The 57671-nt window shown below is 61.7% G+C and carries 42 protein-coding genes (1 of these 42 running past the window's edge); 20 read left to right on the plus strand and 22 right to left on the minus strand.

The features are described from left to right. Positions 1–337: DUF2182 domain-containing protein (locus CFE428DRAFT_RS27685; RefSeq protein ID WP_042725963.1), on the minus strand; the 337-nt coding region annotated here is incomplete at its 3' end. 176 nt (positions 338–513) lie between these two features. On the opposite strand from CFE428DRAFT_RS27685, the gene CFE428DRAFT_RS27690 reads away from it, so the two are divergent. Together CFE428DRAFT_RS27690 and CFE428DRAFT_RS27695 are read left to right on the plus strand one after the other, a co-directional pair. Then, positions 514–774 carry a hypothetical protein gene (locus CFE428DRAFT_RS27690; protein ID WP_006983011.1) on the plus strand — a complete coding sequence of 87 codons (261 nt, stop codon included), beginning with the start codon at positions 514–516 and terminating at the stop codon, positions 772–774. Positions 775–1246: 472 nt separating this feature from the next. Further along, a complete protein-coding gene (locus tag CFE428DRAFT_RS27695) occupies positions 1247–1531 on the plus strand; it encodes a hypothetical protein (RefSeq protein ID WP_006983012.1) in 285 nt (94 codons plus the stop codon). 542 nt (positions 1532–2073) lie between these two features. On the opposite strand, the gene CFE428DRAFT_RS27700 is transcribed toward CFE428DRAFT_RS27695, so the two are convergent. From CFE428DRAFT_RS27700 to CFE428DRAFT_RS27710, 3 genes are read right to left on the minus strand one after another with little or no spacing between them, the layout of a single operon-like run. Then, the gene (locus CFE428DRAFT_RS27700) at positions 2074–2559 is read right to left on the minus strand and encodes a hypothetical protein (protein WP_006983013.1); all 486 of its coding nucleotides are present in this window, start codon (positions 2557–2559) and stop codon (positions 2074–2076) included. Between the two features lie 7 nt (positions 2560–2566). Continuing rightward, complete coding sequence (locus CFE428DRAFT_RS27705) at positions 2567–3004, minus strand: hypothetical protein (RefSeq protein WP_006983014.1); 438 nt, start codon at positions 3002–3004, stop codon at positions 2567–2569. A gap of 5 nt (positions 3005–3009) precedes the next feature. Then, positions 3010–3459: a hypothetical protein gene (locus CFE428DRAFT_RS27710; RefSeq protein WP_006983015.1), complete on the minus strand. Its 450-nt coding sequence runs from the start codon at positions 3457–3459 to the stop codon at positions 3010–3012. 853 nt (positions 3460–4312) lie between these two features. Between CFE428DRAFT_RS27710 and CFE428DRAFT_RS27725 the strand changes: the two genes are divergently transcribed. Next, complete coding sequence (locus CFE428DRAFT_RS27725; protein WP_006983017.1) at positions 4313–4903, plus strand: hypothetical protein; 591 nt, start codon at positions 4313–4315, stop codon at positions 4901–4903. 236 nt (positions 4904–5139) lie between these two features. Here CFE428DRAFT_RS27725 and CFE428DRAFT_RS27730 read toward each other — a convergent pair whose 3' ends face one another. Further along, entirely contained in the window at positions 5140–5871 is a 732-nt protein-coding gene (locus tag CFE428DRAFT_RS27730; protein ID WP_006983018.1) for a hypothetical protein, read from the minus strand. A 482-nt stretch (positions 5872–6353) separates the two neighbouring features. On the opposite strand from CFE428DRAFT_RS27730, the gene CFE428DRAFT_RS27735 reads away from it, so the two are divergent. The 3 genes from CFE428DRAFT_RS27735 to CFE428DRAFT_RS27750 all read left to right on the plus strand — a co-directional run bounded on the left by CFE428DRAFT_RS27735 (position 6354) and on the right by CFE428DRAFT_RS27750 (position 8226). Then, the gene (locus tag CFE428DRAFT_RS27735) at positions 6354–6794 is read left to right on the plus strand and encodes a hypothetical protein (RefSeq protein ID WP_006983019.1); all 441 of its coding nucleotides are present in this window, start codon (positions 6354–6356) and stop codon (positions 6792–6794) included. Between the two features lie 278 nt (positions 6795–7072). After that, on the plus strand, positions 7073–7438 hold the full coding sequence (locus CFE428DRAFT_RS27740; protein WP_042725952.1) for a hypothetical protein: 366 nt from the start codon (positions 7073–7075) through the stop codon (positions 7436–7438). A gap of 494 nt (positions 7439–7932) precedes the next feature. Next, the gene (locus CFE428DRAFT_RS27750) at positions 7933–8226 is read left to right on the plus strand and encodes a hypothetical protein (protein WP_006983021.1); all 294 of its coding nucleotides are present in this window, start codon (positions 7933–7935) and stop codon (positions 8224–8226) included. Between the two features lie 545 nt (positions 8227–8771). Here the strand turns inward: CFE428DRAFT_RS27750 and CFE428DRAFT_RS27755 are convergent. The 13 genes from CFE428DRAFT_RS27755 to CFE428DRAFT_RS27815 all read right to left on the minus strand — a co-directional run bounded on the left by CFE428DRAFT_RS27755 (position 8772) and on the right by CFE428DRAFT_RS27815 (position 28113). Further along, entirely contained in the window at positions 8772–9080 is a 309-nt protein-coding gene (locus CFE428DRAFT_RS27755; RefSeq protein WP_006983022.1) for a hypothetical protein, read from the minus strand. A gap of 61 nt (positions 9081–9141) precedes the next feature. After that, positions 9142–9957, minus strand: a complete 816-nt coding sequence (locus CFE428DRAFT_RS27760; RefSeq protein WP_006983023.1) for a hypothetical protein — start codon at positions 9955–9957, stop codon at positions 9142–9144. A 53-nt stretch (positions 9958–10010) separates the two neighbouring features. After that, positions 10011–10502, minus strand: a complete 492-nt coding sequence (locus CFE428DRAFT_RS27765) for a hypothetical protein (RefSeq protein ID WP_006983024.1) — start codon at positions 10500–10502, stop codon at positions 10011–10013. 126 nt (positions 10503–10628) lie between these two features. Further along, positions 10629–10967, minus strand: a complete 339-nt coding sequence (locus tag CFE428DRAFT_RS27770) for a hypothetical protein (RefSeq protein WP_042725954.1) — start codon at positions 10965–10967, stop codon at positions 10629–10631. Between the two features lie 20 nt (positions 10968–10987). After that, positions 10988–11359: a hypothetical protein gene (locus tag CFE428DRAFT_RS27775; RefSeq protein WP_006983025.1), complete on the minus strand. Its 372-nt coding sequence runs from the start codon at positions 11357–11359 to the stop codon at positions 10988–10990. After that, positions 11356–14736 carry a hypothetical protein gene (locus tag CFE428DRAFT_RS27780; RefSeq protein ID WP_006983026.1) on the minus strand — a complete coding sequence of 1127 codons (3381 nt, stop codon included), beginning with the start codon at positions 14734–14736 and terminating at the stop codon, positions 11356–11358. Before CFE428DRAFT_RS27780 ends, CFE428DRAFT_RS27775 begins: the two co-directional genes overlap by 4 nt. Before the next feature lie 548 nt (positions 14737–15284). Further along, the gene (ltrA, locus tag CFE428DRAFT_RS27785) at positions 15285–16772 is read right to left on the minus strand and encodes a group II intron reverse transcriptase/maturase (protein ID WP_006983027.1); all 1488 of its coding nucleotides are present in this window, start codon (positions 16770–16772) and stop codon (positions 15285–15287) included. A gap of 433 nt (positions 16773–17205) precedes the next feature. Beyond that, on the minus strand, positions 17206–17637 hold the full coding sequence (locus CFE428DRAFT_RS27790) for a hypothetical protein (protein ID WP_006983028.1): 432 nt from the start codon (positions 17635–17637) through the stop codon (positions 17206–17208). A gap of 193 nt (positions 17638–17830) precedes the next feature. Beyond that, positions 17831–18097: a hypothetical protein gene (locus tag CFE428DRAFT_RS27795; RefSeq protein WP_006983029.1), complete on the minus strand. Its 267-nt coding sequence runs from the start codon at positions 18095–18097 to the stop codon at positions 17831–17833. After that, the gene (locus tag CFE428DRAFT_RS27800) at positions 18094–19737 is read right to left on the minus strand and encodes a hypothetical protein (protein ID WP_006983030.1); all 1644 of its coding nucleotides are present in this window, start codon (positions 19735–19737) and stop codon (positions 18094–18096) included. The genes CFE428DRAFT_RS27795 and CFE428DRAFT_RS27800 overlap by 4 nt, the downstream gene beginning before the upstream one ends. A gap of 571 nt (positions 19738–20308) precedes the next feature. Next, positions 20309–21031: a hypothetical protein gene (locus CFE428DRAFT_RS27805; RefSeq protein WP_006983031.1), complete on the minus strand. Its 723-nt coding sequence runs from the start codon at positions 21029–21031 to the stop codon at positions 20309–20311. A 39-nt stretch (positions 21032–21070) separates the two neighbouring features. Further along, entirely contained in the window at positions 21071–25882 is a 4812-nt protein-coding gene (locus CFE428DRAFT_RS27810) for a hypothetical protein (protein WP_006983032.1), read from the minus strand. A gap of 959 nt (positions 25883–26841) precedes the next feature. After that, positions 26842–28113 carry a PQQ-binding-like beta-propeller repeat protein gene (locus CFE428DRAFT_RS27815; protein ID WP_006983033.1) on the minus strand — a complete coding sequence of 424 codons (1272 nt, stop codon included), beginning with the start codon at positions 28111–28113 and terminating at the stop codon, positions 26842–26844. 110 nt (positions 28114–28223) lie between these two features. On the opposite strand from CFE428DRAFT_RS27815, the gene CFE428DRAFT_RS27820 reads away from it, so the two are divergent. Together CFE428DRAFT_RS27820 and CFE428DRAFT_RS34595 are read left to right on the plus strand one after the other, a co-directional pair. Next, on the plus strand, positions 28224–29324 hold the full coding sequence (locus CFE428DRAFT_RS27820; protein WP_049975774.1) for an outer membrane protein assembly factor BamB family protein: 1101 nt from the start codon (positions 28224–28226) through the stop codon (positions 29322–29324). Positions 29325–29358: 34 nt separating this feature from the next. Next, positions 29359–29883, plus strand: coding sequence for an outer membrane protein assembly factor BamB family protein (locus CFE428DRAFT_RS34595; protein ID WP_006983035.1), 525 nt, complete (start codon positions 29359–29361; stop codon positions 29881–29883). 336 nt (positions 29884–30219) lie between these two features. On the opposite strand, the gene ilvA is transcribed toward CFE428DRAFT_RS34595, so the two are convergent. Continuing rightward, positions 30220–31494: a threonine ammonia-lyase gene (gene ilvA / locus CFE428DRAFT_RS27825; RefSeq protein WP_006983036.1), complete on the minus strand. Its 1275-nt coding sequence runs from the start codon at positions 31492–31494 to the stop codon at positions 30220–30222. A gap of 542 nt (positions 31495–32036) precedes the next feature. Between ilvA and CFE428DRAFT_RS39260 the strand changes: the two genes are divergently transcribed. From CFE428DRAFT_RS39260 to CFE428DRAFT_RS36265, 12 genes are all read left to right on the plus strand, one after another. Next, on the plus strand, positions 32037–32381 hold the full coding sequence (locus CFE428DRAFT_RS39260) for a hypothetical protein (RefSeq protein ID WP_006983037.1): 345 nt from the start codon (positions 32037–32039) through the stop codon (positions 32379–32381). 94 nt (positions 32382–32475) lie between these two features. Continuing rightward, the gene (locus tag CFE428DRAFT_RS39265) at positions 32476–33108 is read left to right on the plus strand and encodes a BPSS1187 family protein (RefSeq protein ID WP_420196901.1); all 633 of its coding nucleotides are present in this window, start codon (positions 32476–32478) and stop codon (positions 33106–33108) included. A 158-nt stretch (positions 33109–33266) separates the two neighbouring features. Beyond that, on the plus strand, positions 33267–37262 hold the full coding sequence (locus CFE428DRAFT_RS27835) for a beta strand repeat-containing protein (protein ID WP_006983039.1): 3996 nt from the start codon (positions 33267–33269) through the stop codon (positions 37260–37262). Positions 37263–37366: 104 nt separating this feature from the next. Beyond that, positions 37367–37639, plus strand: a complete 273-nt coding sequence (locus tag CFE428DRAFT_RS41415; protein WP_202797518.1) for a DUF1810 family protein — start codon at positions 37367–37369, stop codon at positions 37637–37639. Beyond that, on the plus strand, positions 37536–37841 hold the full coding sequence (locus CFE428DRAFT_RS40655) for a DUF1810 family protein (RefSeq protein ID WP_006983040.1): 306 nt from the start codon (positions 37536–37538) through the stop codon (positions 37839–37841). Before CFE428DRAFT_RS41415 ends, CFE428DRAFT_RS40655 begins: the two co-directional genes overlap by 104 nt. A gap of 192 nt (positions 37842–38033) precedes the next feature. Continuing rightward, positions 38034–39374 (plus strand): alpha/beta hydrolase family protein, encoded by a 1341-nt coding sequence (locus CFE428DRAFT_RS27845; RefSeq protein ID WP_006983041.1) that lies wholly within the window; start codon positions 38034–38036, stop codon positions 39372–39374. 167 nt (positions 39375–39541) lie between these two features. Further along, entirely contained in the window at positions 39542–41941 is a 2400-nt protein-coding gene (locus CFE428DRAFT_RS27850) for a DUF6797 domain-containing protein (RefSeq protein ID WP_006983042.1), read from the plus strand. A 335-nt stretch (positions 41942–42276) separates the two neighbouring features. Beyond that, complete coding sequence (locus tag CFE428DRAFT_RS27855; RefSeq protein ID WP_006983043.1) at positions 42277–44343, plus strand: c-type cytochrome; 2067 nt, start codon at positions 42277–42279, stop codon at positions 44341–44343. 105 nt (positions 44344–44448) lie between these two features. Then, positions 44449–45345, plus strand: a complete 897-nt coding sequence (locus CFE428DRAFT_RS27860) for an AraC family transcriptional regulator (protein WP_042725957.1) — start codon at positions 44449–44451, stop codon at positions 45343–45345. Between the two features lie 113 nt (positions 45346–45458). Beyond that, positions 45459–48692, plus strand: a complete 3234-nt coding sequence (locus tag CFE428DRAFT_RS27865) for an efflux RND transporter permease subunit (RefSeq protein WP_006983045.1) — start codon at positions 45459–45461, stop codon at positions 48690–48692. A 13-nt stretch (positions 48693–48705) separates the two neighbouring features. After that, positions 48706–49710 (plus strand): efflux RND transporter periplasmic adaptor subunit, encoded by a 1005-nt coding sequence (locus tag CFE428DRAFT_RS27870; protein ID WP_006983046.1) that lies wholly within the window; start codon positions 48706–48708, stop codon positions 49708–49710. After that, on the plus strand, positions 49707–49985 hold the full coding sequence (locus CFE428DRAFT_RS36265) for a permuted SH3 domain-containing protein (RefSeq protein ID WP_049975775.1): 279 nt from the start codon (positions 49707–49709) through the stop codon (positions 49983–49985). Before CFE428DRAFT_RS27870 ends, CFE428DRAFT_RS36265 begins: the two co-directional genes overlap by 4 nt. Positions 49986–50085: 100 nt before the next feature. Here CFE428DRAFT_RS36265 and CFE428DRAFT_RS27875 read toward each other — a convergent pair whose 3' ends face one another. The 3 genes from CFE428DRAFT_RS27875 to CFE428DRAFT_RS38330 all read right to left on the minus strand — a co-directional run. Next, positions 50086–50844, minus strand: coding sequence for a TIGR01777 family oxidoreductase (locus CFE428DRAFT_RS27875; protein ID WP_272941146.1), 759 nt, complete (start codon positions 50842–50844; stop codon positions 50086–50088). 242 nt (positions 50845–51086) lie between these two features. Then, a complete protein-coding gene (locus CFE428DRAFT_RS27880; RefSeq protein ID WP_006983049.1) occupies positions 51087–56864 on the minus strand; it encodes a beta strand repeat-containing protein in 5778 nt (1925 codons plus the stop codon). Positions 56865–56909: 45 nt separating this feature from the next. Next, positions 56910–57671, minus strand: partial view of a hypothetical protein gene (locus tag CFE428DRAFT_RS38330; RefSeq protein ID WP_006983050.1) — the 3' portion only. It continues 174 nt past the right edge of the window; 762 of the gene's 936 nt are visible here — the last part of the coding sequence; its start codon lies off the right edge, out of view; its stop codon occupies positions 56910–56912.

A 57671-nucleotide genomic window follows, 5' to 3' on the forward strand; every position in this document is an offset into this window, starting at 1 on the left:
TCCATTGGAAGATGCCGGTGACCATGAGCAGCAATCCGCTCAGGATCGTGCTGTTGCTCTTCATCACCGGCGAGAGCAATGCGGCCCCATGCAACCCCCACTGCGCGAGCGCGGCGATCAAGCTGAACCCGCACCAGACGATGAGATAACCAAGAACGAAAAGCCCGGTCGGCACGAAGGGCCGCTCCTGCTCGCGGCGCTGACGATTGACCCGCGCAAACGTCAGGATCATCGGGGTGGCGGAAGGGATCATCATCGCCACCATCATCTCCGCCCACATGAGAAACAGCGGCACGATGGCGAATGGCGACCACGGCTGGGTATCGGGTCCCGACATCGCTATCCCGGCGCACTGGCAAATCCCGGTCTGCGCGACCGTGCCGAAAAGATTTTCAAGGAAGCCGGTGCCGAAGATATTAGCACGGTAGCGGAAGCGAGTGTTCCAAACACTTAGGGAAAACAGCTTATTCCCACAGATAAGATCATCAAACCCCTAACCCGCGATTCGAGGATATGAGCCGTCCGCGTATTGACATCCAAGTTCCTGACCAACCGTTCACCACGCACACGTTGGAAGAACGCTATCCCCATTTGAGTCACACCTTGATTCACAAGCGAGTAAAGGAGTGGCTCAGCGGAGGCAAAGTGAAATGCATTGGCAAGCAGCAACAGGAAATCGCCCAGCAAAAAGCTTGGTTCCTTTATGAGCCGGTCTGCGGTTCCCGCAGCCCGGAGTCGCGTGCGGACCAGCTCATCGCTGCTGGTCACAATTAGCGCCGGAAGCCGGCTCTTCCTGCACTATCGAGCGATGGGAGTGATGCCTGGCCGGTCCGGATGCGTCATCCGGTCCCCCGATGCGATCGCGGCCGGGCCGTGAGCTGATTCCGCCGGGCGCAAAAGGGAGTGGCCACTGGGAGCGTGCGCTGAAAAACGGGACCGCCGCCCCACCGCTGAAACAGAGTTTCGCCGAAGGAGTGCATGACCAAAGCCTCACTTTGGTAACGAGGAGAAAACGAGGAAGGAGAATCACTCGGCCTATGACATCCAATCGCAGCGACGCTGCCCTCCTCCGACTGTCGCCCGCGGCCGACCAGCCTCCACTGGCCCGTTTTTGTCTTGCGGTCAGAGAAATGCTGGTGTCGGCTGTCGGGCTGCGGCCAGTAGACCCGAGACGATATGCCGATCATTTTCCCTTCTCCCGGTCGGTTCAATAAGATGTTAGACTACTCGACCACGCACCCTTGACATGAGCATTCTCAAATGGTTCGAGCGGAAGTTATTCACGGGTGAGGTCGTGCAAGATTACGGCAACCTTCGTGACGAGCGCACTGGCGTTGCGCGGCTTCGCACGTCCATACTACTCTGCCGCCGGAAGGGGAAGCTGCAGTTGGTCGTTCGGAGCGTTGGCACTGCGCCACTCGGAGCCAGCGCACAGTATGCGATGATTGATGTGACGCCACAAACGCTCCAGAGGCTCGGAGAGATTGTTTCAGATGCAAAAACACAATTGGAGAAGGAGCATGTGGCCTAAGCAAGCGCTGCAACGAATTGTCGCCACGTATCCTCCTCGACCTACATTGCACGCCTCCGGCATTTTGGGGAGGCGCTATCGCATGGGCAGTCCTCCGGGCCGTCATGCCTGCTGCCCCCCGAAAAACCCACCGCGCAGCAGTCAGGGCTCGCCCACGGACCGGGCTCCGCTTATCCCGTACACCGCCGCCTCGGCCGTCCCTCCGCAGTCGCCGAGCTTAAGGTCGTTAGGCGACTATGACACCTGATCGCGAATCCCTCATTCGCTTGCTTGCTGTGCACTGCATCGCTGGGGTGCTGTTTAGCCCGATCGAGTAACTCGACCGAACGTTTTTTCCGGCGCACTGGCGATATAATTAGTTGACGTCGTTATTGGGGTTATCGGTTATCGGGACCAAAACTGTCAAGAGTTGACCCCGTCTTACCGTCTCGTTGCCGCTCCCCTCCGCAAAGAAATCAAGGCGAACAATCCCACGAAAAGCCCCGCTCCCAGACAAGCCAGCCCGGCAATGACTTTAATCGTTCGCATGGTTTTTTCCACTTTCACTTCCAAGCCGATTCGTCGGGTCCATACGGCTCGTATTCCTGGAGAAAGGCGGTAAATGCCTGCCTGACCTCGGCCAGCGTGCGATGCATCCCGTCGCGAGCGAGCGCATATTCATCCTCCAGGGTCACGAGTCGGAAATAGATCTCCTCCGGAAAACGCCCACCGCCGGCCATATGATAGAGACGAACCACTAACGGCTCCCAGTTGGCCGCGGACGAGGAAATGAAATGCGCCGCAGCCCCAAGGAGCATTCGCACCGGCAATCCCGAGGTCACCTGTCCGGGCACATCGTGGAGGAGATCCGCCACCCGGCTGGCGGGCTGGGCAGCAGCGAGGCAAAGTTCAATGAACGCGATATGCGGCGAGGTCTCGGCGCCCACGATCGAATCCGCCCAGCGCACCACCTCTGCAGGTTCGCGAAGACCCGCCAGCAGGCTGAGTCGATAGAACTCCCCCAGGTCTTTGCGGGTGGGTTCCATCATGCTCGCTTCACTTTCCACTTTGCCCCGGCCCTCCGGCCTCGCCCTGCGGACTGCCCGGCCACGGCGGGGTCGTTTGTCTCGTTCCACCCGGCTCACCCTCCACTTTCATCCCGACGCTCGCGTTCTGATTGGTCGCAACGGTCAAGAGGCCATTCATGGAACCGATATCGCAGGTGCCGCGATTGTTCTTGAAGAGGATGAATGACGTTTTGGTCCCCGGAATGGAAACCTCGTATTGCCCGTACGGCAGCAGCTTCGACTCACCTTTGCGCAACTCATATTGCTGGCCGCCATGACTCCCCTCCAGACTCACGATCCAGATCCGCGGGTAGTCATGATTGGAGATTGCGCCGTAGGGATGAGCCATCCCCCAGACCGCATCGCTGGCCGCCGCGACCAGGAAACACAGCAAAGCACCCAAGGCGATGTGCAGGAACGTGCGCATGAATCCTACTGGCCCCCTGCTTTTTTAAGCTGCCGGATCCGCTCGTCGATGGTCACAAAAAGTTTTCCGAGGCGCGCCGGGTATTCGACTTCCAACTCATTCCACCAATCTGCAGACCGGAGTAATAACGACATCGTGTCGCCGAGAGTGGGCAAAAAGATTTTCATTTCAAACTCTGGCGATAGCACGCGGTTGATCGATTGGAGAATCAACTCAGGATCCATTCCCTCGAGAATGTCCACGTAATACGTTCCCTCTCCTTTCTCGACCGCAAAACGACTCTCGTCGAATGCCCGAAATCGCCAATACCCATTGGGCAGGTGCCGCTGCACTGACCGGAGGATAGCTTCGCCATCGTCTCGACTATCGACAACCACGCAATATTCGTGACGCCCGAATGCTCTCAGCGCGCCACCACCATCCACTAACACCCGCTCAAATTCCTGAAGTTTCATCGAGAGCTGATTGTTTGGAAGCCCATCCTTTCCCAAAAGCGGACTGTGATTCGAACTTTTCCTTGGTCAGCAAACCAATGAAGGTCTGAGCGATATCGAATCATGTGCAGCTATTCCGGCTTCGTAGTCATCGGATGGGCGCTGGGTTGGACCGCCGCTCAAGGATGGCGCGGCAACGCGCGAGACCCAACGTCGGCAAGGCCAGCACCGCGAAGACCCCTGCTCCCAAGGCAAACTGCACTCCTTCCGAAATCCGCCGCTGCCGCTCCAACTCCACGAAAGTCTCCGGCGAGGGCCGCTCCTTCGCGGCGTACATGGCCCGAGTCAGATCCAAGCGTAGAATGCACGTCTCCGAGGCAGACCAAATCGCCACGAAGAACTCAGCGCCAAGAGAAATGACCACGATCGGCTTCACCCACCGAACGTCTCACTGAACGGACCGGAAAGGGAGAAAAAAAGGGCTACCACGGAGTCCGTTTTCGCCGGTTCACCCTTCATCCTTCTCGTGCCCAAGCTCCAGCTTGGACACGCCCGTTTCTCGGAAGCTCCCGCTTCCCTTCCCGTCCGCGGCCCCCGACTGAGGTGGATGACGATCTCCGAGCGCGATGGCAAATACCCACACGCCGGAGGCGTCCATCTTGTTGCGCTCGTGCCCAAACTCAGGAGTTTCCCTCTCGTTCCCAAAGCGCTTCGCTAACTTTGGGAACGAGGTCAATGGCCCCGTTCGACTAACCGGAAACGCGAGGTATTGGAGCAACGGCGACTGGAATTGCGACGAACATCCGCCTTTTAACCGCCGCCAAAGGGTGTTTCCCTATCCGGCAGGACAATAAAAACCGATTGAATACCATTTATGACATCATACTTAAGAGTAGTCTTCCTCGCGATGTTGGGGATGGCTTTAGCTCCTGAGCTATTTGCAGAACCAACGGGTATTTCCGTCACTCCGATGGACAGATTGCTGGAGAAGCCCGAGAGCTTTAATGGACAGCGAGTCAGAACAGTAGGATACGCATTATTTCCGGCGCGTAATCAGTCATATCTCTTCGTAAGCAATGAGACCGGCGACAGGATGATTCTTACCTCCGCTATTTGCATTGAATATCCAGCGGCGGCATGGGAGAAAATTAAAGATTACAGGCCGGGTTGGGTTGAAATCTCCGGTCTCTTCCATGCGACGCCTCCAGGCGTTGTCAGCACTGCGGGTACGTCTTGTACGATTTCTATTGACGATCAATTCGCCATCGCCCCAGTCCTCTCCTACCACGAAACGGAGCGGGAGAAGCTTGTCATCAACATCGCTCGTCTGAGTGCAATCCTCGATGCCGCCAAAACGCCAAAAGCGCATCCTTCTGAGGAAGAACTCGAATTGCAGCTAAAACGGAGCGTTTTGAGATTGCGGCGATATGACCTAACTGGGAAGGTTCCTATGGACGGGGAGTAACGGTTCTCCTCGTCCCCACGCTCCAGCTTGGGAATGTCCCTATCCTGGATGCTCCCGCATCCTTGGAACGGACCGACGAAGCTGAAGCTTCGCAGAAAGGTGCGTCCCCAAGCATGGAGCTTGGGAACGAGAGTACCAAGTGCTACCCATTACCTCCTCCGTCGTGATAAACGATATTTTTGGGATATCCCTCCGGCTCCAAGGGGGACAGCAATCCGCATCACTGTAAGGATGACCTACTTCGCTTTCGCCTCGCCCACACCCGTCACTTCGGCCTTGAGGATGAAGAACTGGATTTGGTTGCTCCCCTCCGGTCCGCGAAACTCGGCCAGCAGTACCCGTTTGCCGGTGGTGACGGTCAGGCTCGTCGTCGTCTTTGCCGTGTAGAATCGTGGTTGTTTGATTTCCCAATCATGACCATTCGCATCGCGCCCGCTGGCGACAGCCACCGTATCGAGCAGGCGCACGTATTGCGGCACGATGTTCAGGTCGATGGTCTTGCCATCCGGTCCTATGACGGGCTCAACCTCCAGCGTGGCCCCGGTATTGCGCGTCTCGAACCCCGTGGGCACCGGCGCACCGCCGGCCGAGAGTTGAGGAGGTTCCGGCGGGGCTGGCTTTTCTGGTCCGCCATGGGATGCGGATGCCGCAGGCGGGCGCGGACCATACTCGCTTGCGTAACGGACTTCCTGGATGTCCTCGGTCACCGCGCGCTGGCCCGATTTCGTCACGACCTCCGGCCAGCCGAGGAGCGTGGCTTTGTCCTCCGCGATCATCTTTTGAATTTGGCTGAATGCACCGTCGATGCTGCCGGCGTCCCGCAGGTTCGGGAGTAGCGGCAACCCTTTGCCCAAGGGCATCGAAACCATTTGGACTTCGACGCGCACGCCCGGCGCTTCCGGGACTTGCGCGAAGGTGGAAAGAGCGGCGAGGCTCAGGACGGTGAGGATTGGGAGGGGGGATTTCATGGTGGTCAAGTTGGAGGATGGCAGCAAAGCAACGCGCTGGAAGTCCTTTCCGCGCGCGCGTGGTTCGAGCGAGCTCTCCCCTCGTGCCCAAGCTCCAGCTTGGACACGCCCGTGTCCCGGAAGCTCCCGCTTCCCTTCCCGTCCGTGGCCCCCGACCGAGGTGGATCGCGATCTCCGAGCGCGATGGCAAATACCCACACGCCGGAGGCGTCCATCTTGTTGCGCTCTCTCTCCCCATGCCCAAACTCAGGAGTTTGGGCACGAGAGAACGAGGAATCAGTCGGCAGATGACACCCAATCGAAGCGACGCTGCCCTACTCCGACTGCCGTCCGCGGCCGACCAGCCTCCACTGGCCTGCTTTCGACTTGCGGTCGGAGAGATGTTGGTGTCGGCTGTCGGGCTGCGGCCAGTAGACCCGAGACGATATGCCGATCATTTTCCCCCCTCCCGGTCGGTCCGATAACATGTTAGGCGCTTTCCCATGTCACGCATTTTGATTCCAGCTTTATGCGGCCTAGTCGGCGGCCTCATTGCCGTCGCCGCCGGGCTTTTCTATTTCTATCGCACCTTGCCCGCGAGTGGCTACTTGCAGATTTCACGAGGCGACGGAGGCCCCGAGCTATCCAAGGATGTTGAGGTGCTTGAGCACGCCTCAAGACCGCAAGGTCTATACGTCCGCTTCAAGAACACAGGATCGAAACCCATCGAGATGGCTCACTTCCGAGTCCGCAGCTACAAGGACGGCAAGCTCTGGGCAGAGTTTGAGGAGACCATCTACTCCGAGACAAGTCCCGGAATGGAGCAGGAAGGCATTCTCAAGCTCCGCGACTACCGCGACGGCAGCAAGACCTTCGACCTTTCCGATTGCCGCATCGAGGTTACGGTTCTTTATGGTTATGTTGTATCCACCAAACGCGCCTAACCCTGCGCTGCCGTTTCGACAAGCTCCCGTTTCGACAAGCTCCCGTTTCGACAAGCTCAAGGTCCCGAGCCTGCCGAGGGAAAGGTCCCGAGCCCGCCGAAGGAAAGGTCCCGAGCCCGCCGAAGGAAAGGTCCCGAGCCTACCGAGGGAAAGGTCCTGAGTTTATCGAAGGACAGCAAACGGGCCGGGAACTCGCTTCTGCGTTCGACGCGCTCACCGGCCCGTCTCCCGCGACTGCGGGATTGGGGTCGTTAAGCCAGGAACCATAGCCCCAAGCCATGAAAACAAGTGACACTCCCCTTCATGAGCGCCATCCCACGAATGCGGACATTCTTAGGCGGGCGGCGGCGGTGGCTTCTTCATTTCGCAAGATCTTCTGGATGGCGGCCGCACTCTTGTGTGCCGGCACGCTGCTCTATGCCTGGAAAGACCACAGTTGGGGCGCGCTTTTCATGGCATTAGTGGGTGCCCCGTTGGCAAATTTGATCCTGATCATTTTGGGGGTCATCGGGGCGGTAATCCTCCGGTGGAAGCACCCATCCATCCCAGCCGTCGATTTGTTCCCGACCATCATCGTCGCTCCGTTGTTGTCGGCCATCATCAACCTGGTCGCCACATTTTTGATGCCTCTCCACGGATGCTGACTCATTTTGGGCACGAGGGAACCAGAAAGGAGAATCAGTCGGCCTATGACATCCAATCGAAGCGCCGCTGCCCTACTCCGACTGCCACTCGCGGCCGGCCAGCCTCCACTGGCCCGCTTTTGCCTTGCGGTCAGAGAGCTGTTGGTGTCGGCTGTCGGGCTGCACCGCGTTTGGCGCTGTGATTACATCAACCGCAAACCCCAAGGACTTGGCTTTGACAGCTAACTCCCAAATTAACGAAGCGCCTATCCAAGCGCTGCAACGAATTGTCGCCATGTTTCCGCCTCGACCTGCAATGAGTGCCTCCGGCGTTTTGGCGAGGCGCGTGCGCGCGGGCAGTGCTCCGGCTGTCACGCCTGCTGCTTCCCGAACAATCCACCCTGCAGTAGTCAGGGCTCGCCCATGGACCGACCTCCGCTTGTCCCGTACACCGCCGCCTCGGCCATCCTTTCGGAGCCGCTGAGTTTGGCGGCGTTAGGCAACTTCGCACGCGTATGACCCAAGACGGCATCGAAATCCACTTCGACGAGAAAAATGGCTACCTGGAGCTCGCCTGTGAGCCCGATGCGTTTGCCGCCTACCGCAACGTCGCTCGCGAACACCTCAAGGACTTCCCGGGCATTCCAATCCACAAAATCGTCGAAATCAACATCGTCGACACAGCTACCTTCGTTGGCCGCCGTGGGACCGCAAAGCGGCGTATTGGTAACTTGTTCTTCGGCTTCGTTGCCACCGTCATTCTCGCTCTTGCTCTCATCGGAGCGTATGCACTCATCAGGCGACTATGACACCTGATCGAGAATCCCTCATTCGCTTGCTTGTTGTGCTCTGCATCGCAGGACTCTATGTCGGCGGGTATCTTGCGTCAGTTTCACGAGTGCAGATCCGCTTCGGAAATTCCAGCGGTCCGCTGGTCGCCTTCTATGCTCATCCCTGGCAGGGGGTGCTGTTTAGCCCCATCGAGCAACTCGACCGAACGTTTTTTCCGGCGCACTGGCGACATGATCAATGGCAGCGGGCAAACACGGCAATCCCATGAGAACGTCGCCTGGCCATGCGTTGCAGGCAGGTGGTTAAGCCAATAGGTTAGTTATCAACGCATTGTTTTTGGGAGATTCTTCGGGGGGATGATGGGTGCGGAGCCCATGGTCCCGTCCGCCTCCGCGGCAGTCGCCTAACTTCCTCACGCCCTTTTCCTCGTCCCCAAGCTCCAGCTTGGGAATGTCCCTGTCTTGGATGCTATCGCATCCTGGAACGGCGGCCCGACGAAGCTGGAGCTTTGCAGAAAGGTGCGTTCCCAAGCATGGAGCTTGGGAACGAGAGTAAACGCGCCTTACCAGTAAATTGCCCCGTAATTCAACGTCCCGCAGTTCTGGCAGATTGTTCCGTCCATCCAGTCTGAGGGAGTTAGTTCGAAACACTCGACGCAGGTTTTGAAATATCGCGGGTCATCGAGCAGTCCATCGATCGCTACCTGGATTTCCTCCGGACCGCTATCTGCGGGCAAACTCGTGACCCCGACCCACACGCCGTGACAGATGTTCCCCCACCGACCCCAGGGAATCTCCATAACCGAGAATTGGATTCGGTCGGCATGGCGTTCCACCTTGATAAATTCCTTGGTGAGTTCCTGGCGAGTCATTGGTTTTCAGATTCTTCGCTCATAGCCGCGCAAGGAAAAGGGGGAACAAAACGAAACACTTCTACGGCTTGTTTCTCATTTCAATCCGCAAATCTTTTAATTGAGGGCGGATCCTCGTGCCCGTGCCCACATTCATCCCCAAGTCATTCATTCTTTGCCAAATATGGGGTGCGTCTCGCAGGATAGCTTCGAGTTCCTTCAGCGTCTTCTTCGGCAAGTCGTGATCCATTTCCAGCATGGCGATGAATCTTTCATCCGTCCAATTCGAGAAAAAGGGAGAGTTTCGTTCGGCGATTTTTTTCGCACGAGCTTCCATTCGTCTCAGGAGATCCCAATCATCGAATATCTTCTGAACCTCCGGAGGGGTCGTTGTCTCTTGGCTAGCCCGACGTTGTTTCTCCCGTTGCTCCATGTCCCAGTGCCAGCCTTCCACCGTGGGCCATACCCGGGTATTGGCGGGCAGACGAAACAGGTAAGTGCATTCAAGAGAGCCTGGCGGCCCGACCACCTGCGGCGCCGCCGGCAAGATGAGAGTCGTCGTCGGCGCCTGGATTTCATAGATCCGCGGTGGGTCTTTCCGAGTGATTACTTGCGCATGAGTTCCGGCAAGAAAATCGCATTCCACGCGAAGGAAATCGACACCCTCGCAAATTCGAATGGTTAGGACCAAATCTCCCGGGTCTTTGTCCACATCATTCATCCCTTCCTTGGCCGGAAGAAATTCTCCGCGTATCCCTCCGCGCATCGGTTTGTCCCAGCCGGGTTCCTTCAGCCAGGCGGGCTCGTCAAGCTCGTCTAATTTCTGGAGCTCGCTTTCATCCATCTCGTTGAAGTCGATATCCCCGATCTTCGCATATTTCGGATCGTATTTATTCATGGGGCTAATGGAACATTTTGAGGCACCAGTTCCGGCTGGAAACTCGTGGTCGCCTACCCTTGTTCGCTCCGTTTCCGTGCTTCCTCGAGGGCTTTTCTCCCCCGTTCCAAGCGTTCCGGGGTCATGACGGGGTACGGGAAGCGCGCGATTTTTTCCAGATCCTTTTGCCACTTATCAATGTAGGCGTGCACCTGCGTGCCGGCGGGCAAGTGAATCACCCACTGGCGGACGTCTCCCACGGGAATGATGACCTCTCCCTCGGGGGCGGAGATATTGTATCTGGGCGCCCCCTCTTCGGCTGCCTGGATCTGGGCTTCCGTGCCCGTTTTGAAGCGATATTTCACTTCGATCGTCTTGATCGCGCCGTAGACCCCTAAATCCAAAGGAAACGTCCCCGGTCCGACGGGCAGCGGACGAGGTTCTCGAAACCACGGCTCATGCGAGATGAGGTAAGGGTATTCCCATCCATCAGAGAGGTGGTGTCGCAATTTTGTATCAAACTCGGGGAGCTCGTGGTACGGTCGGTTTTCGGATTTTTCGTTCATGGCCACGCGCGGAAGACGGAGAGAAAATACACGCCGGGAAGTTAAGGCACAATCGTTTTAGGATTGATCGCAGCCAGCACTCGCAATCGATCACTTCCGTAACTCCCTTCTTCGCCCCACCAGGTTCTAGCTCAAGGCTTGATCCTTTGGTGGCCAGTGCCAGCCCTCGACGCGCGGCAGCACGGCCGTGCCGGCCGGCAGGCGAAAGATCCACCGGCAAGCGATCCTGTACGGCGATTCGATAATCCTTGCCGTCGTCGGCAGGATGAGAGTCGTTTCCGGTGCACGCAGTTCATAGACTCGCGGTGGGTTATCGCCCGTGATGAGTTGCGCTTGAGTACCCGCCTTAAAAGAGCACTCCAGGCGAATGGAATCGATCGTATCGTCGATGTAGTGAAGTGAAGAGTCGACCCCGAGTTCGCGACCCCGAGTTCGCCCGACGACCCCGAGTTCACCGGTGACCAATGCCGGGCAAGAGTCATCGCTCAGCGCAGACGATTGTAATAGTCCCCTTCATAGTTCCGCTTCACATTTTCTTCGCTATCGAATTCGAAATCCACACGAATTTCCTCCGGCTTTCCCCGGCCAGCTTTCCCCAGCTCTTGATACACAATATTCTTGATTCGCTCAGACAATCCAAATGCTTCTGCCGCTGGAATATCCTTCTGCGATTTATAAAAAACGTAAGCGCGAAAAGCATACTCAGAGCAATCCAGTATGAAGAACTCACGCAGCGGGCTGTCTCGAAAGTGGTCGAGGATTTCTGCACGAACCTCACTCAAGCCCCTGGACCGCCGTTTGATGGCTGCGGAAGCTCTGGCAAAGTCGTCTTCGGAAGGAATATTTTCGGGTTTCATCGGACGGCCTCCCATGTCCATTGGTTTTTCAACTGAAAGTGATATCCGAGATGGCGCAAAAAGTCGACTTCTCTTTCGAAAAATGATCCCCGGCGGGCGCTCTGGGGATCATGAGAAAATAGAATTTCTTTTCCCTGTCGGATCTGCTGTTTTAGAAAAGTTTCGTTGATCATCCAAATCTCGTTCTGCGATAGCCCCTTTGTAACCGCGCCCCAGTTCTCGATCTTGAGATAGCTCGCTCCATAATGAGCCGCCACCTTCGTATAAGTTGTGCCGGTTCGCGAAAAGTGGCCCAATACCAAGGTATCGGAACTCGGATTACGTGTGGCTTGCGCAGCCACATTTTCAAACCAGGCGGCGTTCCTAACAGTGGGGATATTTTTTCCGAGAGACGCCACCGGGGGATTGGGCCCGGAATTCGGAGCTGCCATCTTCGGTCCCTGTCCATTCCCGCCATTGCCGTCAGGAAGCACCGAGACATTCGCCGGAGAAGAAGAGGAATGCGTCTTGGCGTCCGCAGGAGTGGTGTCCGACGAAGTGATATCCGTCTCGGTCGAAGGATCTGCATTTACCCCTTCGGGCGGCGTTTTCGACGCGGCGGAAATGCGTGGTTCAACGCCCGTGGATGCTGCATTCGGAGCGGACTGCGCGGGCGCGCCGGGCGGTGTTCCGCGGGTCTCCCGCGGCGGAGCATCGCCGCCCACGGAACCTGCCAGCCGCGTTTCCGCCTGCGGGACAGTCTGCAGTTTCCCCTGGGCGTCGCGGATGGCCACGTTGGGGTTGGGGGTGTTCGGGAGCGGTCCCGCGGCTAGCGTGCCGGTCCGGCCGTCGCGCGTTTCGATGGGCAGGCCGCGGTGGGCGTCGGTGACTTCGCCCCACGGGCCGGGATTCGCGGGCGTGTTAGGATTCGCTGCTGTCCCACGTGGAACATTTGGCGCGGCGGGGCGGACGTCCGCGGCGTCGAAGAGATGATAGTTCCCGTTGGCGTCCTGGATCGCCGCTCTTTGGGAATTGGCATCGCCCAGGGTGCCGGTGATGCCACTGCGCGATGCGACGCGCGTTCCTTTGTCGGCCTCGGTCACGCCCCACGCACGCTCCGGCCCGGGCGGCGTGGGCGGCGCGGCCATCGCATCCGGGGCGGTCGAGGATTGACCCCGAGGCGCCGCGGGATTAGAAGGCGGGAATGATTGCGAGCTTGTGGAAACTGGCGGGACCGGACCTTCTGATAATGATTGCCCTACTGGTGGGCTTTGTGATGTTAGTCCGCTGGATGCTTTCGAGTCCGCCCCGTAAGGACCAGACTCCGCCCCCGATCCCTCGCGACCGGCCGGTAATTCCGCCCCCGCTCCCCCACGATCCGCCGGGGACGCCGCCGCCGGTCCCTCGTGATCGATGACACTTCTTCCGCCGCGTGCTTTCTGGAGGAAATCCGCGGCGACCGCCCGGAGCGCCTGGGCATAGGGACGGGCCTGCGCCTGTTGCTCCGGGGTGTATCTTCCGCCGGCTCCTTCGGCGATGCCGTCGATGATCGCGACTTGCGGGTGCTGCCCGGTGAGAATGCTTTGCGCGGTGGCTAACTGCTTCTGAAACTGGTAATCACTCGCGGCGCCGTGGGCGGCGAAGATCATCGAATGGACCAAATCATCCAACGTCGGGGCCCGGTTCTCGCCGGCCAATATCTTACCCCCAGCGCCCGCGGCCACATTGACGGCGCTGCCGGTCACCAAGGCTACCGCCGCCCGGGTCAAGGGGGACGCTTCCAGGGGGACGATGTTTTTCAGGATTTTACCAGTGAGTCCTCCGGCGCCGGCGAAAAGCAGCGTGCTCGGCAGCGTCTTCAGCGCTGCAACGAAGCCCGCTTTGGCGGCAGCGGAGTCCGACCCACCGGCGGCTTTGGTCTGGTCTTGCGCCTCCGCACTGGCCGACGCCGCGGTCTGTGTGCCCAAGGTCAGGAGACCGGGAATTCCGCCCATCACGATGCCGGGGGCACTGCCCACCAAGCCACCGACGACATTGGATACGACCCGGGTGCCGGTGGATGGCGTGTCCAGTTGCACCATTTTACCAGAATCGTCCATCACGGGCTCACCACGCAGGGCCGCTTCTTGTTGCTGAGTGCGGCGTTGGAGGGTGGCGATGGCGTTGGTCTGATTGGCGATCTTTTGGAGTCCCACACCGACGGGCAGCAAATTGGGGCCCACGGACACGGCGAAGGGCATGATTTGTTCGGCCCAGTCCGGCAACGCCTTGCTCCATTGCAGCACGCCCTCGATGCTTTTTTCAAAGGTGTGGGAGGTCGTGAGATCGGTTCTCCACAATAAGTTCGAGAGACCGGTAATCCGTTGCGGAGGCGGCGCGGCGGGCGACGGTGGGGCCGTGGGCGCGGGCGGCGATGTGGCGTTTTGCTGCGGAGCGGCCGATTGCGGTTGCGCGGCGTTTGCTGGGGTCTGCGAAGTGATTGGCTGCGATGGCGTTGTGAGCGGCTGCGAAGCTGCCGCTTGATCCGGCGAATCAATGGCCTGCGGCCCCACAGGGGCCGGGCGCGAAGCCGATCCCCGGTCCGGCGAAGCGCTGGTGGGCGGCGACGCGGTGGGCGGCTGCGAAGCCGAACCTCGGTCCGGCGAAGCGCTGGTGGGCGGCCGCGTGGTCGGCGGCTGCGAAGCCGACTGCAGAGCGCTATAAGAGCTGCGCAAGTCATCCAACGTACCGGCGTGATCGCTGATGATCGAAGCCGCGCGGTTGCCGAGATCCGCCAGGCCATTGCGCAGCGCCTGGGACTGCGGCGTGAGCCGCGCCGGACCAAATGGTGAAATCTGATTGGCGCTGGGATCGGCCAGCGCCGCATTGATCCGCGATTGAATCGCGGTGTGCAACGCCGCCGGATCGGCCAGCGCGTCGTCCGGCACGGTGAAGCCGAGATTCAATAGCTTCTGCCGCGTCGCGAGCATCGACTGCCCGGCCACCTGGCGGGCCGATTGGTAATCCCGCTGCGCCGCGGCCACCGGGTCCGCTGGCGACGATGGCAAGGCATCGGGCCCGGCGCCCGGCGACCCGTTCATGAGCGTGAGCGCCGCGCCCGAAGATGCGGACGGCGTAGTTACATATGGTAAAGTAACAAATGAAGACGCTGCATCCGCCGGCGTAGTTACACGCGGCAAAGTTTCAAACGACGGCGCCGTCAGCGGCGCATTCGGAATGTCCGAGGCATCCGGCGCGTCGGGAATGGAGTCATCAGACCAAGGTGTCGTGTAATGATCCAGCCCGCGCTGCGCGAGATCGGAAGCCTTGATCGTGGCATCATCGAGCGTCGGAGCGGTGCTCGTCGGCGGAGCCGCGTCCATGGCCTCGGGATCGGAATCGGAAAAGGGATCGCCCATTCCCCGCGGCCGTTGCTACCCCACCCGCGAGGGTCAAGTGCGAAAACATTATTTGGTGAGCGTAGATCCAGCGCGGAGGCGAACCTCCGGGAAGCGCACGGTTGCCAACCGCCCTATCCCTATTCCACCGGATCTTTAGGACTAAATTTGCCCATGGTATCTTCTTAGCTTCTCCTCTTCTCTATCTCCCGATTGATGGGGCGTTAAACTCCGCATGCGTAACCGGGGCATGCGTAACCGGGGCATGCGTAACCGGGGTCAATGCGTAACCGGGGTCAATGCGTAACCGGGGTAACCGGGGTCAACTCTTCACAGTTCACTGATAGCCACGTCGAAGCGTCTTTCAGCGAAACGCCGTGAAGGGAACAACGCGCTCTCCGCCATATGAAGGCATGGTGGACTAAGTGTTACCAAAGTAGTGTGTAGAGTAGGCGGGAGGAGACGGAGTGAGAGGCTTGAAAGCCCATGACCGCATCCTCCCGCCCCTCATCAAACCGGACAGGCGGTTTTCCCGCATCCGGCTTTCCGAGTTCCTTTGTCCTCGAGCGTCATGAGGCCATGCGGATCGGCATTTCGTAGAGTCCGTAGGTGTCGAAGAGAGTGCGGTTGGTCCAGTGCTTAAATTTGCCAGAGCGATTGCCGTGTTTGCGCCACAGCCATTGCCGAAGCCGATGGGCAACGAAGTCATTCAATTGTCGAAAGCTCCGGTGGTAGTGGGCGAGGGCAAAGTAATTGCCCCAGCCACGGGTCACTTGGTTGATCTCATGCACAGTTTGCCCGGTTACTCTCCAGGTGGTGGATCGTCGTGTTAGTTCACGCACACGGTTCCGGAGAGACTGCTTTGCGGCAGGGCTCGGTTCCGTGTGCACATACGGCGTCCCCTTTTTCGATTGTTGCCAGCGGAAGGTAAAGCCCAGGAACTCAAAGCCACTCTCGCAGCTCTGCACCACCCGGGTCTTGGTTTCGTTCAGGGTTAGCCCTCGACTTTGCAGCCAGCGGGCCAGCCGCTCCTTCATACCCCGACCTTCTCCGGGCCGACAGAGGATCACCAGATCATCCGCATAGCGTATCATCCGTGGTTTCTGTTGGCAGTGGTCATTCACACTATCATCCAAGGGATGAAGGTAAATGTTCGCCAGCAACGGCGAGATGACGCCGCCCTGCGGCGTACCGCAAGGGTTGGCCTTCATGCGCCGTCCCCCGCCTTCCTCTTCTTCAAGGATCGGGGCGCGCAACCATGCTTTGATGAGCTTGAGGATCATCCCGTCGCTCACGCGCCGGGCGACCTGCCGCATCAGCAATCGATGCGGGATCGTGTCGAAGTATTGCGCGAGGTCAGCATCGACCACTTCGGTCTTGCCCATGCGCAATGCTTCCCGGATCTCTTCCACCGCTTGGTGGGCGTTGCGTCCGGGCCGAAAGCCATACGAGCGCGGATGGAAGTCCGCCTCGAAGATTGGCATCAGCACCAGATACACCGCCATTTGCACCACTCGATCTTTCAGCGTTGGTATTCCCAACCCACGATACCCTCCACTGGCTTTGGGGATCTTCACCCGGCGCACCGGCGCAGGCCGATACGTCTTGCCGTGAAGTTCCTCGCGCAGCCCATTCAGCCACGCTGCTTCCACCTGCGCATCGGCGGCCAGTTTCTCGATGGTCACTCCATCGACTCCGGCCGCTCCTGCGTTCGCTTTCACTCGCCGCCATGCTGCTGCCAGCACATCGGCGCGTTGCACTTCTCCATACAGACTCCAAAACCGATATTCCGGTTTGGACTGCGCTTTCCGATACAGGGTGATTTGCAGTTGCCGGACTTTATCGGGTGCTGGTAGCCCTCGCGGGCCGTCACCACGTCCTTCCCTGCTCTTCTCTCCTGCGGAACAAGTGACGTCCCTTCGCTCCTCCGTGGGTTGCCCGAACCAAAGGTCCGGCACGATATCATCGCTACTACGAACGCCTCCGACTTCTGCCACGGCCCGCACCGCCTTCTCCGTCTCCGGAGTTGTGCCGTCGGTTGAGTCTTTACTCGCCATGACAGACCTCCCCGTTTACCCGAGCGTCACTTCCCGACATGTCGCCCACGCAGACCCCGCCGGTCCATTGCCAGAACCCTCGACGGTTGGTCCGGGTTCCAGTTCTGCGGCCTTCGCCCACAATTGAGGGGCTCGGCTGCCGGGAGTACTTTTTCGAGGCTCATTTATGTGGTTCATGTGTTCATTGCGACCTGCCGGTTCGACTCCATGCCTGCTCCCCACCCCGCCTCGCGGCGACGCAGTTGGCACGGTCTGCGGTGCTGAACCGTCTAATTGCACCGACGGGACTTTCACCCGCGCTGACGCCCGCTTCACGGGCGCACCAACTGTGAAGAGTCGACCCCGAGTTCGACTTCCGACCCCGAGTTCGACTTCTCAGGACCGAGACCGTTAACCAAGGCGACCCGCGTAATTGTGCAGGTCGGAACGACCCCTATCTTCCCGATTCCGTCTCGTCCCAATGCCAGGAATCCACATCGAACCAGATGAGAGCGTCGGGGAGCACGTGAATTCTCCAAATGCAGGCTCTTCTCGTCGGCGACTCCAGGACCCGAGGCCTGGTCGACAGGATGAGATCCGTCTCCGGCGCACGCAACTCGTAGACCTTCGGTGGGGCGTCTGCGGTGTATAACTGGGCCTGAACCCCGTCACCTAAATAACAACGCAAGCCAATGAAATCGACGTCTTCGGATATATAAACCTTGAGAACTACATCACCGGGATTTCCGTCTTTTTGCGTCCTTTCCGCTTCCACGCCGAGAGGCATCGGATCTTCCCAGCCAGGCTGATTTTCCCATGGGAGTTTTACCGGAACGCGGCGTTTCATCTTCGGTTCCACCGGTTTTTTGGAAGGCAAATTATCCATCGTGCGAGATAGCCGGGTAACCGGGGTCAATTCTTCACAGTTCACAGATAGCCACGTCGAAGCGTCTTTCAGCGAAACGCCGTGAAGGGAACAACGCGCTCTCCGCCATATAAGGCATGGTGGACTAAGTGTTACCAAAGTAGTGTCAACTGTGAAGAGTCGACCCCGAGTTCGACTACGACCCCGAGTTCGACTACTTCTCCCTCATCTCCTTCTCGTATTGGGCATTGATCGCGGCCAGCGCCGCCTCATATTTCGCCCGCGCCTTTTTTTCCTTTTCGATTTTGTCCGGGTCGTCGGGAAAGGGCCGTTCCTTGTAATATACGGCCGACGCATTCAGCCGAGCATCGGCCCGACGCAATTCTTCCGGGGTTGGCCTTTCTCGGTCAAATGGGCCTTCGAAACGGTCGTCGAGGATGCACTCATCGTCCTGGTCGGACTCGTTTGGCAGAGTGTTCATAGGTCAGTACGTGAGTAAATAGTATTCTCGGGAAATCTCGCTTGCAACTCTTTCATAATCTCATGCGCGAAGATCTGGCTGGACTGCGTTTTGCCGATCTTGTTTGCCGCTCTCTCCGCAAACTGCCGGTTGCGCACCGTGGACATGGCGTCTTTATAATCCTGCACCAGATCTTCGACGCGCGGCCACCCCTTGGCGGGTCGTTGCAGGCGAAAAAGAACCGCGCCACCCTTGGGCGTCGGGCAGACGATGCGGATTTCCTTCAGATTGTATTTCGATGCGAATGCCAGATCTCCCTCTGAGAAAGCATTCCCACAAGGATGATTGTGCGTAAAGATGGTGTTTTCTAACTTCTCTTTTAGCTTGGCCTTATCCTCGTCTTTGAAATCGATGATGTCCTTTTCTCCCGACGTCTTTTCCAGCACCACGCTGCCGTCCGGTCCATAAGCCGTCCCATGCTCGATTGGTTCATTGATCACCTTTGCTTCCTCGACGGTAGCTCGCTGAGGTTCCTCTAGAACTCCCTTTCCTGGCTCCGGTGGCGTTACTCGGTCCAGAGGGTGGGTATAGAAGGTTGTTCGCACGGAATCCCCTAGTTCCTCCTCCTCGGAATTCGTGGATGCCTCGGGCACCGCCAGCCGCGTTTCCGCCTGTGGGACGGTCTGCAGTTTCCCCTGAGCGTCGCGGATGGCGACGTTGGGGTCGGGCGTGTCGGGGAGCGGACCTGCTTCCAGCGTGCCGGTCCGGCCGTCTTGGGTTTCGACGGGCAGGCCGCGGTGGGCGTCGGTGACTTCGCCCCAGGGGCCGGGTTTCGCGGGTGCGGTGTTAGGATTGGCGGACGTGTTAGGAACGGTGGCGCCGCGCTGCGGTGAAGGGGCATCGCCGCCCGCGGCACCCGCGAGGCGCGTGTCGGCCAGTGGGACTTCCCGCAGCGCTCCCTTGGCATCGCGGATGGCCACGTTGGGGTTGGGGATGTTGGGGAGTGGGCCTGCGGCCAGGGTGCCGGTCCGGCCGTCTCGCGTTTCGACGGGCAGGCCGCGATGGGCGTCGGTCACTTCGCCCCACGGGCCGGGATTCGCCGGCGTGTTCGGCTGCGCTGCTGTCCCACGTGGAACATTCGGCGCGGCGGGGCGGACGTCGGCGGAGTCGAAGAGATGATAGTTCCCGTTGGCGTCCTGGATCGCCGCTCTTTGGGAATTGGCATCGCCCAAGGTGCCGGTGATGCCGCTGCGCGATTCGACGCGGGTTCCGCGGTCCGCCTCGGTCACGCCCCAGGGACGCTCCGATGTTACCGATGTTACCGATGTTACCGATGTTACCGGCATGGCCGGGGCCAGCGGCGAGGCTTTTGCGGGCACCGCGCCGGGCGCCGAGGGATCGTGGGAAGAAGGTGCAGGAGACACCGCGCCGCCCTTGGGAGACGTTGTTTCCGCCGCCGGACGAGTGTCCGAGCCCGCGGGTCGTGGTATGAGTTGGGCCGCTGGCGGTGCCCCTGCATTGGAAGGTGTGGAAGCCGGAAGATCGGCGAGCTGGCGCTGGGCCCGGGCGAGGTCGAGGCCGTGCATGGCCACGGCCAGGCTGTTGCCGTCGCGCTTGGCCTGCTCCTGCTGCGCCTGGGCATCGGCGATGCGCTGCCGCAAGGCGGTCGCGGCATCGGGCGTCGGCGCGGAACCACTGGCTGGCGCGGCGGACGGCGTCGCATCCGGATCGGGACTCGACGGCGTATCTTGACGCGACGAGGACGCGGGCGTATCCGAGAGCGATGAACCCGATGTCGAGGCTGACCCAGTGGTGGGCGCAACGTCGCGCGGCCCGGCGGGCGAAGGAAATCGAGGAGCGGAAGGCGCGGGTAAGTGGGGTAAGTGTAAGTGGGGTCAACTCTTCACAGTTGCCAGATAGCCGCGTCGCAGCGTCTTTCCGCGAAACGCCGTGAAGGAAACAACGCACTCTCCGCCATATGAAGGCATGGTGGACTAGGTGTTACCAAAATAGTGTCCACTGCGAAGCGTTGACACCGTTTTCCGGATATTGACCCCGCGTTCCGGATACGTTCACCGTGCCCCGCGCGGTCTTCGCGCTGTGAATATATGTCTGTTGAGTGACCCTTCTTCTCGCCCTAACTCGAGCGGGGCGAGAACTGGAGAACCAGAGGCAAGCAACATCTCAAGCTCCGCGAACCACCTCGTCCGGCAATTCGGATTTCGCGGCGGCCTAACTCTCCAGTCCCAAGGATATTCTCCCAGCCCGAGTCTTCAACGCCTGCATCCTTTGGCGAATGAGTGGGGCGTTTTCCAGGAGCGCCTGGATTTCCTCCGGGGTTCGCTTCGGTAGCGGGTGATGGAAATTCAAGTGATTTTCGAACTCCTCGTCGGTCAGCTTCGAAAATATCGTAGACTCACGGCGCCTGGCGATCTTGTCCGCCCGCTGCTCGAGTCTCCACAGCGCTGAAGCGTCATCGTGGATCTTCTGCACCAGCGGCGGAACGGGCGGCCGAGGCTTCTCACGACGACGTTCCTCCTCGTCCCAGTGCCAGGCGGCCACCTCGAACCGGATGTCGTTGCCGGCAAGAAGGCGAATTTTCCAAGCACAGAAAATTTGTGTCGATGACCGGTAGTGTCGCGGCCGGGTCGACAGAATGAGATCTGTCTCCGGGGCCTGCAGGTCATAGATCTTCGGCGGCTCGTCCTCGGTGTATACCTGCGCCTGAGTCCCTTCGCCCAAAGAGAAACACACGCCCACGAAATCGACGGCGTCGCAGATCCGGATCTTCAGGCCAATGACTTTATCTCCAGAATTTTCAAACCGAAGCGTCGGGTCCACCTCAATGCCATCAACTCGCATGGGCTCTCTCCAGCCGGGCTGGTCATCCCAGGGGAGTTTCCGAGGGATCGGGAGCTCCATTTCGGCTAATTGTTGGGAAAGCCAGTCGTCCATGGTAAGAGACAAGTTTGGGATTGATTGAGACTGTACCATTTATTGGCCGTCCCTCAAGGTTTTCAAGTTCTTTATCTCGGCTACCACTTTGTTTACCTTGTTCCGGAGTCGATTGCCAAACATGCCCTCGTTTAATTGCCGAAGCGCCTTCTCGTAGAAAGCCTTTTGCACATTGTATCGATTCTCGTCCAGCGGCTTGAGGTAACCAAGTTCAGAAGTGTCTTCACTTTCAGCATATTGGGCCAGTTGCCGGACGGCTTCGCCGACTAGGACGCGCCGCTTTTCGGGATCCTTGATGATTTCCGGCCAGGACATTTTCTGGTAATCTGGATGGTTTGGATCGTGAGCCATCTTGTAACTGCGAAAAAGGGTTTCCAAAGTCTGAATCGCTTCCTGTTGCTTTTCCGGGTTCGCTTGCAGTCGGTCGACAGCATCGATGATATCTGCGACTGTCAGATGCTGCTGTAACTTGCGATAGCTGTTCCACTTGACCCCACGGGCTCGCTCTGGCGACCGGAGAAATTCCTGGCTGTCGTCCAGGATATCGATGGCGTGGGTATATTCTTCAGCCGGAGTCGCACGCGCGACGATTTGTGCTACCTCCTCGTTGTCCCTGGATTTTGCCAGCACATGGTCGGACACGTCCTTTTTCGACAAATTGACCTTCACCGGAGAGGAATTCGGGTCATTCGGGTTCCAATTCGAGTTTACCATGGCATTCACTCCGGCATTCGCATCCCGGTTGGGAGTGACCCCCACCTGCTGAAACAACGGATCGTATTCGCTATGCGCGAGGTCGACTTCCTTTGCCACGTGATCAGCAAACCAAGCGTCTTCCGGCTGGTAGAACCGCACATTCTCGAAGTCCTCCAATTGCGGATTTCCTTCGCCTGATTTAAACCAGAATCGATTAGCGCCGTATCCAACTACTGTGCCTTTTCGCCCGTCTCTGGTTTCAATATCCCTGCCGATATCATTCGCCCCGACCTCGCCCCAGCCTTCATCCGGGTCTCTCGGGCCGAGGAGATATGCTCTCTCCTCAAATGTCCCGCTGCTGAGACGATCTCTCAGCGCTTGTCTGGCGGCGGCCGGAGTTTCGAAGGTTGCGGAGATATGGCCATCTGGCTCCACGACGGCCGCTCGATTGCCGGACATTTCCACATGCGGCATCGCCGGGTTGGCCGAGGAAGATGCCTTTCCCGTAGGCTCACTCAAGCGACTCCCACCCACCGACCCTGCCAGCCGCGTTTCCGCCTGCGGGACGGTTTGCAGTTTCCCCTGGACGTCGCGGATGGCGACGTTGGGGTTGGGGGTATTGGGGAGTGGGCCCGCCTCTAGCGTGCCGGTCCGGCCGTCTTGCGTTTCGATGGCCAGGCCGCGGTGGGCGTCGGTGACTTCGCCCCATGGGCCGGGTTTCGCGGGTGCGGTGTTAGGATTGGCGGACGTGTTAGGGACGGTGGCGCTGCTCTCCGGTGAAGGGGCATCGCCGCCCGCGGAACCCGCGAGGCGCGTGTCGGCCAGTGGGACTTCCCGCAAGGTCCCCTGGGCATCGCGGATGGCGACGTTGGGGTTGGGAGTATTGGGGAGTGGGCCCGCGGCCAGGGTGCCGGTCCGGCCGTCTCGCGTTTCGATGGGCAGACCGCGGTGGGCGTCGGTGACTTCGCCCCACGGGCCGGGCTGGGCCGCGGTGTTAGGCTTCGCCGCTGTCCCACGTGGAACATTCGGCGCGGCGGGGCGGACGTCGGCGGCGTCGAAGAGATGATCGTTCCCGTTGGCGTCGCGGATCGCCGCTTTTTGGGAATTGGCATCGCCCAAGGTGCCGGTGATGCCGTTGCGCGATTCGACACGGGTTCCGCGGTCGGCCTCGGTCACGCCCCAGGGGCGCTCCGATGTTACCGATGTTACCGGTATGGCCGGGGCCGGCGGCGAGGCTTTTGCGGTCGCCGCGCCGGGTGCCGCGGGATCGCGGGAAGAAGGTGCAGGAGACACCGCGCCGCCCGTGGGAGACGTTGTTTCCGCCGCTGGACGAGTGTCCGAGCCCGCGGGTTGTGGTATGAGTGGGGCCGCTGGCGGTGCCCCTGCATTGGAAAGTCTGGAAGCCGGAAGAGCGGCGAGCTGGCGCCGGGCCTGGGCGAGGTCGAGGCCGTGCATGGCCACGGCCAGGCTGTTGCCGTCGCGCTTGGCCTGCTCCTGCTGCGCCTGGGCGTCGGCGATGCGCTGCCGCAAGGCGGTCGCGGCATCGGGCGCCGGCGAGGTACCACCGGCCGGCGCGGCGGACGGCGTCGCGTCCGGATCGGGACTCGACGGCGTATCTTGACGCGATGAGGAGGCGGGCGTATCGGAGAGCGATGAACCCGATGTCGAGGCTGGCCCAGTGGTGGGCGCAACGTCGCGCGGCCCGGCGGGCGAAGGAGATCGAGGAGCGGAAGGCGCGGGCGGCGATGATAGCCCAGGCGTTTGGGGGAGAGGCGCGGTTTCGGGCATGGGCGCGCCGGCCGAAGATCCGCCGCGCGGCCCCGAAGTGGGTGTGATTTCGACACTGGTATTGCCGTAGGGTTTTCCTCCGGTGAGCGCCTGTCGCGCGGTGATCTGCGGGTCCGTCCCGAGCGTTTCCCCGCGATCGAGCGCGGCTTTCATTTGCGTCGCGACCGAGTTATAAATCTCCCGCTCGCCGGGGTTGAGGGGGCGGCGCAAGGCCTGCGCGGTGACGGCGTCGACGCCGGGAAAGCGCGCGGCAATTTCCGCGTCGCTCAAGGCGTCGCGACTGCCCAGCCCGTATTGGTCGCGGAGGTAACCGCGCGTCGTGACTTCGCTGGCCACTTCGTGGGGGATGTCATTCACCGTGATCCCGTGGCCGGCCATGATGCCGCCGATGAGCGCGGCCTGGACTGCGCCGGAGAGCGTCTGGCCTTCGTCGGAAAGTCCCAGCGCCCTGGCGCCTTCCTTGATCGTGGTGTCGATGGCCACGTTTGCCGCCGCCCCCTGGGCCACGCGGGCGCCCAGCCCGGCGGCCTTCGTCCCAAAGCTCGCCCCCGCGCGATTCGCCCAATCCTTCCCGAAATTTTCGAAGGACTGGACGACGCCGGGCGAACCTTTCTCGTAGGCGTTGGCCGCGCCACGCAGGCCGCGAGCGGCCAGGCTTTCGCCTTCACCGGCCAGCGCGCTGAGCCCTGTGGCGGCCACGCCGGTCACGGCCTTGGGCAGGCCCGCGCCGAAGCTGATGAGATTGCCGGCCGCATCGTAGTAAGGATGCGCCTCGGCGGCGTCGTTGAACGCCTTCACCGTGTCCGAATACTCGCCGAGTTTGTGCAAAATTTTGTTCGCGCCCCACGAGGCGATGCCGCCGGTGATGGCGCCGCCGATGGCCGCGCCGAGCGGCACGGTGACGACATCGGCCGGCCCGAAGAACGCGCCGATGGCCGCCCCGGCTTCCGCGCCGACGGGCGCGCCGGCGAGAAAGGCCGCGCCGGTGGTGGCGCCGTGGCCGAGGGCCATGAGGCGGCGCGCCACGGGGTTGGTCTCGACGAGCTGTTGCTGCTCCTGCATGGCCTTCTCGGCAGCCTGCGCCTTGGGGAGCAAGGCATTGAATTTATCCTGGTCGATCTGGCCCGCCTGGAAGGCCGCGCGCACGCCGTCGGTGAGACGTTTCGGATCGAAGCTGATCGAGCCATTGGTCTCCAGGCGATAAGGCGCATCCGTGGGCTGAAAGGGCGCGGGTGGCGGGGAGGGCGCGGCGGACGCAGCGGATGGCGTGGGCGCATTCGACGGCGTCACTGCGGTGTTAGTTACCGGGCCGTTGGTTTGGGAGTTATTAGTGGGAGGGTTCTTAGTCAGGGAGTCATTGGCGATCGCGTCCGCGATCCCCTGCCCGGCCCGGAGGTTATCCAGCCCGGCGGAAGAAGAGTGATCCAACCCGGGAATGGCCGGCGCGGGCGACGCCGCCGGCTGCGGCCACGCGGGCGTGGGTAGCGAAGCGCTTGACACGGCGTCCGGCTGGCTCTGCGCCGTAGCCGGCGGCGGCGGCCCTTGCGACGCCGATCCCTGGTCCGGCGTAGCGGTGGCAGGCGGTCCCGCGGCGGCCAGGCGCGAAGTCGACCCCTGGTCCGACGAAGCGGCGGTAGGCGGCCCCGCGGCGGCCAGGCGCGAAGTCGACAGCGCGCTGTAGGAGCGGCGCAAGTCATCCAAAGTATCGGCGTGATCGCTGACGATCGACGCCGCGCGGTTACTGAGGTCCGCGAGGTTATCCCGAAGAAGCTGGGATTGCGGGGTCAGCCGCGTGGGCCCAAACGGTGAAGACTGATTGGCACTGGAATCGGCCAGCGCCGCATTGATCCGCGCCTGGATCGCGCTGTGCAACGCCGCCGGATCGGCCAGCGCATCATCCGGCACGCTGAACCCGAGATAGCCCAGCTTCTGCCGCGTATCGAGCATCGACTGCCCGGCCACCTGCCGCGCCGCCTGGTAATCCTGCTGGGCCCTGGACACCGGATCCGCCGGCGCCGGCGAAGCATCAGGCCCGGAGCTCGACGGCGCGGTGAGCAGCGTGAGCGCCGCGCCCGGATCGGCCGAGGAAGGCGAAGTGATATTCGGCAGAGTCTCGTACGACGGTGCGGCATTCAGCGGCGCATTCGGAATTTTCCAGGCATCCCAAGGATCCGGCGCGGAAGCATCCGGCGCGTCGGGAATGGACTGATCAGCCCACGGCCTCGGCGTATAATAAGTGAGCCCGCGCTGTGCGAGGTCAGACGCCTTGATCGTGGCATCATCGAGCGTCGTGGCGCTGCTCGTCGACGTCGACGTCGGAGCTGCGTCCATGGCCTCGGGATCGGAATCAAAAAAGGAATCGCCCATCCCCCGCCGCCGTTGCTACCCTTCAGGTGAGGGTCAAGCGCGAAAGTAGGAGTTAGCGCATTTTAAATAACACTGCAGTCGCGGCGAATGAAACGCCGAGGGGAAAAGGATGAAGGATGAGGGATGAAGTGAATTGCGCTACGCGGTTTTTGGGAGATCGACACTCGCTATCGGGTAACGTGCTTTTTCATCCTTCCGCCTTCATCCTTCATCCTTCTCTTCCTCTGCTGGCTTCTCTATTTTTCGAGAACCGGCTCCTAAAGCGGCGCAGCTGCGCCGCACTCCAAAACGCAAGGGTCCATGGCCCGCCGTTTCGCATCGTAAAAATAGTTGCCTGGCGAGCGTAGACTCAGCGCGGAGGCGGACCTCCGGGGAGCACACTCGTTTGCTCGGCGCCTCACTTCAGATTCTTAATCTGGCTCTTCGCTGTTTGGAGTGGGTGCCAACGGCTTGGCGTTTGCTCCGCGGTGAAATTATGGCAGTGAGCGCGAAGCGCCCCAACCATCTTCGTCATCCTGAGCGGAGCGGGGAAGCATGGGCGGAGTCCAAGGACCTCCGACTTCCGCGGGTTTTTGTGCGGAGCGTCGGCAAGCTCTCGAAGAAAAAACGTCTTCTCCGGTGAAGCGCGTGAAGAGAAGGATATTGGGCGTCCCCCTTCTTCATTACGGCAAAGATCATGGTTTAGCGAATAACAGTAACGATGGTATCGCAATCCCGTCGCTCGGTTACACGGCTCCGCGCAAAAACCCACGGAGATCAGAGGTCCTTCGACTCCGCCCATGCTTCCCTGCTCCGCTCAGGATGACACGTTTTTTTCCGGGCGCTTCGCGCTCACTGCGATGATTTCCCCGCGAGCACAGGCAGTTCGTAAGCCACCCACTCCAAACAGCGAAGAGCCCTAATTACTGATTACTAAATACTGATCACTAATCCCCTTACCGACCGCGGCCCCGCTCCGGCTACTTCCCCCCGAGGCAAAACAAATGCGTCATCCCGCGCACGAAAATCTTTCCCTGCGCGAAGGCCGGCGTCGCCAACACCTTCTCTCCAAAGGACGACTGGGATACTTCTCCGTATTGCCGCAGGGTGCCAGCTACCGTCATCACCCCTTTCGCGGTGATGACATACAGCTTGCCGCCCGCGATACTCGGTGACGCGTTGCACTCGTCGCCCAGGTCGTGCTCCCACTGCTTCCTGCCGGTTTTCGCGTCGTAGCAGGTCATCATTCCACCGGCATCGACGAGAAACACCAACTCGCCATCGCTCACCGGGCTGGTCACCGCGGGGATGCCATCCTCCGCCACCCAGCCGAGATGTGACCCCGTCACATCGCCCTCCCCATCGGGCCGAATCGTTTGCAACTTGTTCGCCGGGCTGACGGCGAAAACGGTGCCATTGGCAAAGATCGGCGAGGGCGTCACCTCGCCGTCGAGCCCCTCCGCGCGCCACAGCTCCGCGCCATCCTTGGCCGCATACGAAATCACCAGCGGCACCGCGCAAGTCACGATCTGCGTCTTGCCCGCCGCATCGAAGACAATCGGCGTAGCCCACGAGGCTCCCACCGGACGCTCCCGCTCCCACACCACCTTTCCCGTCGCGCCGTCGAGCGCCAGAAGTTTGCTCGCCTTATCCTCCGGATCACCTTGGTCGAACTGCACGATCACCCGGCCCTGCCAGGTGAGCAACGAGGTCGCGAAGCCATATTGATTCTTGGGAAAACCGAGATACTTCGCCCACGCCACTTTGCCGTCGAAATCAAAGGCCGCGATGTCGCCATCCGCAAACATCGCATACACACGCTGCCCATCCGTCGCCACCGTCCCCGCCGCCATTCCGCATTCGTCCGGCACCTTCGGCCGTTCGTCCGGACTTCCCGCGGTCCTCGGCACGGTGCTTTCCCACAGCAACTTTCCCGTCGCCACGTCGAAGGCCATCACCTCGCACTTCTTCTCGTCCCCGCCGGAGAGAAACACCCGGTTCCCCCAGACAACCGGCGAACTGAACCCCGCCATTGGCACCGGCACCGACCACGCCACATTCTCCCCGCTCTGGACATTGAAACTCAGCGGGAACCCTTTTTGTTGGGTAAACCCATTCCCCTCCGGCCCACGAAACCGCGGCCAATTCGCTTGAAACTCCTTGGCGGGCAGCCCATCCGCCATGAGCAGGCCAGCGACCCCAACCGCCAGGACCATGGAGAGGAGAAGTTTGCCGGGATTGAGGATATTCATACGGTGGCGGGGAGGGATCAAAGAAAGTGCCAGTATTCTACGCGGGGGCGGGTTGACAACGGTAAGTCGACCTGAACCCCGCTTTTATGACCAGGCTATCCCCCCTTTCTTTGACGCTCACCTTTCTCCTGGCGGCCGCCACGGTCCAGGCTGCCGACTGGCCATCCTGGGGCGGCCGCGATCCGGGGCGGAACATGGTGTCGAACGAAAAGGGCCTGCCCGCGAACTTCAATCCCGGCGAAAAATCTCCGACCGGCAGCGGCATCCTGCCGGGCACCACGCAAAACGTCCGTTGGGTGGTCAAGCTCGGCACCTTCATCTGCGGCAACCCGACGGTGGCCAACGGCCGCGTTTTCGTGGGCAGCGACGACGCCAGTCTCCAGGGCGATCCGCGGCTCAAGCGCACCAAGGGCGGCATGGTGTGGTGCCTGGATGAGAAGACCGGCCAGACCCTCTGGCGTCTGCCCGTGCCCGCCCGGCCGAAAGAGCGGCTCCCCGAGAACGCGCACTACGGACAGCAAAATCTCGGCGTGTGCTCATCACCCTGCGTGGTCGGCGATCGCGCCTATGTCGTCACGAACTCCTGTGAAATTCTTTGCCTCAATGTCAAAAGCCAGGCCGAGGGCAATCAGGGTCCCTTCCAGGATGAAGCCCAATACATCGCCGGCGCGAAGAATCCGCCCGTACCGATCGAGAAGACCGACGGCGATATTATCTGGAAATACGATCTGGTGGATGACCTCGGCGTATGCCCGCACGACGTGGCCGCCTGCTCCATCCTCGCCGATGGCCGGTTCCTCTACGTCACCTCCGCCAATGGCGTCAATCACGAGCACACCTTCTGCCTGCGGCCCGACGCGCCGAGCTTCATCTGTCTCGACGCCCAGACCGGCAAGCTGCTCGCCACCGATACCGAGGGTCTCGGCCACCGCATGTGGCATTGCCTGTGGTCGCCGCCCACCATCGGCACGGTGAATGGCAAAAAGCTCGTCTTCTTCGGCGGCGGCGATGGCGTCTGCTACGCGTTCGAGGCGCTCACGGAAGTGCCCGGCCAGCCCGTCCATTTCAAGAAAGTGTGGTCCTTCGATTGCGACCTGCCGAACTACCGCGACCCGCTCGGCGACGGCCAGTCCCTTCAACTACTACATCGGCGACAAGCGCAAAAAATATTCGACCAACAAGGACGACGGCACCTTCCTCGGGCCGAGTGAGATCATCGCCTCGCCGGTCTTCCATGAAGGCCGCGTGTATTGCACCATCGGCCAGGATCCCATGCATGGCCGCGGGCGCGGCATGCTCGCTTGCATCGACGCCAGCAAGACGGGCGACATTACCCAGAGCGGTTGCGTGTGGCGCTACGACGGCATCGAGCGCACCATCGGCAGCGTCGCCATTCACAATGGCCTGCTCTTCGCAAGCGACCTCGCCGGACATATCCACTGCCTCGATGTCCAGACCGGCAAACCCTACTGGGTCTATGACGCCAAGGCGGATGATTGGAGCACGCCGCTCGTCGCCGACGGCAAGGTCTACGTCGGCACCAAGAAAAAACTCGTCGTCCTCGCCGAGAGCAAGGAGATGAAACTTCTCTCCGAGATCAACCTCGGCTCCAGCGCCTACGCCACGCCCGTCGCCGCCAACGGCACCCTCTTCGTCTGCTCGCAAAGCTACCTCTGGGCCGTGCAACAAGGCGCCCACGAGGCGCCGGGAACGACCAGTAGCAACGCGCTAGTGCCAGTCACAGGGTCAGTCACCGCATCCGCGAAGTAACGCGCTTTCGCAGTGGAAAATCGCGGAGCGATGCTCCGCCTGTAGCCGTGGACTTTAGTCCACGGAACCCTGTCCCCTGAAGGCCGTCGCGGAGCGACGTTTGCACCGTGAGGCTCACTGTAAAAGGCCAACGTCGCTACGCGACGATTCCGCCTGGAATGCGGTTCCGTGGACTAAAGTCCACGGCTACACGCAGGTATCGCTCCGCGATTTATTCACTGCAGAGAATATCTTTAACCCTCTACGAAGCTCTCAGACCACCGAGACAGCGAGGAAAAGCGACGGTCACGGGCCCCGCCATGGAAGCTGCTTCCGAATTTGAAGAGGAATGTCGATTCAACCGAGTTCGACTCCGTTGGCCGCCAGCCGCTGTTGCACCTCGGCGATGTGCTCGCGGTCGCGCGTCTCGATCGTGCACAGCACGTGGACCCGCGAAAGATCGGGACCGGCGAAGGTGCGATTGTGGACGATCTCGGTGACATTCGCGCCCGCGTCCGCCAGCACGCGGGAAAGATGCGCGAGACCGCCCGGTCGATCGCTGATCAAGGCGTCGAAACGATAGATGCGTCCATCCGCCGCCAGCCCGCGCTCGATGACGCGGCTGTGCGCGAGCGGGTCGATGTTGCCCCCGCTGAGCAGCAAGACCACGCGGCGTCCGCGCAGATCGGGCAGGCTCCCGCTGAGCAACGCCGCGAGACCCGCCGCCCCGGCTCCTTCGATCACGCACTTCTCCAGCTCCGTGAGACGCAACATGGCCAGCGCCAGCGCTTCCTCGCTCACCTGCACCATGCGCGAAACCAGCGGCCGCGCGATGGCCAGCGTGTGCTTGCCCGCTTCGGCCACGGCCAGGCCATCGGCTAGCGTAAAGCGAGTCTGCACCCGCACCGGTGCTTCCGCCGCGAGCCCGGCGGCAAAGCATGCGGCATTCGCCGGTTCGACGCCGATGATTTCCAAATCCGGCTTGAGCGCCTGCAGCACCGTCGCCACACCGGCGAGCAACCCACCTCCTCCCACCGGAACGAGGATCGCCTCGGCATCCGGCACCTGTTCGAGGATTTCAAAGGCCAGCGTCCCCTGCCCGGCGATCACCTGCGGATCGTCGAAAGGATGCACATAAGTCAGCCCAAACTCCTTCGCCAGTCGCCCCGCTTCGCCGCGCGCTTCGTCGAAGGTATCGCCGTGCAACACCACCTTCGCGCCGAATTGCCGGCAACGCGCCACCTTCACCAACGGCGCAAAGCGCGGCATCACCACCGTGACCGGCACGCTCAGCGAGCGCCCATGCCACGAGAGCCCCAGCGCATGATTTCCCGCCGACGCCGCAACCACCCCGAGACGCGCCTGTTCCGGCGACAGTTGCGCCAGGGCATTGCGCGCCCCGCGTTCCTTGAAACTGCCTGTTCGCTGCAAATGCTCCTGCTTGCAGAAAACGCGCGCTCCGGTGAGCTCGCTCAAGGCCGCCGATTCGACGCACGGCGTGCGCGCGACGGAGCCGTTCAAGCGCAACCGCGCGGCCACGATTTCGGAAAGCGAAACGGTGGCGTGCGCTTCGCTTTCCGCCGCTGTGGCAGCGGACGCGGTTTCAGATTCAGGTTCGGCGAGGGTTTTCATGGGAGCATTTAGGCAAACAAAAAACCCTGAGCGGTTAACTCAGGGTTTCAGAGATTTAAGACTGGCGATGGATCAGCGCGCGTCTATCCCTGCCCCGAGTGGGACTCAATAATGACCGCAATGATCATAATGGAGTTGGCAGAGATGGAACGCATGTGAGGCGCCTAGATCGCCGAGAAACGCGCCGGTGTCAACGTTTCGTCCGGCCTATGACAAAGTTTGCGAGCTTCGCTTTCGTATTACCGGCGGTTCGTTTTCACCAGCGAGGATGTAACCGCCCCACTCCGCTGGGACGCGGAGGACCGCTTCGATTTCAGGTTTTCTCCCGCGCCCCGGCGGAATAGGTCTTTCCTTTCTTCCCAAAGTTAGCGCTGCCCCGTCAGCGCGCTCCTCATTCCTTGCGCAAGGCTGAGCATCCTTTGTCCGTCCTCCCGCGAGCCGGATGCCTCCGCCCCAAAATCCGCGCAGCACGCTTTACTTCATCCTTCCGCCTTCGTCCTTCATCCTTCATATTCCGATTCCCCCTTCCCTTTCCCCCAAACATGAAGCGCCTCCTTTTCCTCCCTCTTCTGCTCTGCGTCCTGACCGCATTGCGCGCCGCCGATGTGCCGCTGAAATTCAATGATCCGACGCCGAAGCGCTACGAGTTAAAGGCGCGGGCCAGCGTCATCGATCCGCGGGTGCAGGCGCATCCGGAGATCAATTTCCTCCTCGAGAAAGATGGCAAGCCGCAGGACAACGAGGATGCTTCCGTGGATACGCGCGTGGCTCCGCAGGGCAAGCTGGTCATCTGGCTCATGGGCTACAGCGCGCCGCTTTTCGAGCGCGTAAACAGTTACGGGCTGCACATCCTGCGCGTCCACTATGCCAATGGGTGGGTTCGATAAATTTGGCAAGGAACCGCCGGCCCGCCGATGACAATTCCTCGGCAAGATCCGGCTCGAGGCGGCGACGGGCGAGGACTTTTCGCCGGAGGTAAATATCCCGAAGCCCGACGGCATGATGGAGCGCGCGTTTCAATTCGTGAAATATCTCGCGAAGCAAAACCCGCAGGGCCGCTGGGATTATTTCCTCGCGCCGGATGGCAAGGGACTGCGCTGGGATCGCGTGATCATCTCCGGCGCCTCGCATGGTTCGACCACCGCGGCGCGTTTCGCCATCTATCAAAAGGTGGATCGCGTGGTGATGTTCTGCGGCCCGCGCGATCAGTATGAGAACTGGCAGGGGCTGAATCCGGCCACGCCCGCGAATCGTTTCTTCGCCTTCAGCCATGTGCTCGATGGCGGCTGGACCGGCGGTCACTACTGCCGCTCGTGGGAATTGCTGAAGCTCAATCAGTTCGGCCCGATCGTGAATGTGGACAAGACGCCTGCGCCGTACGGTAACACGCGGCGTCTCATTACTGATGCGGATGTTGGCAAAGATGCGAAACGTGCGCACAGTTCGGTGGTTCCGGGCGGTGCAGCGGTGAAAGATGCGAGTGGAAAATTCATCCACGAGGACGTGTGGCGCTATCTCTTCACCCATCCCGTCGATCAAGTCGGGCAGCCCGTGCCGCCGGATCCCAACTGCCTCAAGGACTTGCGCCACGCCGCGAAGAAGAGCGGACAGTAAGCGGGTGACAACTCAACGGGCTCCGTTGGACACCCCAACGTTACGGTAACTCTAACGCAGGACTGGAGCCGGGCGCGTGTCGTGCTTTCTACTGCGCCGCTTCACGAGCACTTCTCTCCCCCGGGAGTCGCACGGAGTCGACATCCCCATCTCATTGCATGCTCACGTCAAAACGTTTCATTTGTACTCGCTCCATCGCCTGGTTTTTTCTCGCCGGCGGCATTGTCTGCGCCGGAAAAGTTTGCGCGGACCAGACCTACGATCAAAACAACCCCAGCCAGGTCTGGGACACCACCACCGCGAATTGGGACACCAACACGGCGGTCTGGACCAACCTCACCACGAACAACGCGATCTTCACCGGGACGTCGGAAACCGTCGACGTGAACGCCGCGATCAACGTGGGCAACATCACTTTCAATTCCGGGGGTTGGAATATCGGTGACATCAATGCTCCTGCGGGTAGTTTGAATTTCGGTGCGACCAGCACCATCGCCGTGACCAACGTCGCGGATACCGACACGATCAGCGCCCCCATCACGAGCGGCTCGCTCACCACTGCGGGGGCCGGCACGTTGGTGCTTTCCGGTGCGAATACTTTTACCGGCAATGTGGTCGTCAGTTCGGGCAACTTGAAGGTCACTGCCAATGGTGCTCTCGGTGACACCACCGGCATCACCACCGTGGCGAACGCTGCCGCGCTCATCCTCGGCAATGGCGTCACGATCACCGGCGAAACGGTCGGCCTGACCGGTAGCGGCGCCAACAGCACAGGCGCGCTGCAGGCCGACACCGGCGCGACGGCGACTTGGGCGGGCACCATCACTATTGATGCTCAAGGCGCGCGCGTTGGCGCGGGCAGCGGCGGCACACTGATCCTCAGTGGTGTCATTCAAAATGGCGCGTCCAATCCCAACGGTATCCTGGCCATTGGCGAGGCTCCCGGGGCGGCCACCCCGGGGACAGTGATCATTTCGGGCACGAGCAACACTTACTCCGGCGTCACCCAGATCGTGCGCGGTGTCCTGAAGATGGGCGCCACCAATGCCCTGCCCTCCACGACCGTCGTCGATGTCAGTTCGTCCACCACCGCCACGGAAGATGCGGTCTTCGATTTGAATGGCTTCAGCCAAAACATCGCGGGCATTCAGCGGACAAACACGGCCGGCGCCGGGATCATTACCAACACCGGTGCGACGGCCGCCACCCTGACGATCAACGGAAGCGGCACCACCACTTATTCCGGCGTGATTCGCGATGGCACTTCCACCATCTCGCTGGTCAAAAACGGCACGGGCACACAAACGCTTACCAGCGCCAATGCCTACACCGGTACGACGTTGATCCTCAACGGTGGCCTCGCTATCAACAACAATCTCGCCCTAGGCACGGGAACCAGCACCATTAACGTCGGTGGTGGCCAACTCATTCTCGGCAATGGTGTCAACGTCACTGGTCGGACCATCACACTCAACGGCAATGGCACCAACAACGACGGCGCTCTGCAAACTGCGGTCGGCGCCACGGCGACGTGGACGGGCAATATCATCGTCAACAGCGTCACCCGCATCGGTGCCGGCGACAATGGCACGCTGAACATCAACGGCGTGATCAGCGGCGCTGGCGGCAATGTCCTTCTCTTCAGTCGTGGCATGAATGCCGTCACCGTGCTGAACGCCGTGAATACCTACACCGGCGATACACAACTCTTTGCCAACTCGGGAGCTGGAGACACGCTGCGGATCGGCGTGGACAATGCAATCAGCGCTTCCAGCCGTCTCAGCATGATTCCCACCCAGGCCACGGCATCCATGACGTTGGATCTCAATGGCCACATGCTCACCTTGCGCGGCATGGACACCACCGTTCTGGGTGGCGCACAGGTGGCAGGTTCGAATTTCCTCACCGTGGCCAACAATGCCACGGGCACGACCTCGACCCTCACGGTCGGCGACGTGACATCCACCAATACGGACATCTTCGGCGGCGTCGTAGCCAATGGGACGAGCGGCGCGGGCGGCATGTCACTGGCCAAAATCAACGCCAATACCCAGATACTCATCGGCGCCAACACCTACACCGGCAGCACTACGGTTAATGCGGGTACGTTGCAGATCGGTGCCACCGGAGCCGGCGGTTTGACGGGATCGCTCGCTTCCACCAGCTTCATCCTGAACGGTGGCACCTTCGCGCTCAACAACGTCGGCACCACCAATAACAACACGAACCGCATTTCCGACACGGCGAGCTTCAGCCTCCGCGGCGGCACGTTTTCCTTCCTCGGCTCCGACCAGACTTCCACCAATTCGAGCGAAACGATCGGCACCTTCAGCTTCGACTCGAACATCTCGAAAATCCTCGTCACCGGAACCTCGCCGAATTCCGCGGTCGTCACCGCCACCCAACTCTCGCACGCAGTCAACACCGGCATCGGCTTCGTCGATGGCGTTGGCTTGGGATCGAGCAGCGCCAGTCTGGTGCGGATCATGGTCACGAACGCGCCGACTCTGGTCGGCGGGACGGACGATTCGGGCAACGGAATCAATGCCTTGGCGCAGAACACCAAGATCGTTCCCTACCTGCTCGGCGAAACCGGCACCGGCACGGGCAGCGTCGGCACCGCGACAGGCACGGCGAACACCTTCGTCACCTGGTCGACCACGGGAGGCCTGCGTTCGCTGAATCTCTCGGATGAGTTCACGCAAAACGCGTTCACCGCGGGAAACAATATTCACGTGACGGGTTCAATCTCCGGAATCAACACGGCATCGATCAACTCGCTGATCGTCGATCCTGGTTCCACGACGAATATCACCGACAGCCTTAACACCGGCCAGACCCTGACGATCGCCAGCGGCGCGATTTTCTTTTCCAGTGGCAATGGCATTACCATCGCCGGCGGCACGATCGCCTTCGGTAGCAGCGAGGGCATCGTGACCGACAATGCGGTGGGGGTGACGATCATTGGCTCGGCAATCACGGGCACATCGGGCCTTTCCATTTACGGCAGCGCCGCCAGCACCCTCGCCCTGGGTGGCGCCAGTACTTATTCGGGCAACACCTTGCTCAAGGTCGGTATCGTAGTGCCTCAAGTCAGCACCACAGGCTCCGCCGGATCACCTACCAACGGCCCCTTCGGCACGGGTACGGTGATCCTCGGTGGCAGTTCGATCCGCGCCACGACCTCGACGGCGATTACCATCGGCAACCCAATTTCGTTCGCCGCGGATACGACGGTCGTTTCCGGCGGCGCCGACAAAACGCTGACCTTCACCGGACCGGTCACCTTGACCGGCAGCCGCACGCTGACCCAAAACTCAACTGCGACGACCACCTTCTCGGGGGCCATCAGCGATGGTGGGAATGGCTTTGGACTCACCGTGGCAGGCACCGGCACCGCTCCTCTCGTCCTCGGTGGGGTGAATACCTACACCGGGCCGACTGTCGTGAAGGGTAATACGCTTGTCGTCAGCGGTTCCATCTCCGGCAGCAGCGCCGTGGTGGTCGGCAATTCCGCGAGCGCCAGCGCTTCCGCTATTCTCGGCGGCGGCGGCACCGTGGGGAATGTAACGGTCGGCGCGCTCGCTTCCGACATCGGCGCAGTGCTCAAGCCGCATGCGGGTTCAGCCAGCACGAGCGCAGGCACGACCTTCCACGCGGGCAGCGTGACCTTTACGGACAGCGCCACGCATCTCTCTCTCCAGATCGGCCGCACCTCTGCTTACGATGGCGCTGTCGAATCAGCCACCGCCGACGGCGACGTCTCCGATCACCTCGCCACCACCGGCTCGCTCACGCTCAATGGCGCCGATCTCCAACTCAGCCTGCTCACCGGGACTACCTACACACCGGTCAATGGCGATCTCTTCTTCCTCACGATCAACAGCGGCGGTGCCATCAATGGCACCTTCTCCTCGCTGAATGGCACCGCGACGAACCTCAGCCAGGGCTCCATCTTCACGCTCAATTCGCAGGCCTACGAGATCACCTATCAAGCGAACTTCGCGACCAACTCTTTCTCCGGTGGCAACGATATCGCGCTCGAAGCGGTCATCCCCGAACCCGGCTCGCTGGTCTCACTCATCGGCGGCCTCGGCTGTCTCATCGGCGTCCAGCGGCTTCGCCGTTCCCGAGGCAGCAAGGCGAAGAGCTAACGCGCACACCAGCAAGATAGGGCAAGTGCCCTCGGTGGCATCGAGAAATCGGGAACGGCAATCGAACGGTTGCCTTCCCGCCGGATCGTCGCATGCTCACTGCCATGTCCCTCGAGCGTTTCCATCAAGCCCAAGCCAGCCAATGGAGCGGCTATGCTACCGCGCTTGCGGAAACGCGGGCGGGCCGCAAGAGCAGCCATTGGATCTGGTACATCTTTCCGCAAATCGACGGTCTCGGGCGCTCTTCACCGCGCGCGAGTACGCGCTCGCGACTTGGACGAAGCCTGCGCCTATTTGCGCGACCCGTCGCTTCGTTCGCACTACGAGGAAATCACCAACGCCGTCGCGGAGCACATCGGGCGAGGCGCGCCGATTGAGCATCTCATGGGTGGCTCGACCGATGCCTTCAAGCTCGCCTCGAGTCTCACGCTCTTCCGCGCCGCCGCTACACGCCTCGCCGAAGACAAAGATGGCGCGGACTTCCAGCGCCTGGCCCAGACCTGCGACGCCATCCTCCAGCGCACGGCCACGCAAGGCTACCCGCCTTGCGAATTCACATTGGAACGCATTGCCGAATAATCGAGACGAGATTTGCAGAAAGCGCTCGAAGCGCTCCTCTGCAAAACGTCCACCGGCAGCGATACCTCCGTCACCACGGAATGATTTTCACCCTTTGCTCCAAGAAACGCGAGGAACCAGGAACACTAAGAACTAAGCACTAAGAACTCCCGCCCTCCCCAGTTCCCTCTTCATCGCGCTCCCACCCAGCCCATGAAACTCCTCCTTCGCTCTCTCGTCCTTTCCGCGCTCTGCGCCATCACCGTGCACGCGGAGTATGCGCCGATGCCGCCCGCCGCACCGCCTTATTACCGCGTGCGCTATGAAGCCTCGCAGGCGCCTGACGGCTTGATTTTTCCCGTCAGCTATACTGTGTGGATTCCGCCGGGCGTGAAGACGCTGCGCGGTATCATCGTGCATCAGCACGGCTGCGGCGAGGGCTCGTGCAAGTCCGGCATCACCGCGGCTTTCGACCTGCAGTGGCAGGCGCTCGCGCGGAAGCACGAGTGCGCGCTGCTCGGACCGGCCTATGAGCAGCCAGAGAAAGCGATCTGCAGCATGTGGTGCGATCCGCGCAATGGCTCAGAGCAGGCCTTCCTCCACGCGCTCAGCGACCTTGGCGCGCAATCGCATCATCCCGAACTCGCCACCGTGCCATGGGCGCTGTGGGGACATTCCGGCGGTGCAAATTGGGTGGGCAACATGCTCGTCATGCATCCGGATCGCATCGCCGCCGCATGGTTGCGCTCCGGCACGCCGCGCATTTCCCCGCGCGATGGTTCACCGGCGACACCCGCGGAAATTCCCGCCGCCGCCTGCGCAGTGCCGACCATCTGCAACCTCGGCACGCGCGAGGGCGTAACGGTGAAAGATCCACGGTTCGGCGGACTGTGGCCGAACGTGGAGAAGTTCTTCACCGACTTCCGCGGCAAAGGCGGCCTGGTCGGTGTCGCCGTCGATCCGAACACCAGCCACGACTGCGGCAATTCGCGTTACCTCGCCATTCCGTGGTTCGATGCCTGTCTCACCGCCCGTCTGCCGGATCGTGCCGGTGACGGCAAATTGAAACCGATGCCTACCGATGGCGCATGGCTTGCCCCATTGCTCGGCGACGCCGCGCAACCCGCCGCCAAATTCACCGGCGACGCCAAGGCCGCGGTATGGCTGCCCAATGAACGCGTGGCCAAGGCGTGGGCGGAATACGAGAAGGACGGCAACGTCAGCGACTCCACGCCACCACCGGCGCCCACCGAGGTGAAGCTCACCGGCAACGAACTGACCTGGTCCGCCCAAGCCGATCTCGAAAGCGGAATCGCCGGCTTCGTCATCGAACGCGACGGCAAGGAACTCGCGCGCCTTCCCGAAAAACCGCCCACCCGCCTTATCGGCCGCGCCATCTTCCAGACGAACGGCTACAGCGACTCTCCCGCCTTTCCGCTCGCCGAGATGCGTTTCACCGACAGCAGCTCCGCCTCGGGTGAAAAGCACACCTACAGCGTCATCGCCATCAACAGCGTCGGCCTCACCTCCGCGCCGGCGAAAACGTCGCCTTAAGTCCTCACTCGGCAAATCCGATTGGCGGCAGGAGTGACCGGCTTTCTCCGGGCTCGGGTTTCCGTCTAATTTCGTTTCGCTCCGCTGATTGTTTCGGCTACATCCAGCGGTCCCTGCGGACGGCGCCTTGTCGCCGTCGGCAGTGATCCCCAATCCCAGTCGTATTCATGAAGCTCTCCGCCTGTCTCTTCGTCACCGCCAGCATCGCCCTGGCTCCACTCTGCTCTTTCGCCGCCAATTGGTGGGAGGAAATGGATTATGGGCGGTTCCTTTCCGCAAGCTTCAACGATACCGACAACAAGACCACGCTGACGGGGGCCGAACGCATCGCCACGAACAAGGGCATCGGCGTAAAGCTCGGCCACGACGGCAATGCGGGATTCATCTTCGATACCGAACTGCTGCGTGCGACCGGCGCGTGGACCGGTGGCTGGCTGAAACTCAAGGGCGTCGTTTTCGACGGCGGCCACGGGCCGAATCCTTCCGCTCCGGCGAATGCACAGATCTATTTCGGCACCCATGTGAACACGCCGGGCTGGAGCAAGGGCGACAGTTTCCAGGATCCACGCCCGTTGCCCAAGGGCCCGCGCAAGGCCGACGTGAAGCCGGGCGATCCGTTCTTCGCCGATGTGCCGTTCGGTCCGCTGCCGCGCGAATGGGCCAAGTATCGCGGCCTCTATCTGAGCGGCGATCGCGTTGTCTTTGCCTACACCGTCGGCGAAGCTTCGCTGCTCGAATCCGACGACCTCGAAACCGCCGGCGATGAAGCGCTGATCACCCGCACTTTCAACGTTACCGCTCCGGGCACCGCTTCCAGCCTGCTCGTCGCCGACGCACCGGAAGGCGTGACGCCAAGTATCGAAGGCGACCATGCTGTCTTCTGCAACGACGCCAAGAACGCGGATGACCGCACCGTGGTTCGCGTGATCGGCGCGCCTGCGGATGCGAAGCTCGTGGTCGACGGCACGCGCGTCACGCTCAAGCTTCCGCCCTTCGCTGCCGGCCAGAAATTCAAGGTCGCCTTCGCCCACGGCACGGCCGCTGACCTGGCGAAGCTCACCGATGCCGTGAAAGCGGCCGCCCAGCCGGCGGACTTGCAACCGCTCACCCACGGGGGCGCGCCCCATTGGACGGAGACGGTGAAAACAAAAGGCACGCTCGGAACGTCGGAAGGCGGCTTTCCCTATGTTGTCGACAATGTCTCCGCACCGCTCGACAACCCTTACAAATCCAAGATCCGCATCGCCGGTCTCGATTTTTTCAAGGACGGGCGCATTGCCTTCAGTACGTGGAGCGGTGACGTCTGGATCGGCAAAGGCATCGACGACAAGCTCGAGAACATCGAGTGGAAGCGTTACGCGACTGGTATCTTCCACGCGCTGGGACTCCGAATCGTCGACGACCAGATCTACGTTCTCGGTCGCGATCAGATCACCCGCCTGCACGATCTCAACAACGATGGTGAGGCGGACTTCTACGAGAACTTCAACAACGACGTGCAGGTCACGCCGGGCTTCCACGAATTCACCTTCGGTCTCGAGACGGATTCGAAGGGTAACTTCTACTTCATCAAGGGCGGCCCGGTGAATCCCGGCGGCCGCGGTTGGGGCCCGCTCAGCGATCACAACGGCTGCATGTTCAAGGTCTCCGGCAACGGCCAGAAGTTCGAAGTCTTCGCCACGGGCGTGCGCGCCCCAAATGGCATCGGCGTCGGCCCGAACGACGAAATCACCACCGGCGACAACCAAGGCACGTGGGTTCCGGTCGACTACATCCAGTACGTGAAACAGGGCGACTTCATCGAAGTGCCCGACCTCTCGCATCGCGTGCCGGTGCCGACCGCTTACGCACCGCATCTCTGCTGGGTGCCGTACGACTGGGACAATTCGAATGGCGACCAGGTGTGGGTCACGAGCGACAAGTGGGGCCCGCTCAAGGGCAGCATGCTCTATCTCTCGTACGGCAAATCGTCGCTCTTCGGCGTGTTGCAGGAGAGCATCGGCGATGTCCGCCAGGGCGGCGTTTTCAAATTTCCGCTCAAGTTCGAAACCGGCATCTGCCGGGCCCGTTTCAATCCGGCCGATGGACAACTCTACGTCGCCGGTCTCAAAGGCTGGCAGACGAATGCCGCGAAAGACGGCGCGATCGAACGCGTGCGCTACACCGGCAAACCGGTCACCGTGGAGAACGAACTGCACATCACCGACAAAGGCATCACCATCCGCTTCACCAATGAAGTCGAGACCTCCAGTGCCAGCGATGCCGGCAACTACGCCATCGAACAATACAACTATCGCTGGACCTCCGCCTACGGCTCGGCCGAATACAAAGTCAGCGCCCCCGAGCAGAAGGGCCACGACAAGCTGGAGATCAAGTCGGTGACCGTCGCGCCGGATAAGAAATCCGTCTTCCTCGAAGTGCCCGGCCTGCAGCCGGTCATGCAGATGAAGATCAAGATGAACATCAAGGCCGCGGACGGCACAGCGATCCCCGAAGGCATCGGCAACACGATCAACGTCGTGCCGCCGGATGCCCAGCGCGGGTCGAACTTCACCTCCTCGCGCTAAAAACGACCGTTCTCTTCGCGTGTCATCCAGCGAAGTGCCCCGTGGCAAGGTGGCGGGGCACGCAGTCGAAGGACCCGGCCGCTTCCACCAGAAGTTTCCTATCGCCCAATTTGCTTCGCTGCACCAGGCGCTTCAGGTTAAGACGTTCAATGCAGCGCAGAAGGGCTGGCATATCGGAAACCGCTAGTGGAAGCGGCCGGATCCTTCGACTCCGCCCATACTTCCACGCTCCGCTCAGGATGACTGAATTGACGCGCCGCCCGCCACAACGCTAACTCCCAAGAACTGCGAGCAATCGCAGCCCTTGGGTCTTTCCCTCGTATCGCTTTTCGCTGATGAAGATTTCGCTCCCGCTCCCGCTATTCGCACTGCTCGTCCTCAGTCTGCCACTCACCCACGCTGGCGAAAGTACTGTCCAGGCACCGCCGCTGGCCGACGTGGCCGCGGAGGTAAAGCAAGGACTTACCGTCTCCTTCACTGCCGGAGGCAAGACCGACACCCACGGAGCGCGTCTCGTCGCGCTCTACGTCCCGGCGGGCGAAGCGCCCACTCCCTTCCTGGCCCCGGGCACGTTCACTGCGAAATGGGAAGGCGAGATCGTTTCGGAGTTGCGGTCGGAATACACCTTCACCGTCGAGACCACGGGAACAGTCACCGCCACACTCAATGGCCAGCCGTTGCTCGACAGCCGCCAGCACGCGGACCCGCATCCCACGCAATTGCAGAAAGGCGCCAACAAGCTCGTCGTTGAATTCCAGAGCCCCGCGCAAGGCGATGCCATGGTGCGCCTCCTGTGGTCGTCGAAGGAATTTCCTCGCGAGCCCGTCCCTCCGATTGCCTTCCAGCACGATGCGAACGCCAGGGATCTCCGTACGGGCGAACGCCTCCGCGAAGGCCGTCTCCTCTTCGCGCAGAACCATTGCGCTGCGTGCCATGACGGCACGGGGACGCTGCCACCGAAGGGGGAAGGCATGCCGGAACTCGCACAGGATGCGCCGCTCTTCGACGCCATCGGGGACAAGTATCGCGAAGCATGGCTGGCCGCGTGGATCAACGATCCGCACAGCATTCGTCCACATGCGTTGATGCCCAAAGTCTTCGCCGGTGAAGCTGGGAAGATCGATCAGCGCGCCGCCGACCTCGCGGCGTTCTTCGTTTCCACATCGACGACGAAGGAGGAGGAAAAGGCCATCGACGACGCGCTCGTCGCACAGGGCGGTGCGCTCTTTGCCAATCTCGGCTGCATCGCCTGCCACACCAAACCCGATGCCGACGGCAACGACGAGCACGACCGCGTTCCACTCTCGCATGTGAAAGCAAAATGGCACCGCAACGCGCTGGTCGCCTACTTGCAGGATCCCGCGAAGAGCTACGCCTGGAATCGAATGCCGCATTTCCGACTGACCGATACGGAAGCGAACCAACTCACGGAATATTTGCTCGGAACGGCCAATCGCGAATTCACCGGCGCCCCCAAAGGAGACGCCGCGCGCGGCGCGCAATTGCTCACCACCTCCGGATGCTTGAATTGCCACGCGGGCGTCCCGCCGACAATCACTCCCAACCTGACCGCCACGCTCCAGAGCGGTTGGGCCAAGGGCTGTCTCGGCACCGATGCTGCATCACATGGCAAGGCGCCCGACTTCAGCTTCACTCCCGCACAACGCGAGGCGCTGGTCGCGTTTGCCGCCGATGGTTTCGCTTCGCTGAAACAGGACACCTCCGCGGAATTCGCCGAACGCCAGATCAAAAACCTGCGCTGCACGGCGTGCCATCCGCGCGATGGCCAGCAAAGCGTGTGGTCGCAGCTCGAGGAAGAAGTCGTCGCGTTGCAAAGCGGCGCGCCGCTCGAGGAAGGCGAAGGCAAACCGATCTACACTACCGCCCTACCCGCGCTCACCTGGTTCGGGGAAAAGCTGCGCCCGGATTATCTCGCCACGTTCATCGCCGGCCATGAGGCGAACAAACCTCGCCCGTGGATCGTCGCCCGCATGCCGGGCTTCGCCACCTACGCGGAAAACTTCGCCAAAGGCCTGCCGCATCAGCAGGGCTTTGGGCCGGTGCCCGCGGAACCGCCGGGCGATCCCGCCAGGATCAAGATCGGGGAAACGCTTGTCGGCGAGAATGGCGGCTTCAATTGCATCCAGTGCCACATCCTCGGCAAGCGCGCCGCCACGGCCGTTTTCGAGGCGCCGGGTCCGAACCTCGCCTGGGGGCCGCAACGTTTGCGGAAAGAATACTTCCTGCGCTGGACCCTGGCGCCGACCCGCATCGATCCCGATACCAAGATGCCGAAGTTCGCCGACGACGAGGGCAGGACGCCCCTCACCGACTTTTTCCATGGCAATGCGGCGGAACAATTCGAGGCCATCTGGGAATTTCTTCATACCGTGCCTCGTTAGCCGCCCCCTCTTAATCTTACTCTTAATCGTAATCCTCTCCGGAAAGATTAAGATTACGATTAAGAGTAAGATTAAGAATAGCAGTCAGCGCGTGCGCGCTTTCGCATGAAATCCAAACCCGCACTTCCACCGGTCGACATGGAGACTTACGTCCCCGCGGCGATTACCGTCGTCCGTCGCTCTGTGGGCTGGCCGGGGATCATCGCCCACGAGCGGCGCGGCAAATCCGGGGCGGTCGATTATCCCGGTGGGATTCGGCAGCACGTCCTCTACTGTTTCCTCGATTCTCTCCGCAGCGATGTCTTCCTGAACGGCCAGAAAGAGACGGTGCATTACAAGGCAGGCGATTGCCGCTTCACGCCCGCGGGGCGTCCGGTCGCCTTTCGTTGGATCGGCGACGTGCGCGTGCTCATGCTTGGTTTCCAGCCTTGGTTTTTCGATCGGGTGGCCGCCGAGCTCAACACCCCGGCGGCGCTGCCGGCGGAAATCAATACCCGGAAACTCAGCGCCCGACACCCGGTCTCGGTCCTCATGCAACAGCTTCACCAGGAGCTCGACGCCACCGCCGGCGCCGCCCTCGCTGCCGAGGGCCTGGCCCGGGCAATTGCCGTGCAAATCCTGCGCGAGTTTGATCACATTCGCGGCGCCAAACCCGCCCCAGCCGCTCCCCCGCTCGCGGTGCTAAAGGTCGTCGAGCTGATGCGCACGCGCATCGGCGATTCCCTCGCTCTCGAAGAACTCGCCGAAGTCGCCGGCCTCAGCCCGTTCCACTTCGCCCGCCAGTTCAAGACCGCCACCGGCCATCCGCCGCACGACTACCTCATTCGCCTGCGCGTCGACCGGGCTCAGGAGCTCATTCGCCAGCACAGCCGGGAGTGGACCATGGCGGCGATCGCCAATGAATGTGGCTTCGCGGACCAGAGTCACATGGCCCGGCACTTCAAGCGGGTTCTCGGCGTCAGCCCCGGCGAATTTGCCGAAGCCAATCCCAGCTTGCGCTGATTTCCACCGCATCCGCGCTGGAAAGAGTCCGCAAGATCGTTCTCATACGACCGCAAGCGCGTCCAATCGCAATCGTCTCGCCTCCCTGACATTAGCGGACCTGATCGACCCATATGTGGATCGTCCGCCTAGCGCTTCGGCGCCCCTACACTTTCATCGTCGCTTCGCTGCTGCTGCTGCTGCTCACGCCCTTTGTGCTGCTGCGCACGCCGACCGATATTTTCCCGGCGATCAACATTCCGGTCATCTCGGTCATCTGGCAATACGCCGGTCTGAGCGCCCAGGAAATGGAGCAGCGCATCCTCTTCAATCACGAGCGCTCGCTTTCGGCCACGGTCACGGACATCGAGCACGTCGAATCGAACAGCTACAACGGCGTCGGCATCATCAAGGTCTTCCTGCAACCCGGCGCCAACGTCGATGGCGGCGTCGCCCAGATCACCGCGGTGGCGCAGACCATTCTCAAGCAGATGCCGCCCGGCCAAACGCCGCCGCTGGTCATCCGCTACAACGCGTCGACCGTGCCGATCCTGCAATACAGCTTGAGCAGCAAGAAGCTCAGCGAGCAAGAGGTCGCGGACCTCGCGCTGAACCAGGTCCGCGTGGGCATCGCCAATATTCCCGGCGCGCAAATCCCGTGGCCCTATGGCGGACGCCAGCGCACCGTGGTCGTCGATCTCAATCTCGACGCCCTCAAGTCCAAGAACCTCAAGGCCCAGGACATCGTGGACGCGGTCAATGCGCAGAACCTCATCCTGCCCAGCGGCACGTCCAAGATCGGCCAGACAGAATACGACATCTCGGTCAACAGCAGCCCGCGTGTTTTGGAGGAGCTCAACAACCTGCCGATCAAGCGCGTCAACGGTACGACCATTTATGTGAAGGACGTCGCCCAGGTCCGCGACGGCTTCAATCCGCAGACCAATATCGTGCGCATGAACGGCCAGCGCGGCGCGCTCATCACCATCATGAAGAGTGGTTTTGCGTCCACGCTCGACGTCGTGCGCAAGGTAAAGGCGCAGTTGCCCAAGGTGCTCACTACCGTCACCCCCGATCTCGATGTGCAGGAGTTCGCGGATCAGTCGCTCTTCGTGCGCGCCGCCATCAGCGGCGTGCTCAAGGAAGGCACCATCGCCGCCGCGCTCACGGCGATCATGATCTTGCTCTTCATCGGCTCCTGGCGCAGCACGGTCATCATCGCGCTCTCCATTCCGCTGAGCATTCTCGTCTCGCTTGCCGTGCTCAGCGCGCTCGGGGAGACGATCAACCTGATGACGCTCGGCGGACTTTCCCTGGCGGTCGGTATTCTCGTCGACGACGCCACCGTGGAGATCGAGAACGTCCATCGCCAGATGGCCATGGGCAAACCGCTCGTCACCGCCATTCTCGATGGCGCGGAGGAAATCGCCCTCCCGGCTTTCGTCAGTACGCTGTGTATCTGCATCGTCTTCGTGCCGATGTTCTTCCTCACCGGTGTCGCCCGCTTCCTCTTCGTGCCCCTGGCCGAGGCGGTGGTGTTCGCCATGCTGGCCAGCTACTTCCTCTCGCGCACGCTCATCCCCACACTGGTGATGTATTTCTATCGCAACTCGCCTTACACCGGCCACGGGGAAGGCGAGGACCATGCGGATGAAGCGCCGCCCCGGGGTTGGTCCGCGCCGTTCGTCATCATCCAGCGCGCTTTCGAGCGTGGTTTCTCTGCGTTCCGCGGGGGCTATCGCAATCTGCTCACCACCATCCTGCGCAAGCGCTGGACCTTCGCCACGATTTTCCTGCTCTTCTGTCTCGCCACCTTCCTCCTCGGAGGGCAGCTCGGACAGGACTTCTTCCCGAAGGTCGACGGCGGCCAGATCCGCCTGCACCTCCGCGGACGCAGCGGTACCCGCATCGAAGAAAGCGCGCAATTTGTCGGACGCGTGGAAAAGACCATCCAGGAAGTGATCCCAAAATCTGAGCTCGATGGCATCCTGGATAACATCGGCATTCCCTTCTCCGGCATTGCGCTGAGCTACAGCAATAGCGGTGTCATCGGCACGAGCGACGCGGACATCCTCATCTCGCTCACTCATGATCATCGCCCCACGGAGGGATACATTCACGAGCTGCGCTCCCGCCTCAATCACGAATATCCCAACACCATCTTCTACTTCCTGCCGGCGGACATTGTCAGCCAGACGCTCAACCTCGGTCTACCCGCGCCGTTCGACGTGCAGATCTATGGCCGTGACCTGGTCACGAATCGCGCCATCGCCGCCCAATTGGCCGACAAGATTCGCCGCGTGAATGGCGCGGTCGACGTCCGGGTGCAGCAACCGGCCGACTTGCCGCGGCTCACCGTGAATGTCGATCGCGACAAGGCCGGCGAGCTCGGCCTGCAGGAACGCGACGTGGCCAATTCCGTGCTGCTCTCCCTGAGCGGCAGCGGCCAGGTGCAGCCCGTCTACTGGCTCAATCCCAAGCTCGGCATTCAATACACGATCAATATCCGCGCCCCCGAGCATGTCATGGATTCGATTCCGGCGCTCGAGGACATCCCGGTGAGCAGCAGCCGCGGCGGCGACGGGGACGGCCAGATCCTCACGAACGTCGCGTCCATCCAGCGCAGCCAGACCACGCCGGTTTTCTCGCATTACAACGTGCTTCCGGTCATCGACGTCTTCGGCGGCGTTTCGGGACGCGACCTCGGCGGCGTCTTGCGCGACGTTCAGCCGATCCTCGACGAGGCCAAGAAGACCCTGCCTCGCGGCAGTTTCATCGAAGTGCGTGGCCAGGCGGAAACGATGCACAGCAGTTACGTGGGTCTCGGCCTCGGTCTCTGCGGCGCCATCGTGCTCATCTACCTCCTGCTGGTGGTGAATTTCCAAAGCTGGCTCGATCCTTTCATCATCATCAGCGCCCTGCCCGGCGCCCTTGCCGGCGTCATCTGGGGTCTGTGGGTCTCCCACACCGCGCTCAGCGTGCCCGCCCTCATGGGGGCGATCATGAGTCTCGGCGTCGCCACGGCGAACTCCGTGCTCGTGGTCACCTTCGCCCGCACCAATTTCCACGACGGCATGGACGCCACCGCCGCCGCCCTGCTCGCCGGCGCCACCCGCCTCCGCGCCGTGGTCATGACCGCGCTGGCCATGATCATCGGCATGCTCCCCATGAGCCTGGGACTCGGCGAAGGCGGCGAGCAAAATGCGCCCGTGGGCCGCGCCGTGATCGGCGGCCTCCTCCTCGCCACACTAGCCACCCTTTTCTTCGTGCCCGTGGTCTTCAGCCTCTGCCACCCGCGGCGCCATGTGAATACCGCGCCCACCATTCTCGACGAAACCTCCCGCGAAGAGGAACTCGCCACCGCTTGAACTATTTCGCAAGATGAACGCCCAATCTGAATACCTCACCAATCACCGGACCAACGACGAGGGTGCCAATGGGCTCGCCGTGGGCGAAGCGCCGCAACCGACCGCCCGCCCCCATCATCCTGCCGTGAAAGAAGAGCCCCCAACCCAACCGCCGCGCCTCGGCCGCATCGTTTTTTTCCTCTTCCTCGTGGTAGCCGCCGCACTGACGATTGGGCTGCTCCCGCGCCTGCGGGAGCGGAAGCAAGTCGCCGAGGATACGCGTGATCTGGCCACCCCGACCGTCGCCGTCATCTCTCCCGCGCCCGCGAAGATGACTGAGCCGTTGGTCCTTTCCGGTGAACTGCGTCCGGTGATCGAAGCCTCCATTTACGCGCGCGCCAATGGCTATGTGCGCCGCTGGCTGGTCGATCTCGGCGCACACGTCGAAGCGGGCCAGTTGCTCGCCGAACTCGATACCCCGGAAATCAATCAGCAACTTTCGCAAGGCCAGGCCGAGCTGACGCAGGCCGAAGCCGCAGCCCAACTGGCCGAGGTCACGGCCAAGCGCTGGAAGGAAATGTTGCAGGCCAAAACCGTGAGCCCGCAGGAGGCCGATGAAAAGGTCAGCGATCTCGCCTTGAAGCGTGCCACCGTGGAAGCGGCTCGGGCCAATGTGAAGCGCCTCAACGAGTTGGTGGGCTTCGCTCATGTGACCGCGCCCTTCAACGGCATCATCACCGCCCGCCACCTCGACGTTGGCCAATTGGTCACCGCCGGCGCCGGTCAGGAACTCTATCGCCTCGCCCAGATCGACAAGCTGCGCGTGTTCGTGCACGTCCCGCAAAACTACGCGCGGAGCACCGTGGTCGGACAACCCGCAGAGCTCACCCTGCCCGAAGCGCCTGATCACAAATACGACGCCAAGGTCGTGCGCACCGCCGGCGCACTCGATATCGCGACCGCACCCTCCTCGTCGAATGCGAAGTCGATAATCCGAATAACGAAATTCTCGCCGGCAGCTATGGTTTGGTGCGTTTGACCGACGCGCATCCCGAAGCCGCGCTCACCTTGCCCGCCAGCACGTTGATCTTCCGTTCGCAAGGCCCGCAGGTCGCCGTCGTGGAGAACAACCGGATCAGCCTGCGCAAGATCAAGATCGGCCGCGATTTCGGCTCCATCATCGAAGTGCTCTCCGGTGTGACTGCGGCCGATCAGGTAGTCACCGTCCCGTCCGACTCGTTTGCCGATGGCATCGAGGTGCGCGTCGCGGAGCCTGCCAAGACGACCGCGCAGAACGCGGAAGCGGCGAAATAGTAAGCTGTCGCGAAACACCCAACACCCAACGGGCTTTCCCGCAAAAAACCTGCCATCCTGAGCGCGTCACACGCTCAGGGTGGCAGGGCTTTTTGGGGACTTATCCCAGCAAATCCTTCAGCGCCCCTTCCACTTCCGGGAACTGAAATCCGAACCCGTGCTCGCAGGCCAGCGAGGGAAGCACCCGTTTGCTGTCGAGGATCTCTTCGGAAAAATCGCCCAGCGCCGCGCGCAGCAAAAACGCGGGGACGCGAAGGAAGGCCGGCCGATGCAACTGTTTCGCCAGCAGCCGTGTGAAGTCGGCGTTGCGCACCGGCCATGGAGCCGCCGCATTCAGCGGCCCGCGAATGTCCAGGTTTTCCACGGCGAAGAGCGCCAGGCGCGCAACGTCTTCGAGGTGAATCCAGGACATCCATTGCTTTCCATCCCCGAGCTTCGCCCCGAAGCCGAAGCGAAACGGCAGGGCCATAACGGGTAGCGCTCCACCCTTCCGTCCCAGGACGACGGCCGTGCGCAGACACACCACCCGCGTGTCGGAAGTGCGGTAGGCTTCGGTCTCCCACGCCTGCACCGTTTCCGCGAGGAAGCCTTTGCCCACCGTCTTGCGCTCCGTCAGATCCTCCTCCCCGCGATCGCCATAGAATCCGATCGCCGAAGCGCAAACCAGCACCTCCGGTTTGACCTCCGCCGCGGCGATCGCTTCCACCACGCGACGCGTGCCGACAATGCGACTGCGGGCAATGCGTTTCTTTTTCGCCGGAGTCCAGAGCCCCATCGGCGATTCGGCAGCCAGATGAATGATGGCCTCACAACCGGAATATCCGGCGTCGCATCGAGTGAAAACGACCGCATGGTGCAGCCCGGGATCGCGCGGTCCGGGTGGCGCGAGAAAGCAATAATTTCATGCCCCCCGCCCGCAGAGCGATATCGAGAAATCTTTTGCCCGAGAAACCCCGAGGCGCCAGTCAGTCCGATGTGCATAGGGGATGAACATCCAACATCCAACGCCCAACATCCAACATCCAATCACGCAGGCGTGAGGCGGTAGCGCTTCTTCGATTGGATGTTGGGTATTGGATGTTCTGCCTCTTCCCGCCCCTCTCACTGCGTCGAAACCAACACACGAAAGAACATCTTCGCCTGACCGGCCATCGCCGCAGGAACCGGCACGCTGACTGCCTGATAATTCGCATCGCTGGCGATCACGCTCTGCGTGTCCGTGCTATTGCTCCAGGTCACGAGATCGGTGCTGAACTGCGGCGTATACGCCACCCCGGAAGTCGCGTAATCCGCCCGGCGGGTGAAGACGCCCGACCAGTTGGTCCCATCGTAACCGAGCGTCGGCAATCCGTGTTGGGTCAGGGCACCGTTGCCTGTCCATTGGATGACCCGGTTGTCACTGGCGCTTTGGTTCATCCCAAAAGCATACTTCTCGAGATTCGGCACATTGTCGCCATACGGTGCGGCGAGCGGCCCTGCGTTGGCGGGCAAGGCATTCCATGCCGGATCGCCGTTCGCATTCGTGCTCAGCGAGCCATAGGTCTCGTATTGGTTTTTCTGAAACCCGTTCTCGAAAATCCAGAAGGTCGAGCGCACTGGAGTCGCGCTCTGCACCTGCGGCGCGGTGTTCTGGCCCCACTGCCAGGCACCGACAACCACCCGGATTGGCCAGCTCGTTTTCGCCGGGAGCGTGTCGGCGGCGAGCGTCTGGCCATTGGTTCCCGTGGCATGATACGGCCCGGACGCGACCCAATACTGGCAGGCCATGCCGGACGTGGCCGTCGCACCGAGGGCGATGTTTTGCAAATTACCCGCGACCTGGTTCGGCACCGCGGGGAAAGCGACGCTCTGCGCCGTGCCGTTGATGATAAACACCGGCGCGGCCGTGGTGAGATTGAACGGGCGATCGGCCCGGCGGTAATTGGCATCACCGGGATGATACGCGATGGCGAACGGTTCCCACGGCTGCCCGAGGCGGTACGGATTTCCACCGCGATCCAGCCACACCCGGAAGGTATCCGCGCCAGTCTGGCGAATGGCGCCGCTGCCATTGGCCTTGAACAGGATCGAACCGCTGGCCATGCCAACCGGGCCGGCGTTGAAGAGCTTCGCGATCGGCGATTGATTCAGCGATGCCGTGCGCATCTGGAAGTTCACGCCGTCCGGCAGATAGCTGACCGTATTGTAAAAGACATAGCCCGGGGATTGCGTCGCCAGGGGCGCGAGCGTCGACGGCGTCTGATAGCCGGTGATCATCTGGGCCTTTTTCGAGAAGCCTGCATTCATCGTATCGCACACCGCCTGGGCGGTCGCCTGGTCGATATACCAATAGGCGCGCAGCGGATCGTTGCCTGCGGCGACCCAGGTGGAATAGGCCACCGGCTGCGCGTTGCCGCTGCCGAGAGTCGTCACGTCCACGACATAGCCATTGGTGACATTGATCGCGTTGAGCGCCGGAAAGCCGGTTGCCGGCCAGGTGGCTGGAATGCGCAACGCCGCAACGTTGCGAATGAACGTGGCCATCGGTCCCGACTGCGACTGGTCGTACTCATAGTGGCCGGTGCCCGGCTGCACGAATTCGCCGAAAAGCTGGTTCGTGCCGCCGCCGCGGAGCTTGCGGGCTTGCGGGCCATCCATGACGTCCCAGGTGTTGCTCCAGTTGCTGATCTCCTGCCACTCGGAGGAGACGTGGAAGACCGGCATGTTCGATGGAATCGTGCCGGGATAAAAGCCCTTGTAAGGCAGGATGGCGAAGACGCGATTGACCAACGCCGCCGAGGTCGCGACTCCGCGAATCCAGACAAACGGGCTCGCTGCGCTGTGTCCGGTGAGGAGGATCGGCGCATACTGCAATTCCGCGAAACCGGACTCAGTGCCGAGATTGTTCAGCACAACCGCGAGCTCCGCGCCGGCCTGCTCGGCCTGGCTGGTGAAGGCCACACCAGTCGCCGGATTGATGTCGGGCGTGGTGTAACTATTCGGGTCGAGGCTGAGTGCCATGTTCAGGCTGCCGACGGTGTAGTTGCCCGTGCCGTTCGGCGTGAGCGGATAGGCGGCATCACCGCCGGCAATGAAGACGATGCCGAGATTCGCATCCGTGCACGCCTGGCGGATTGCCGGGTCATCGAACATGGGTTTCTCGAGCATGTTATGAAGACCGACCATCACCCCCTGCAGCTTCGTGCAGCCCGGGGGCACCCAGAGATAGGCGCGGCGATTCGGGTCCGCCGGGTTGTTGGAAAAGATCGGCACGACCGGGACAGAGTATTGATAGACCGAGTCGGTCACGGGCGTGAATGCCGGCGTGGCCGGGGTCGCATTGACTTCGCTGGAGTTGCCGCTCTCGCCCGCGACGTTCACGGCGGTGACGACGTAGTAATAAGCGGTGCCGTTCGTGACCGCGTTATCCGCATAACTCATCAGCGGTGCGTTCACCGTGGCGATGGTCATGTAGGAACCGCCGCTGCTCGGGCTGCGCTTCACGTGATAGCTGGTCGCGGTGGCCGAAGGCGTCCAGTTGAGCGCCACCTGCTGATTGCCCCCCGACGCGGTCGCCGTCGTGACTGAGGGCGCAACGGTGGGCGGCGAGACCGCGTCGCGGCTGGCAATCTGGATGCCGGCGATCTTCAAACGCTGGGTGCTGTCCCCGAGATTTTGCGCGACAAAGGTCGCGGTGAAACTCGTCCCGCTGACGCCGCTGAAGCGGACAAAATTGGCCCCGGTCGCGGTGCCGAGCGTGGTCGCGCTCGATTGCACGTAGCCACTGCCATCGACCGCCGGATTGCCGGCACCGCCCTTCACAAAATAAGTCGTGCCGCCGAGACTGATGCTGCCGCCGCGCGTGGCGCCGCCGTCATAGAGATAGAAGATGACATCGTAACTCGAATACGGAATCCCGCTCACCGTCACGCTGCCCGGGGTGCCATTATATTGATCGAAGACGGAAGCGAAGAGATCGCTTTCGTTCGTGCTTTCCGTACCGACGAGGAAGCCGGCGAGATCGTAGGCGGTCGAGGTCGTGCCACCGGTAAACGAGACGGCGGCGCCTGTTACGATGGCCCCGGTGTCGTCGGTCAGCGTGGAAGAAGAGACCGTCGCGCCCTGGAGCGCTGGGCTGAGCAGGTTGTTCCAGAATCCCACGCGCGCCGGTGCGACGCCCGCGAGATCGCTCGTGGCGATGCCGAAGGCGTTGAGGGCGCGGAGTTTCACCCCGATTACGCGCGAGGGCAGAATCGTCACGGTAATCTGGGTGCTGGCCGCGCTTTGGCCACCGGCATTCGACGCGGTGACGATGTAATAGTACGTGGTGCCCACCGCCGCAGAGCTGTCGATGTAACTGGTGCTCGTGAGGTTCGACGCGATGGTGGTGTACGGTCCGCCGCTCGTCGTCGCGCGCTGCACGGTGTAACCGGTCGCCGTGGCGGATGCGTTCCACGAAAGAGAGGCCTCCCGCGCATTGTTGGTGGCGGTGAATCCGGCCGGCGGGTTCGGCGGCGGGATGACCGGCAGCACCACGTTCAGCACGATGTTATTGCCGACGAGCATGAGCGTGGAGCTGGGATAACCGCCCAGACCGCTGCCGATAGTCAGGCCCGCGGTGATGTTCCCGCTGCCATCGGTTGTCAATCCACTGAAGGCCCCCGCTATGTCGGAGCTGAAAAGCACGTGCGCCCCGGCGCTGAGATTGCCGCCGCTGAGGTCGGTGAAATTGACGACGTTGTTGTTGAAAAAGACGTCGCTGGACTGGCCGTTGACGAGGGCGACGTTCGAAGCAGCATTGCTCACGTTCAACTTGAAACTCAGCGTGCCGCCGGACTCGAGGGAAGCGACGCTGCGCGCCGAGGTCGCGCCGTTGATCGTCAGGGTGCCCACGCCGCCGTTCGTCCCCGGATCGCCAGGCGACAGTGTGCCGGAAACGGAAACGCCGGTCGTGCCGCCATTCGTATCCGAAGGCTTGATCGTGCCGGTGCCGCCGAGGGTGGCGCCGGCATTGACGAAGAGGCGCCCGGCATTGGCGCCGGTGCCCTGGTCATAGGTGCCATCGATCAAGAGTGTGCCCTGGCTCACCGTGGTCGAGCCGATGTAATTGTTCGTCCCGGAGAAGGTCTGCGTACCCGAGCCGGTTTTCACGAGGTTGAGCAGGTTCGCGGTCGCGTCTTCGGCGTTTGAACTGTTGTTGTAGCCGGTGCCGATTTTGCCGAGGAAGGCGCCATTCGCGTTGTCCGCGCCGATGGTCAGTGTGGCGAAGCCGGAGGCATTCGTGCCGCTCGGCGCGCCGCCGGTCAGCAGACTGGCATTCGAGTAACTGGAGATGTACGCCGTACCCGTGCCGACGAGGGTGCTGTTCAGCGCGCCAATTGTTTGGTTCGCACCGCTGTTCAGCACGAGCTTCGCGTGGCGGAAGCCGTTCGTCCCCGTGCCGGGCGTCATCGAGAGCGCGGTCGCCGGCAGGGCGTTCGGCGACTGGGCGTAAATCATGCCGCCGTCGCCATTGCCCGGGCCCACGAGATTCAAGCCGCCGGAGAAGCCGCTCCAATTCAAGCCCGACTGGAGAACGAGCCCATTGGACCCACCGCTGTAACTCAGACCTTGCGCACCGGTGATGGTGAGATTGGTGAGATAATCGTAGCGACTGAAATAGGTCGTCATGTTCAGCGCGGGTGTGCCGCTGGTCGCGGTGAAATTCAGCGCGGCACCGGAGCTGCCCTGGAGGATCAGGCTGGAGCTGTTGTTCCAGGCGGCGTTGATCGTGCCGAGCGAGACGGGGATGTCCTCGGTGATCGTGCCCACCGTCGAGATGGTCATCGTGGCTCCCGCACCGGAAGCCATGGCGCCCCCGCTCCATTTCGTGGTGTCGGAGTAATTTCCCGTGCCGCCGGTCCACGTGCCATTGACCACGGTGGGCGCGGCGCTCACCTGATTGCTGGCCGCGCTGGTACCGGTGCCGCTGGTGGCGAGGACGACGTAGTAATAGGTCGTGCCCGGGGTGAAGCTGCGATCGACATAGGCGGTCGATTTCACACCCGTGGTGATGATCGTGTATGGTCCCCCGCTGGTCGTGGCGCGTTGCACAGTGTAACTGCCAACATTCGCGCCCGCCGTCCACGACAGCGCGGCACCTCCGCTGGTCGAGGTGACCGCGAGGTTGCTCGGGACGCCCGGCGCCGGCGCGCTGAGATTGAGCACGATGTTATTGCCCACGACTTGCAGCGTCGAACCCGGATAAGCGCTCAAGCCGCTGCCAATCGAGAGGCCCGCGGTGATGTGGCCACTGCCGTCCGTGGTCAGGCCGCTGAAAGCATTCACCACGTCCGCGGAGATGAGCACGTACTGCCCACCGGCGAGATTGCCGCCGGTGCTGTCCGTGAAATTGACGACGTTGCTGTTGAAGAAAAAGTCGCTCGCCTGACCGTTGACAAGGGCGATGCTGCCGCCCGTGCCGTAGGCGCCGAGCCGGATGGCCAGCGTGCCGCCGGTTTCGAACGAGGCCACGCTGCGGGCCGAGTTGCCGCCATCCAGGGTGAGCGTGCCGATCCCGCCATTGACCATGGGATCGCCCGGCGCGGTGATGCCCGCGAGCGAGAGGCCGGTCGTTGAGCCGGTGGTGTCGAAGGGCTTGATCGTCCCCGTGCCGCCGAGGGTGCTGCCGGCGAGAATGAGATAGCGCCCGGAGTTCGCGGTCGGCGCATGCGTGGCATTGACCAGCAACGTGCCGGCATCGGTCTGCGTGGTCGCGGCGTAGCTGTTGTTGCCATTGAGCCGCAGCGTGCCCGGGCCCGCCTTGCGCAGCGTGCTGGTGCCGCTGGTGAGACCGGCGGAATGGAACGTGTCGTAGACCGAGCCGGTGACGGTGACGCTGCCGCCGCCGCTGAGGTTCACATAGAGCTGGCGGCCGGTCTGGTCGCCCGAAAGAAAGAGGAAGATCTAGAAGGTGACCCGGCCGGTGGTCGGCGCGATGAAATCGAGATTGCTGATAACGGCGTAGATATTCCCGATCGTGAGGTTCGACGTGCCGGTGTAGGTGTTGTTGTGCGCGATGGCGTCCACCGCTTTTCCCGTAAGGATCTTCTCGGCGTTGGTCGTGCTGACCTTGACCTGTTGATTGGCCACGACGCCGCGCAAGCTCGCCGTGCCCGCCGCGGCCGAACCGGAACCGGAATTACCGAGCGCGAAATCGCTGCCCAGCACGAGGTTCGTACCGGCGACGTTGTTGCGCATCATCGCGTTCATCGTATTCGTGCCCGCGGTGATGCCCCCGGCGGTGGGCGCTTTGCCGTCACCGGAATTGGCGCCGCTGAGGATGAGAGTGCCCGCGGTGGCATTCGGGAACAGCCAGTCGTTACTGAAATTGATATTGCCGCTCAACGTCAGGCTGCCGGCTCCGCTGGCAAAGACGATGCTCCGGTCACCGCTGCCGCCGGAGAGGTTGACATTCAGGCTGATCGTCTGCGCACTCGTGCTGTTCTGTTGGACGAACACCTGGCCAGCGCCGCCACCGCTGCCGATGGTGAGCGCATTGCCACTCAGCGTGAACGAGCCCGCACCCGAGGCGAAAGTGAGGGCGGTGTTAGCGAAGGCCGTATCGGTTGCGGTCACGACATCGTTCACCGCCGAGAGGTTGGTCGTACCGCCGAAGACGAAATTGTTTCCCGTCGCGGTCGGCGCCGTGCCGGAACTCCAATTTCC

The organism is Chthoniobacter flavus Ellin428 (genome assembly GCF_000173075.1).
Lineage (GTDB): Bacteria > Verrucomicrobiota > Verrucomicrobiia > Chthoniobacterales > Chthoniobacteraceae > Chthoniobacter > Chthoniobacter flavus.

What these genes read in the sequence shown, in the direction of transcription:
- CFE428DRAFT_RS27725 (WP_006983017.1), top strand. Translation starts at nt 4,313, where the DNA reads ATGACATCATACTTAAGAGTAGTCTTCCTCGCGATGTTGGGGATGGCT.
- CFE428DRAFT_RS27850 (WP_006983042.1), top strand. Translation starts at nt 39,542, where the DNA reads ATGAAGCTCTCCGCCTGTCTCTTCGTCACCGCCAGCATCGCCCTGGCT.
- CFE428DRAFT_RS27705 (WP_006983014.1), bottom strand. Translation starts at nt 3,004, where the DNA reads ATGCGCACGTTCCTGCACATCGCCTTGGGTGCTTTGCTGTGTTTCCTG.
- CFE428DRAFT_RS27710 (WP_006983015.1), bottom strand. Translation starts at nt 3,459, where the DNA reads ATGAAACTTCAGGAATTTGAGCGGGTGTTAGTGGATGGTGGTGGCGCG.
- CFE428DRAFT_RS41415 (WP_202797518.1), top strand. Translation starts at nt 37,367, where the DNA reads ATGTCCCTCGAGCGTTTCCATCAAGCCCAAGCCAGCCAATGGAGCGGC.
- CFE428DRAFT_RS27775 (WP_006983025.1), bottom strand. Translation starts at nt 11,359, where the DNA reads ATGAAACCCGAAAATATTCCTTCCGAAGACGACTTTGCCAGAGCTTCC.
- CFE428DRAFT_RS27730 (WP_006983018.1), bottom strand. Translation starts at nt 5,871, where the DNA reads ATGAAATCCCCCCTCCCAATCCTCACCGTCCTGAGCCTCGCCGCTCTT.
- CFE428DRAFT_RS27810 (WP_006983032.1), bottom strand. Translation starts at nt 25,882, where the DNA reads ATGGGCGATTCCTTTTTTGATTCCGATCCCGAGGCCATGGACGCAGCT.
- CFE428DRAFT_RS39260 (WP_006983037.1), top strand. Translation starts at nt 32,037, where the DNA reads ATGAAGCGCCTCCTTTTCCTCCCTCTTCTGCTCTGCGTCCTGACCGCA.
- CFE428DRAFT_RS27690 (WP_006983011.1), top strand. Translation starts at nt 514, where the DNA reads ATGAGCCGTCCGCGTATTGACATCCAAGTTCCTGACCAACCGTTCACC.
- CFE428DRAFT_RS27760 (WP_006983023.1), bottom strand. Translation starts at nt 9,957, where the DNA reads ATGAATAAATACGATCCGAAATATGCGAAGATCGGGGATATCGACTTC.
- CFE428DRAFT_RS27845 (WP_006983041.1), top strand. Translation starts at nt 38,034, where the DNA reads ATGAAACTCCTCCTTCGCTCTCTCGTCCTTTCCGCGCTCTGCGCCATC.
- CFE428DRAFT_RS27860 (WP_042725957.1), top strand. Translation starts at nt 44,449, where the DNA reads ATGAAATCCAAACCCGCACTTCCACCGGTCGACATGGAGACTTACGTC.
- ltrA (WP_006983027.1), bottom strand. Translation starts at nt 16,772, where the DNA reads ATGGCGAGTAAAGACTCAACCGACGGCACAACTCCGGAGACGGAGAAG.
- CFE428DRAFT_RS27870 (WP_006983046.1), top strand. Translation starts at nt 48,706, where the DNA reads ATGAACGCCCAATCTGAATACCTCACCAATCACCGGACCAACGACGAG.
- CFE428DRAFT_RS27750 (WP_006983021.1), top strand. Translation starts at nt 7,933, where the DNA reads ATGACCCAAGACGGCATCGAAATCCACTTCGACGAGAAAAATGGCTAC.
- CFE428DRAFT_RS27700 (WP_006983013.1), bottom strand. Translation starts at nt 2,559, where the DNA reads ATGATGGAACCCACCCGCAAAGACCTGGGGGAGTTCTATCGACTCAGC.
- CFE428DRAFT_RS27740 (WP_042725952.1), top strand. Translation starts at nt 7,073, where the DNA reads ATGAAAACAAGTGACACTCCCCTTCATGAGCGCCATCCCACGAATGCG.
- CFE428DRAFT_RS27790 (WP_006983028.1), bottom strand. Translation starts at nt 17,637, where the DNA reads ATGGATAATTTGCCTTCCAAAAAACCGGTGGAACCGAAGATGAAACGC.
- CFE428DRAFT_RS27815 (WP_006983033.1), bottom strand. Translation starts at nt 28,113, where the DNA reads ATGAATATCCTCAATCCCGGCAAACTTCTCCTCTCCATGGTCCTGGCG.
- CFE428DRAFT_RS27855 (WP_006983043.1), top strand. Translation starts at nt 42,277, where the DNA reads ATGAAGATTTCGCTCCCGCTCCCGCTATTCGCACTGCTCGTCCTCAGT.
- CFE428DRAFT_RS27695 (WP_006983012.1), top strand. Translation starts at nt 1,247, where the DNA reads ATGAGCATTCTCAAATGGTTCGAGCGGAAGTTATTCACGGGTGAGGTC.
- ilvA (WP_006983036.1), bottom strand. Translation starts at nt 31,494, where the DNA reads ATGAAAACCCTCGCCGAACCTGAATCTGAAACCGCGTCCGCTGCCACA.
- CFE428DRAFT_RS27755 (WP_006983022.1), bottom strand. Translation starts at nt 9,080, where the DNA reads ATGACTCGCCAGGAACTCACCAAGGAATTTATCAAGGTGGAACGCCAT.
- CFE428DRAFT_RS27765 (WP_006983024.1), bottom strand. Translation starts at nt 10,502, where the DNA reads ATGAACGAAAAATCCGAAAACCGACCGTACCACGAGCTCCCCGAGTTT.
- CFE428DRAFT_RS27865 (WP_006983045.1), top strand. Translation starts at nt 45,459, where the DNA reads ATGTGGATCGTCCGCCTAGCGCTTCGGCGCCCCTACACTTTCATCGTC.
- CFE428DRAFT_RS27835 (WP_006983039.1), top strand. Translation starts at nt 33,267, where the DNA reads ATGCTCACGTCAAAACGTTTCATTTGTACTCGCTCCATCGCCTGGTTT.
- CFE428DRAFT_RS27735 (WP_006983019.1), top strand. Translation starts at nt 6,354, where the DNA reads ATGTCACGCATTTTGATTCCAGCTTTATGCGGCCTAGTCGGCGGCCTC.
- CFE428DRAFT_RS27805 (WP_006983031.1), bottom strand. Translation starts at nt 21,031, where the DNA reads ATGGACGACTGGCTTTCCCAACAATTAGCCGAAATGGAGCTCCCGATC.
- CFE428DRAFT_RS27780 (WP_006983026.1), bottom strand. Translation starts at nt 14,736, where the DNA reads ATGGGCGATCCCTTTTCCGATTCCGATCCCGAGGCCATGGACGCGGCT.
- CFE428DRAFT_RS27795 (WP_006983029.1), bottom strand. Translation starts at nt 18,097, where the DNA reads ATGAACACTCTGCCAAACGAGTCCGACCAGGACGATGAGTGCATCCTC.